Source organism: Variovorax boronicumulans (assembly GCF_029892485.1).
GTDB classification, from domain to species: Bacteria; Pseudomonadota; Gammaproteobacteria; order Burkholderiales; family Burkholderiaceae_C; genus Variovorax; species Variovorax boronicumulans_B.
Map to the genome: position 1 here is coordinate 397106 of NZ_JARXVG010000002.1, position 55943 is coordinate 453048.

The window sequence follows — 55943 nt, forward strand, 5'->3', positions numbered from 1 at the left end:
GCGAGCTGAAGCTGCTCGACAAGTACCTCCCGCGCACCGGCAAGTACAAGGACGCGCAATACCAGATCGAGTGGAAGAACTTCACCTCCGGCGCGCCGCTCACCAACGAGATGGTCGCGGGCAAGCTGGACCTCGGCTCGATGGCCGACTTTCCGGGCAGCTTCAACGGCGCGGCCTTCCAGAAGGCGGGGCGCAAGAGCCTCTTCATCACCGTGCTTTCGGGCAGCACCACGGGCAGCGGCAACGGCATCGTCGTGCCGAAGGATTCGAAGGTGCAGTCGCTCGCCGAGCTCAAGGGCAAGACCATCTCCGTGCCCTTTGCCTCGACCTCGCACGGCATGCTGCTGCGCGCCATCCAGGCGCAGGGCTGGGACCCGCTGAAGGACGTGAACATCACCACCCAGGCGCCAGAGGTGGCCGGCCCCGCGCTGCAGGCCGGCAAGGTCGAGGCGCATGCGGACTTCGTGCCCTTTGCCGAACTCTTTCCGTACCGCGGCTTCGCCCGCAAGATCTACGACGGCTCGCAAGCCAACGCCCCCACCTTCCACGGCAGCCTGGTCGACGAGGAGTATGCGAAGAAGTACCCCGAGGTCGTCACCGCCTACCTGCGCGCCGCGCTGGAGGCCGACCGCCTCGTGGCTGCCGAGCCCGAGAAGTACAGCGAGCTGATCGCCAAGGTCACGGGCATCGAAGCGGAGGTCAACTACCTCTTTCACGGCCCGCTCGGCCTTCAGACGCGCGACCTGAGCTGGAAGCCCGAATACCGCCAGGCGGTGAAGACATCGCTCGACACGCTGCGCCTCCTGAAGCGCACCGACAACGACATCGACGCCAACGCCTTCGTGCAGGACGGCTACGTCCGCACCGCCTTCAAGGAGGCGGGCCTGGACTACGACAAGCAGCTCAAGAACTACGCCCGCGCCCCGCTCGTGGCGAAAGACGCATCGACCGGCAAGCTGATCGCCGACGTGAGCCGCGTGGCGCAGATCTGGGTGGCCGGCGAACCGCTGGTGCGCCACTACGCCTCGCCCGAGAACGCCTTCGCCGACCTGCAGAAGCTGGAGAAGGCCGGCAAGAAGGCGCGCGTGGTCTATGCGCAGGACCGCAACAGCGGCAACAAGCTGCTGGCGGCCGATGCGTGGTTCGTGCTCGGCGCCAAGGGCGAGATCGATGCCTTCCTGCTCAAGGACCAGGCAGAGGGCTGGGCCGCGAAAAACGGCGGCAAGGTGGCGGACTTCGCGGCCGTGCGCGCCGCGCTGGCCGGCTGACGCCTTCTTCATCACGCGAACTTCACCATGGCCAGCTTCTTCAACAGCAACCTGCCGCGCTCGACCTGGCGCATTGCTGCGCTGCTCCTGTGCGTGCTTGCATGGCACCTCGCCACGCAGCAACGCATGAACCTGGGCTTCATCACCTTCCAGAACGTGCCGCCGCCGCGCGAGGTGCTGGAGTCCGCCTGGGCGCTGGTGCAGTCGCCGCTGGTGCTGCAGCATCTGTCGGCGAGCCTGCGCCGGGTGTTCATCGGCTTTGGCCTCGCCGCCATCGCGGGCGTGGCACTGGGCCTCGCAATCGGCCGCGCCCGCTGGGCCGAAGACACGCTGCTGCCGCCGCTCGAAGTGCTGCGGCCCATTCCCGCGGTCGCGTGGATTCCGCTGGCCATCCTGATGTTTCCGTCGTCCGAAGCTTCGATGGTGTTCATCACCTTCATCGGCGCACTGTTCCCCGTGCTGCTCAACACCGTGCACGGCGTCGAGGCTGTGGATGCGCGCCTCGTCGCCTCGGCGCGCAGCCTGGGCGCGGGCCGTCTCGCGGTGTTCCGCGAAGTGATCCTGCCGGGTGCGCTGCCGAGCGTCGTCACCGGTCTCGCCATCGGCATGGGCACCGCATGGTTCTGCCTCGTCACGGCCGAGATGATCTCGGGCCAGTTCGGCATCGGCTACTACACGTGGATGTCGTACACGATCCAGAACTACGCCGACATCGTGGTGGGCATGCTCTTCATCGGCGTGCTCGGCATGGGCAGCAGCGCGCTGATCCGGTGGATCGGCCAGGCGCTCATGCCCTGGCGCGCGGTGCAGGAGAAACGCGCATGAAGGCCGATGTGCAAACCGGCCGCATCGCCATCGACAACCTGCGCGTGCGCCTCGGCCAGGGCGAGCAGGCCTTCGATGCGGTGCAGGACATCACGCTCCACGTCGAGCCCGGCGAGTTCGTCTGCCTGCTCGGCCCCTCAGGCTGCGGCAAGTCGACGCTGCTCGGCGCGCTCGCCGGCCACCTGACGCCCGCGGGCGGCGCGATCCACGTAGACGGCGAGCCCGTGCGCGGACCGCACCCGGACCGCGGCCTCGTCTTCCAGCACCACACGCTCTTCCCCTGGAAGAAGGTGCTCGACAACGTCGCCTTCGGCCTGAAGATGCAGGGCGTCGGCCGCCGCGAGCGTCATGCGCGGGCGCACGAGATGCTGCGGCTCGTGGGCCTGGACGACTTCGCGGGCTTCTATCCCTTGCAGCTCTCGGGCGGCATGCAGCAGCGCGCGGAAATCGCGCGGGTGCTCATCAACCATCCGCGCGTGATGCTGATGGACGAGCCCTTCGGCGCGCTCGATGCGCAGACGCGGCTGATGATGCAGCGCCAGTTGCTCGACGCCTGGGCGCGCGTGCGCACCACCATCGTCTTCATCACGCACGACATCGACGAGGCGCTGTTCCTCGGCGACCGCGTGCTCGTGATGGGGCCGCGGCCGGGGCGCATCGTCGCCGAGTTCGCACTCGACTTTCCCCGGCCGCGCGATCCGTCGCTGGTCACCTCGCCTGAATTCACCGCGCTCAAGCGGCGCTGCCTGCAGTTGCTGCATCCGCATGCAGGCGCCAGCGAACCGCTGGAACGCCTCACGCCGCTCGGCGCCGCCCCCACCGCTGCGCAACTGCGCTTTGCCATCTAGACAAACAAACAAAGAATGACTTCCTCGCTCCTTGACGACCCCGAATTGCAGGCCATCGCCCCACGCCTGGCCTCGCCCGATGCCGAAGTGCGCCGCATCGCGGTGATGGACCTGGGCGACCTGTCCGACGAAGCGCACACGCCGCTGCTGGTCGCGGCGCTCCGCGACGACACGCCCGCCGTGCGCGCCGCCGCCGCGCTGGCACTCGAAACCATGGAGAACCAGTCCGCCGTCGAAGGGCTGGCGCAGGCGCTCGACGACCCCGATGCGCAGGTGCGCGAAGCCGCCGCCCACAGCCTGGCCGAACTGAAGGAACCCGCATCGGCCGCCTGGCTGTTGCCGCATGCGGGCACCGGCCCGGCGCGGGTGCGCGCCGCCGTGCTGCGTGCGCTGCGCGAACTGCGCGTGCCTGCAAGCGCTGGCCACGCGCTGGCAGTGTTGCAGGAGCCGCGCGCCGCGCAGGACACCGCCGACGCCATCGCCCTGCGCCGCGAAGCCATTGGCGTGCTCGGCTACCTGAAGCACGCGCCCGCGTTGCCTGCACTGGCCGGCCTCGCCGCCTCCGACCCGGTGGACGAAGTGCGCCGCGCGGCCGTGGGCGCGCTGGCCTTCGCGGCGGGCGATGCAGATGCGCGCGTCGCGCTGGAAACCGCGCTGCGCGATGCGAGCTGGCAGGTGCGTGAAGAAGCCGCCACCGCACTCGGCAAGCTGCAGCAGCCCGCGGCCGCAGCCGCGCTGCTGGTGGCGCTGGACGACGACTACTGGCAGGTGCGCCTGCGTGCGGCGCGCAGCCTGGGGCGGCTGCGCAGTGCCGAGAGCGTCACGCCGCTGCTCGCGGCGCTGGGCCACAGCATCAGCAACCTGCGCAAGGAAGCCGCGCTGGCGCTGGGTGACATCGGCGATGCAGGAGCGCTGCCCGCACTCGAACTTGCCGCGGATGATCCTGATCCCGAAGTGCGCAAATCGGCCCGGCTGGCCATCGTGCAGATCGGCAAGGCGGCCCATGACGCCTGAGTCCATCGTCGATCACCGCGCGCGGGCTGCGCTCGAGTTTTGCTGGGGGGACGGGGAGCGGTATCTGGCCACGTACCGGATGCTGCGGGCCAGTTGTCCTTGTGCCGATTGCAAGGTGCTGCGTGCGGCCGGTCGCGATGGCAATGCGGGTGGCGACGTGCAACTCGCGGACATCCAGCCGGTCGGGGCCTATGGCGTGCAGTTCGTGTTCAGCGATGGGCACCACCGGGGGATTTTTCCTTGGGGGTTTTTGAGGGAGTTACTGGAGGGGCGTGTACGGCACGAGGAGGTCTCGACTTTGCCGCTAACCACATCACTATCCTAGCGTCCCCTTGAGGGTAATTCCGTTTGATATCTGCAGATCGTCAAACTTGGCCGAAGTGATACTCCGATCTCCAGTTGTGCATCTAAAGAGTTCCAAGAAAAAGCGATATGAGGTCAGGTTGCACGAGTCGTTCAATGTTCGACTGCTTGTTCCCGCGACCCTTGTCGCGGAAGCACAGCGCACTCCTGATTTTGTATAGTTGAAAACAAATGAAGCTGGCGTAATGTCCAGCATTTTGTTGCACTGCTTGATAAGTTCTTTGTGACCAGCCGACGTCATTTGAGCATCTTCATCGACCCGCTTTGATTGAATCAGTACGCCTTTTGAATAGGTGAGTTGCGGTGTATTGATTGACACATGGAACAACATGTCTGCACCGGCCTTCTTCTCCTGAGCAGCACCTCCTTTGCGGTGCCGAAGAATAGACGAGGACCATGTGATACCACCAATCTTCCCATCAAAAGCAGAGTCCAACCGGCCTATCAGCGCCCCAGTAATGTCGTCTTCATCTGCCACCAGACCGTCCGCATACTTTTGCATCGCTGCCTTCACCGAACGATCTGCAGCACGTGCCGCTTTTCGAAAATCTTCTTCAAGGCGACTTTCCATTCCAACTCCAGAGGTAATTTTTTATTTTGGCGTGATTTTAGTCGCTGGCTTAATCAAGCCCCCTGAGCGACTTCTACCATCTCATCAAAATGCTTTTTATCCACCTCTTCAATCCATTGAAAAATGTTATTCAGCACGCTATGACTCTCGCCCGCAAGATTCTCCGCAGATTCTTCCGTAATTTCGATAACATCACTGTGTGAATATTTATTGATGAATCTATAAATCTTTTCTTTCAATTCGGGCGTGGTGACAGTGCAGCCCTCCAAGCCTGCATCCATTAACTGATTCACATCATTGCGACCGCGAGGAAATTTGAAGGTGAAAAATGACTCTAGCAATTTTCTCGCGAGATTGGCGGTCAAGAATGCCTCATCGCGGTCAAGCGTCGTCTTTACCCTGTATGCGAAAAGTTTCTTGAAAATGTAGTGATATTCAGACCCGTAATTTTTAAGCGATTCATCTGCATCTACCAACAGAGAATGACGGGGGGAGCCTGGCGGAGCATCCAGCCTATAAAAAAATGCTACTGGAGGCTTGGGCGGAGTCTTCTTCGCTCTATTCCTGTTCGTCGTCGTAAACCAGTCCCTCACAAGTTTGAAATAAGTGAAGTTGTGGGTGAGTACAAACAACTGTTTGGCATCTATGCATTGAGTTTTTAGAAAGGAGTAGGCATGAAATAGATGGTTGGAGTCGAAGCTTGAAACAGGATCGTCTACAACGACAATCGTGTCTTTGATGTTGTTCCCATTCTCCTTGAGCTTTGTGATGAAGTAGACGAAGGCAATTGCGGTCTTCTCCCCTTCACTAAGATTTCCATCATGCTCTCCAACTCCGTTTCTAATAATCTCATAGCCCTTCTTGACTTGGTTGAAGCTTAAGCAGAGTTCCGAGCGACCGATAAAACGATGGAGAATATCGTTGAACTCCTTGGCCCCGACAGTTTCATTGGATAAAAGAGCCTCAAGCTTCCCCACTTCTAGAGCAAGCCCATCAATTGTCTTCTTGTCGGTTGTTGCGGTCGCGTCTAAATCCTTGCACAGCTTCTCATTTCCTGCATAGTCAAACTCTTGAATCTCTGCCGCAGCAAAATGAAGCTCGAGAGATCTTTTGGCTTTGGAGGTTTCTGCACTGAAGTTGTCCGTCTTATTGTTGTGCTTCTTTACTAGGTCAACAATGGACGACAAGACGGCATTGAAGTTCGTCACATCATCTTCACCCATATCCAAAATCTGAATATCTGTTTTTGATGGATCAGTGATTTTTGCCTTGAGGACATCCCGCCAACCCTCAATTTGCTCATTGATTTTTTGAGCGGCTTCCTTGTATCGTTCTTCTAGCTTTGTCGCCTCAGCGGCGAATTCTTTATAAAAACTTATTGATGCAGGAAGACTATGGGCGGGCGCGCCTTGAGATTCGATCCATATTGCTGCATTGTTCAATCTAGTTTGAAAATCGGTGAATTCCTTGCTGAAATGAGCCGCCAAGGCTTCCGCGCGAGCTTTAGTGAATGGCTCCCCGCAGAATTCACAAGACTCTGACTTGTGGTGCTCGTGGATTTCCAAACCCTTCTGCACCCAGTCGCGGATAATAGGGTTTTCCGTAAGCCGCTCTATCGCCTGATTAATTGCCGTCGTTCCAATTAGATCGCGAATTCGACCAGCAGCCTTCTTGAAGTAACCCTCTTCAATTTCTATTGAGATGAAGGTAATGTTTGGCAGGTGGTCTGGCTTAGCTGAATTTGTTAGCTCAATGACTTTATCGTCTGAAAGCACCGATTCTTTTTTTGCGACCAATTCTCCGTTGCTCTCAATGAATTTTGAGAGCTTGCGGCGGTCGTAGTTCAGGTAATAACTATCGCTGGTATCAATAGCCTGCAGACCTGTCTTCATTTTTTTCGCTGTGCTGGTGAGAAATTTCTCCAGCGCTTCCGTTTTTGTGCGAACTTCCGTCAGATTTGCTGTGTGCGCTTTTTGCCTTTCTCCAAGTTCTTCCTTCTTTTTCTCCAAAGCCTGAAGATCATCAATCTTGTCCTTAGCAATAAGAAGAATACTCTTTACCGACTTGTCCCAATCAATGTTCTCGTGGATGAACCGCTGATTGAAGACATGGATGTTTATTTGCGAAGCCCCCAGATTTGCTTCAGTTAGCGAAGTCCCATCCTCCTGCGCGATAGAGAACTGGGCTCCAGCAAAGCGAGGAATCAGCGAACGGTTTTCAAGGCAGGAGAAAACATTAGAAAGGGTTGATTTTCCAGTGCCATTCCAACCATAAATAAGGTTGTACCTGCCAAACTGCTGAATGGCAGACCCGTTGTAGTCGGTAAAGATGCCGAATTGCCGAAGACGATTAATGCGAAGAATCACTTTTAGAGGCTCCCTCAACCGTGTGCCCGTCAAGAGCAGGCGTCACAAGTTGTGATCTCTATATGTAGGCGAAGGAAATGATTCTGTGGCGACCGGCGAGTTAACGTTAACCCTTGAAAGACCCACACTCTTTGATGCGCCCTGTAGCGGGACCGCCTGCGCTGCTGCCCTTGGCTGCGGCTCATGTCCAGCGTGAAACGACAAGCTATGGATCGGCGAGTTGGACGATTTGAGCGGCGGCAATCGCTGCAAGGCGAACGCTCGCAACGCGACAAGCTCAGCGTGAACGGATTGCGGGTTTCTCTTGATCTCAATCGCCGTTCGTGGCGGAGATCACGCGGGCTGCAAAGGCAAACACTTCGCGTAGCTATACTGCGCGCCGTCACGTCAAAAACAGGCGTGATCGGGATTGGACTCCCGTTGAAATCACTGCGACGCAAGCCGCAGTCACCCCCGCAGGGTCTGCGGCTTCGTCACTCTTGCTTCCTGTTTAGGCGGCTCGATGGGCGGGCGCAAGCCCGGCCGGTTTCACGCAAGTGGTTTCCCGGTAGTCCAACCCGTCGAGCCGCCGCCCTCGATTGGACTCGGGTGCGGTGGTTTCAGTAAATCGAAACCCTTGGAGGCCATGCATGGCTCACGTTCCCCCGTTCCCCACCCCCTTCGACCCTCACAGCGCCGCATCGCTCGCGCTGCGGGCCTGCGACGACATCGACAGCCTGCACGACGTGCGGCTCGCGTATGCGTGCATCGAGAAGCTCGTCGATCCGCAGCATGTGGGCGACTCGGAAGATGTCCACCCCATCCGCACCGAACTGAGCGCGCTGATGCGGCTGATGAACGAGGAGTTGCAGCGCCGCATCGAAACGACCGAGGCCACGATGCAGTCGCTGCGTCTGGCGGTGGACAAAGTCAACGTGGCGCCGTGCTGAGGTCTTCGATCGTCGGCTTGGCGGCCCTGCGATCCGCGCACTGAACCCAGCAGCCTCACCGCCCCAGGACCAACACCCCGAGCAGCACCGCCGACACGATGGCCAGCAACGCCGTGGTCGCCTGCCAGAAACGCACAGGGTGCCGCTCGATCAGCGGTGGCATGCGCACACGCAGAAACTCCTGCCCCGGTGCACGGAGGTCGTGCGCAAGCTCCGACACGGCCTCCTGCCGCTTGAGCGGATTCGGATTCAGCGCCTTCTGCAACACCGCATCGACCCACTCGGGCAGGTCGGGCCGCAGGTGGCGCGCCGGCACATAGCGCAGCCGGTTCACATCGGCGGCCGACCGCACCCGCGACACCTGCAACCCATACGGCAACTGCCCCGTGAGCATCTGGTAGACGATCACCGCCATCGAGAACAGATCAGACCGCGCACTGCCGCCATGGCCGGTGAAGTATTCGGGCGCCGTGTACTGCAGCGTGCCGGTGATAGCGAGCGGCCTGCCCTCGCCCGCCCCATCGGCGAGCCCCGCCACATGGGTCGTCGCGAGGTCGATGATCCGCACGGTGCCGGTGCGGTCGATCATCACGTTCTCGGGCCGCACGTCCTGGTGAAGCATCTCCTTGCCGTGCAGCGCCTGCAGCCCGCTCGCGAGCTGCTCGGCGATGCGGCGCACGCTGTCGAGCGACGGCTTGGGGTTGTCGACCATCCATTGCGCCAGCGTCTGGCCATCGACGTATTCCATGGCGACGTACAGGTGGCCGCGCGTGCGGTCGATCGCGCTCGCCTTCAGCACATGCACGTTGTCGATGCGCCGCGCCACCCACTCCTCGAGCACGAAGCGGTCGAGGTACTCCGGGTCGTCGCGCAGGTCGACCGATGGCAGCTTCAGCACGACCTGCTGCCCGCTGGCATCGTCCACGGCCAGGTGCACGTGGCTGCGCGAGCTCACATGGAGTTCGCGCACGAGGGTGAAGCCTTCGAAGCGCGCGCGGGGCGCGAGCGGCGGCGCGATGGCGAGCCCCTCGCGTTGCATCGGAAGCTGTGCGGCGTCGGCCGGCGGCAGTTCGTCGATGCGCACGAGCTGCACCGTGCAGTCGTCGTCGCTGCCGCGGGCTCGCGCGGCCTCCGCGAGCAGCCGTGCGGCAGCGTCGAAGTCGTCGCCGCAACGCGCGATCGCGTCGTGCACCGCGGCGGCATCGATGTGTCCATAGGCGCCGTCGGTGGCCAGCAGGTAGACCTCGCCCACTTCCGCCTCCCAGCAGCGGTAGTCGATCTCCACGTTCGGCCCCGCGCCCAGCGCGCGGCCGAGGTACGACTCGACCGACGACAGGTGCACGCGGTGGTCTTCGGTGAGCTGCTCAAGCCCGTTCGGATGCAGGCGGTGGATACGCGCATCGCCCACGTGCAGCATGTGCACGTCGCGGCCCTTGAAGATGAGCGCGCTGAAGGTGCAGACGTAGCCGCTGTCCTTGTCGAAGCGCGCGTCGCTGCGCATGGTCTGCGCGTGCAGCCACGAGTTGGTGGCGCTCAGCACCCGCTGGGCCGCTCGGCGCACCGACCATGCATCGGAGGTGGCGTAGTAGTCGTCGAGAAAGCCCCGCACCGCCGCCGCGCTCGCCACCTGGCTCACGCGGCTGGAGCCGATGCCATCGGCGAGCGCGACCGCGATGCCCTTGGACATGCGCAGCGTTCCCTCGGGCAGCATCGCGCCGTAGAAGTCCTGGTTGACCTGGTTCAGCGCGCCGGGCTTGGCCAGCGAGTGCTGGCCGAGCGTCACGTGCAGTGCCTTGTGCGTGGGCATCAGCATCGAAGCGATGCGTGTGCGTCCGAGTGGCCGTTGCTCAGTTGGTCTTGCGCTTGGGCGCCGTCTTGTAGTGCGTCGAGTACAGCGTCAGCCCCACGAAGGTCAGGCCGCCGACGAGGTTGCCGATGACGGTGGGAATCTCGTTCCAGATCAGGTAGTCCATCAGCGTGAACTTGCCGCCCAGCAGCAGGCCGGTGGGGAACAGGAACATGTTGACGATCGAGTGTTCGAAGCCCATGTAGAAGAACACCATCACGGGCATCCACATGCCGATGGCCTTGCCTGACACGGTGGTGGACATCATGGCCGCGACCACGCCGGTGGAGACCATCCAGTTGCACATCACGCCGCGGATGAACAGCGTCAGCATGCCAGCGGCGCCGTGCGCGGCATAGCCCACGGTGCGGCCTTCGCCGATGTGGCCGAGCTTCTCGCCGATGGCGTTGGGCGCCTCGCTGAAGCCGAAGGTGAAGATGATCGCCATGAACACCGCCACGGTGAGCGCGCCCGCGAAGTTGCCCACGAACACCAGGCTCCAGTTGCGCATGACGCCGCCCCAGGTGGCGCCGGGGCGCTTGTCGAGCACGGCGAGTGGCGCGAGCGTGAACACACCGGTCAAGAGGTCGAAGCCCAGCAGGTACAGCATGATGAAACCGACCGGGAACAGCATCGCACCCACCAGCGCATTGCCGGTGTTCACGGTGATGGACACGGCGAAGGCCGCGGCGAGCGCCAGGATGGCACCGGCCATGTAGGAGCGGATGAGCGTGTCGCGGGTGGACATCAGCAGCTTGGATTCGCCGGCATCGACCATCTTGGTCACGAACTCGGCGGGGGCTAGATAGGCCATCGGGGATTCCTTGAGAAAGCAGAGAAAAGATTGAAGCGTCGAAGGTGCGCGGCTCAGCCCAGCGCGACGAGCACGCGGCCCTCATCCACGCGCACCGCATGGGCGCGCACCGAGTACTCGGGCGCTTCCAGGCATTCGCCGCTGCGCAGGTCGAAGTGGTTCTTGTAGAGCGGCGAGGCGACGACGATGCGGTCGCCCAGGCTTCCCACCAGCCCGCGCGAGAGCACGCTGGCGCCGGCCTTGGGGTCCACGTTGTCGATGGCGTACAGGGCCTGCTCCCGGCCCACGCTGAAGATCGCGACATGCACGCCGTCGACCAGCGCGCAGACGCCTGTGTCCGGGAGGATGTCGGTGGCCGCGCAGACGGCGGTCCATTGGAGGGTGTCGGTGGTCATCGTGGAGATCCTCGGTTTTCGTCAGACGGTTTCGGCATCGGCTTCGGTGCTGCGCTCTTCGGCGCGGGCCGGGCGGATCTGGCCGCGTTCCTTCACGAACACGATGTGCTCGTCGGGCTTCTCGCTGTTGACGAAGGAGCGGAAACGCTGGCGCGTGGCGGGGTCGTTCACCGCGGTCTTCCATTCGCACTGGTAGGTGTCGACCACGCTCTGCATCTGCACTTCGAGTTCGCCGGCGATGCCCAGGGTGTCCTGCAGCAGCACGCCCTTGAGGTAGTCGAGCCCGCCTTCGAGGTTTTCGCGCCAGGTGCTGGTGCGCTGCAGGCGGTCGGCCGTGCGCACGTAGAACATCAGGAAGCGGTCGATCAGCTGGATCAGCTGCGCCTTGGTGAGGTCCGAGGCAAAGAGCTCCGCATGGCGCGGCTTCATGCCGCCGTTGCCGCAGACGTAGAGGTTCCAGCCCTTCTCGGTGGCGATGATGCCCACGTCCTTGCCCTGCGCCTCGGCGCATTCGCGGGTGCAGCCCGACACGCCGAACTTGATCTTGTGCGGCGCGCGCAGGCCCTTGTAGCGGTTCTCCAGCTCCACGGCCAAGCCCACGCTGTCGTCCACGCCGTAGCGGCACCAGGTCGAGCCCACGCAGCTCTTCACCGTGCGCAGTGACTTGCCATACGCGTGGCCCGACTCGAAGCCCGCGGCGATGAGTTCTTCCCAGATCGAGGGCAGTTGCTCCACGCGCGCGCCGAACATGTCCACGCGGGCGCCGCCGGTGACCTTGGTGTAGAGGCCGTACTTCTTCGCGACCTGCCCCACGGCGATGAGCCCGTCGGGCGTGACCTCGCCGCCCGGCATGCGCGGCACGACCGAATAGGTGCCGTCCTTCTGGATGTTGCCGAGGAAGTAGTCGTTGCTGTCCTGCAGGCTAGCGAGGTTCTTCTTGAGCACGAACTCGTTCCAGCACGAAGCGAAGATGCTCGCCGCCGTCGGCTTGCAGATGTCGCAGCCCAGGCCCTTGCCATGCTTGGCGAGCAGGTCCTCGAAGCTGCGGATCTCGCCCACGCGGATCAGGTGATAGAGCTCCTGGCGCGAGTACGCGAAGTGTTCGCACAGGTGGTTGTTCACGGCCATGCCGCGCTTGGCCATCTCCACCTTCATCACCTGCCCCACCAGCGCCACGCAGCCGCCGCAGGTGGCGCCGGCCTTGGTGCAAGCCTTCATTTCGGCAACGGTGCAGGCGCCCTCGCCCACGGCCGCGCAGATCTGGCCCTTGGTCACGTTGTTGCACGAGCAGATCTGTGCCGTGTCGGGCAGCGCGTCCACCCCGAGGCCGGGGCGCGCCTTACCGTCGCTCGAGGGGAGGATCAAAAACTCCGGGTCCGCCGGCAGCGCGATGCCGTTGAGCGCCATCTGCAGCAGCGTGCCGTATTCGGCCGCATCGCCGACCAGCACCGCGCCGAGCAGCTGCTTGCCGTCTTCGCTCACCACGATCTTCTTGTAGATCTGCTTGTGCTCGTTGATGTATTGGTAGGCGCGCGAGTGCGGCGTCTTGCCGTGCGCGTCGCCGATGCTGGCGACATCCACGCCCATCAGCTTGAGCTTGGTGCTCATGTCCGCGCCGATGAAGGCGGCGTCCTGCTGGCCGGCGATGTGCTTGGCGGCGACTCGTGCCATGTCGTAGCCGGGCGCGACGAGGCCGAAGGTCTGTTCGTTCCACGAGGCGCACTCGCCGATGGCATACACATCGTGGTCGCTCGTGCGGCAGTGGCTGTCGATCGCCACGCCGCCGCGCGGGCCGATGGCCAGCACCGACTCGCGGGCCAGTTCGTCGCGCGGGCGGATGCCTGCGGAGAACACGATCATGTCGGTCTCCAGGTACGTGCCGTCGGCGAACACCATGCGGTGCCGCGCGGCGGCGCCGTCGGTGATCTCCACCGTGTTGCGGCCCGTGTGCACATGCAGGCCCAGCGCCTCGATGCTGCTGCGCAGCGCGCGGCCGCCGCCTTCGTCGACCTGCACCGCCATGAGACGCGGGGCGAACTCGACCACGTGCGTCTCCAGGCCCATGTCGCGCAGCGCCTTGGCGCACTCCAGGCCCAGCAGGCCGCCACCGACGACCACGCCGCTCTTGGAGCGTGCGCCGCATTCCTTCATGGCCTCCAGGTCTTCGATGGTGCGGTAGACAAAGCAGTTGGCGCGGTCGCGGCCGGGCACGGCCGGCACGAACGGCGAAGAGCCGGTGGCCAGCACGAGCTTGTCGTAGGGCACCACCTCGCCTTCGGCCGTGGTGAGCGTGTTGTTGCGGCGCTCGATGGCCACGGCCTTGGCTGCCAGGCGCAGCGTGAAGCCGCTGCGCTCGAAGAAGCCGGGCTCGACCAGCGAGAGGTCTTCGGCGGTCTTGCCTGCGAAGAACTCGGAGAGGTGCACCCGGTCGTAGGCCGCGCGGGGCTCTTCGCAGAACACCGTGACCTCTGCATCGGCAACGCCGAGTTCGTGGAGTTGCTCTAGAAACTTGTGGCCCACCATGCCGTGGCCAATGACTGCGATTTTCATGTCGGATCCTGCGTGCAGCCGGCCATGCGTCAGTCCGCCATGGACCCCGTCGCAAAGACGGCAATCCAGGGCGAGCCCCCGCAAGGGACGGATGCGAATCGGGTTGGAACGGACGTACTGCCGGCCTTGGTTGAACAAAGCTTGCAGTGCGCTCGGGTCCGCCGTCGTTAGCGGAGGCACTGTGAGTGCCGCGGCGGCGTTGCCGCGGAACAGTGCAAGACCCTGCGCAACATCCGTGCCAGGCCTTTCAGCCGGCTTTCATGCCGCATCGCACCAAATCCGGTGCCGCAGTCGCCGTGGCATGCGGCGGCGTGCGCCGTTGTGGCGCACGCATCGTCCCGTTTGGTGCGGCAGGCGCCGGGCGTCGCGTGGCGCAGGAGCCCGCTCGCCCTGGTCGATCAGCGCAGGTAGCGCCCGCCCGGGGCCACCATCACCAGCTCGACGAAATGCGAGCCGTGGTGGTTCTCGGGGCTGTAGTCGACCGTGTAGCCGCCGATGTCGGCCATCCGCATGCCCTCCATCGCCGCGACCAGCTTCTGGGGCGTCACGCCCCTGCCCGCGCGCTTCAGGCCCTCCAGCAGCACCGTGAGGTTCAGGTAGCCGAAGAAGTGGTCGTAGTCGACCGGGAGGTCCGCCGCCGCCATGGCCGCGTGGTAGCTGCGCGTGAGCGTGCTCGTGGCGCGGAAGGGGTACGGCACGATCTGCGCGACGGCCAGGCCACGGGCCTCGTCGCCGAGCGCCTCGATCAGGGGGCGCGAGTTGGCGATGCTCACGCAGTAGATGGGCGCCGCGATCTTCTGCCGCGCCGCCTTGACGAACGGCACCATCGACGGCCCGAAGGACATGAAGATCAGCGCCCGCGGCTTGGCGGCCGCCAGCGTGGCGACGGCGGCCGCCGCGTCGCTGCCGCTGACTTCGAGCGGCACCTTGGCCACCAGCGTGGCGCCGAGCTCCTTGCAGGTTTCCTCGACCACCGGCGCCATCAGCTGCCCGAACGGGCTGTTCTGGTAGACGAGGCCGATCTCGGCCTGGTGCAGCGTGACGAGGTTGCGCACCATCTGTACCACCTCGTCGCGGTAGCTCGCCATGGTCGTGAAGAAGTACGGGTTGTGCTTGGCGCGAAGCACCGGCGAGCCGCTGTAGACGCCCACGAGCGGCACCTTCTTCTCGACGAGCAGGGGCAGCACGGCGCCCGCGCCGGCGGTGTTGGTCAGGCCGAAGAGCGCAACCATGTCGGGGCGCGCGAGCAGCTCCTTCGCGTTCGACACCGTTTTCTGCGCGTCGTAGGCGTCGTCCAGCGTGACCAGGCTCACGCTCCTGCCCTCGACACCGCCCTTGCGGTTGAACTCGGCCAGCGCCATTTCCTGGCCGCGCAGCACCGCCCGCAAGGTGGGCGCGAGCGGGCCGCTCAGGTGCGCGCTCTGGCCGATGACGATGTCGCCGCCGGGTTTCGCAGCCGCCGTCGCTGCTGTCGTGCTCGTGGCGGCCAAGGCGGGCCGTGCAGCAAAGCCGGTTGCAGCGCAGGCAATGGCAATGGCCGCGCGGCGGCGGGTGATCGGACGCACCGGTTCCTGGGTCATGAATGTCTCCTCGTTCTTGTTGAAGGCGCCGGATGCTGCGGCTCCCGCGAGGAATGGCAATGTCTTTTGGGCGACATCGCGCCGATGAAAGTGGACCGGCCCGTCGACTTTTTCACGGTCCTTTCGAATGGAGTGCTACCAATCGTGAAAAGAAAGGGTTGTGTCTCTTGATTTGTTCATGCGACCTATTTATTGGGCTGTTCCAATCCTGCCGAGGCCGGCTCCATTGCCCTGCGGTCTGCTCACGTATGCCCGCGCGGCGGCTCGGGCGCATGGGCCGCGCTGCTACATTGCCCTCCGTTCGCACATCACTTGGAAACGCAATGGCCAGCCAACGGGGAAGCGTCGGGAAGCAGCACCTGGAGGCGCTGTCCGATTTCAGATTCAGGCTTCGCAGCTTTCTTCGCTTCAGCGAAGACGCCGCGAGGGCCGAGGGCATCACGGTGCTCCAGTACCAGCTGATGCTGCACACCCAAGGGTTCCCTGGCCGCGAATGGGCCACGGTCAGCGAGATTGCCGAGCGGCTGCAGGCCCAGCCCCACGGTGTGGTCGCGCTCGTGTCGCGCTGCGAAGAAGCGGGTCTGGTCAAGCGCAAGCCCAGCAGCACCGACCGCCGGCAGGTCGAGGTGCACCTGCTGGCCGCGGGACGCAAGAAGCTGGAGCAGCTGGCGGTGCTGCACGAAGACCAGGTGGCGCAGCTGGCGGAGGTGGTCTCGCTCGCGAGCCGTGGCGGCGCCTAGCCCGGAGCGATCTTCCTCGCCCCTGACTTTCATCACCCCAAAGCGTCGTTCACCTGCTCGTTGAATTCCGTCTGGCTGAGCGCCGTGCCGATTTCCCGCGGCAGCGCATCGCGCACCGAGAACACCCCGAGGATCTTCGCGCCCGCCACCAGCGGCAGGTGGCGAAAGCCCCGCTCCAGCATCAGCACGACGGCATCGGACACCAGCGTCTCCGGCGGCACGCAGATCGGGTTGGGCGTCATGACCTCGCGCACCGGCGTGCGGTCGGGGTCGAGGCCCTTGGCGAGCACACGGGTCATCAGGTCGCGTTCGGTGAGGATGCCCACGAGCGTGTCAGGCAGTTCCATGACGAGCACGCTGCCGCAGTTGGCGCGCGTCATCACGCAGGCGGCGTCGCGCACGCTGGCCTGCGGCCCGAGGCTGATCACGTGCTTGCGCGAGACGGACTGGAAAACGGTGCGCTCGGCCATGGTGGGCCCTCCGGAAGTACGGCCAATGGTGCTGCCGCCCCTTGCTCAGCGCAAGGAGTCGTTGAGGCGCTCCAGCGCCTTGGCGCCGGGGCACAGCGGGTCCGCGTCCAGCGCGTTGAGCGGCCGGTCGCAGGTGTTGAGCGCCGTGTGCAGGTCGGTGGCCAGCGGATCGACGTAGAGCAAGCCGGTCACCACCTCCCCCATCGCATGGTGGCGCTGCATGTAGGCCATGGCGGCGTAGCGGTCGCCGGGGTTGTAGTCGGGGTGCAGGCTGCGCAGCCGCAGCAGCGTGCCGTCGTGCTGGCGCACGTCCATCACCTCGCCCGGGCCGATGTCGGCGGTGATTTCCTCGCGCCCGCTGATGAAGTCGATGCGGCTGACCGCCTCGTTGTGCTCGCGCACGTAGTCGTAGCTCTTGGTGCTGCCCGGGTGGTTGTTGAAGGCCACGCAGGGGCTGATCACGTCGATGAAGGCCGAGCCGCCGTGGCTGATCGCGCCCTTGATGAGCGGCACCAGCTGCGCCTTGTTGCCCGAGAAGCCGCGCCCCACGTAGCTCGCGCCCAGTTGGAGCGCCAATGCCACCAGGTCCACCGGGTTGTCGGTGTTGACCACGCCCTTCTTGCTCTTGGAGCCCTGGTCGGCGGTGGCCGAGAACTGGCCCTTGGTGAGGCCGTAGACGCCGTTGTTCTCCACGATGTAGGCCATGCGCACGCCGCGCCGCATGGCGTGCGCGAACTGGCCGAGGCCGATGGAGGCCGAATCGCCGTCACCCGACACGCCCAGGTACAGCAGGTCGCGATTGGCCAGGTTCGCGCCGGTCAGCACGCTGGGCATGCGGCCGTGCACGGTGTTGAAGCCATGCGAGGCACCCAGGAAGTAGTCCGGCGTCTTGGAGCTGCAGCCGATGCCCGAGAGCTTGGCCACGCGGTGCGGCTCGATGTCCAGCTCCCAGCAGGCCTCGATGATGGCGGCGGAAATCGAGTCGTGGCCGCAGCCGGCGCACAGCGTGGAGATCTTGCCCTCGTAGTCGCGCCGCTTGTAGCCGACCTTGTTGGTGGCCAGCGTCGGATGGTGCAGCCGTGGCTTGGCGAGGTAGGTCATGCGGATTCCTTCGTGTCTGTGACGGCGCGGGAAGCCTGCGTCTTGTGCACATGCGCGGCGATGGCCTGGCCGATGAAGCGCGCCGTGATCGGCGTGCCGTCGAAGTGCAGCACGCGCACCAGCCGGGCCGGATCGAACTCCAGCTCGTTGACCAGCAGGCTGCGCATCTGCGCATCGCGGTTCTGCTCGACCACGAACACCTGCCGGTGCGCGGCGAGGAACTGCGCCACGCTGTCGGGGAACGGAAAGGCGCGCAACCGCAGCGCATCGAGGTGGATGCCCTCTTCTTCCAGTGCCTCCAGGGCCTCGTGCATCGAGGGGCTGGTCGAGCCGAAATAGATCACGCCCAGGTCGGTCTTTTTCGCGGCCGGCCGCAGCACCGGCTGGGGCACCAGCGTAGCCGCGGTGGCGAACTTCTTGAGCAGCCGCTCCACGTTGTAGATGTAATCCGCCCCGCGCTCCGAATACCGGGCGTAGGCATCGCGCGTGGTGCCGCGGGTGAAATAGCTGCCCTTGGTCGGGTGCGTGCCCGGCAGCGTGCGCCAGGGAATGCCGTCGCCGTCCACGTCCTTGTAGCGGCCGAAGTCGCGGCCCGCCTCCAGCTCTTCGGCGGTCATGACCTTGCCGCGGTCGTAGGCCTTGGCGTCGTCCCACGCAAAGGGTTCGCAAAGGCGCTGGTTCATGCCGATGTCCAGGTCGGTCATGAGAAACACCGGCGTCTGCAGCCGGTCGGCCAGGTCCAGCGCGGCCGCGGCGTGCTCGAAGCATTCGTGCGGGTCTTCGGGGAACAGCAGCACATGCTTGGTGTCGCCGTGCGAGGCGTAGGCGCACGCGAGGATGTCGGCCTGCTGCGTGCGCGTGGGCATGCCCGTCGAGGGTCCGCCGCGCTGCACGTTGATGAGCGTGACCGGAATCTCCGCGAAGTAGGCCAGGCCGATGAACTCGCTCATCAGCGAAATGCCCGGCCCCGAAGTCGGCGTGAAAGCCCGCGCGCCGTTCCATCCGGCGCCCACCACCATGCCGATGGAGGCCAGCTCGTCTTCGGCCTGCACGATGGCAAAGCGGTGCTGGCCGGTGGCAGGGTCCACGCGGAACTTGGTGCAGTACTTCTGGAAGGCCTCGGCCACCGAGGACGACGGCGTGATCGGATACCAGGCCGCGACCGTCGCGCCGCCGTACACGCAGCCCAGCGCCGCGGCGCTGTTGCCGTCCACGAAGATGCGGTTGCCCACGCGGTCGGCGCGCCGCACCTTGAGCCCCATCGGTTCGCGCAGGTTCTCGCGTGCGAAATCGCAGCCCAGGTGAAGTGCCTGCACGTTGGAGGCCAGCAGCTTTTCCTTGCCCTTGTACTGCTCGCCGAACAGCTTCTCGACCACTTCGGGTTCGATGCCCAGCAGGATGGCCAGCGCGCCCACGTAGACGATGTTCTTGAAGAGCTGCCGCTGGCGCGGGTCCTGATAGACCGCGTTGCAGATCTCGGTGAGCGGCATGCCGATCACGCGGATGTCGTCGCGGAACTTCGAGGGCGGCAGCGGCCGCGTGCTGTCGTAGAAGAGGTAGCCGCCGGGGGCCAGTTCGGCCACGTCGGCGTCCCAGGTCTGCGGGTTCATCGCCACCATCATGTCGGTGCCGCCGCGCCGCCCGAGGTGGCCCGCTTCGGTCACGCGCACCTCGTACCAGGTCGGCAGGCCCTGGATGTTGCTCGGGAAAATGTTGCGCGGGCTCACCGGCACGCCCATGCGCAGGATGGCCTTGGCGAACAGTTCGTTGGCCGAGGCCGAGCCCGAGCCGTTGACGTTGGCGAACTTGATGACGAAGTCGTTGATGCCTTCGATCTGCGGCGTGACGCTCATGCCACCACTCCCTGCCCCGCAGGCGTCATCTTCAGCAGGAACTTCTGCATGTCCCACGCGCCGGTGGGGCAGCGCTCGGCGCACAGGCCGCAGTGCAGGCAGACGTCTTCGTCCTTCACCATCACGCGGCCCGTCTTGAGCCCGCCGGACACGTACAGGTCCTGCGTCAGGTTCAACGCCGGTGCCTTCAGGCGCGTGCGCAGTTCGGCCTCCTCGCCATTGGCGGTGAAGCTGATGCAGTCCATCGGGCAGATGTCCACGCAGGCATCGCACTCGATGCAGGCGGGTTCGGTGAACACGGTCTGCACATCGCAGTTCAGGCACCGCTCGGCCTCCTTGAAGGCGGTGGCGGCGTCGAAGCCCAGTTCCACCTCCACGCGGATGCTCGCGAGCGCCGTCTCGGCCTTGGCCCATGGCACCTTGTAGCGCAGGTCGTTGGAGGTGTCGTTGTCGTAGCTCCACTCGTGGATGCCCATCTTCTGCGACACCAGGTTGGTCATGGGCGCGGGGCGCACGTACACCGGCTCGGCGCGCAGCAGCTTGTCGATCGAAACAGCCGCCTCATGGCCGTGGGCCACGGCCGTGATGATGTTCTTGGGGCCGAAGGCCGCATCGCCGCCGAAGAACACGTTGGGGACCGTCGACTGGAAGGTGTTCTTGTCCAGCGTCGGCAGGCCCCACTTGTCGAAGGCGATGCCGCTGTCGCGCTCGATCCAGGGGAAGGCGTTTTCCTGACCGACGGCGACCAGCACTTCGTCGCATTCGAAGAAAGCGTCCGGCTCGCCGGTGGGCACCAGCGTGCGGCGGCCCTTGTCGTCGTACTCGGCGCGGACGACCTCGAAGGTCATGCCCTGCAGCTGGCCCTGGTCATGCACGAAGGCCTTGGGCACGTGGAAGTTGATGATCGGAATGCCTTCGTGCTGCGCGTCTTCCTTCTCCCAGGGCGAGGCCTTCATCTCCTCGAAGCCGCTGCGCACGATGACCTTCACGTCGGTGCCGCCCAGGCGCCGTGCCGAGCGGCAGCAGTCCATCGCCGTGTTGCCGCCGCCCAGCACGATCACGCGCCGGCCGATGCTCGTGATGTGGCCGAAGGACACGGAGTTGAGCCAGTCGATGCCGATGTGGATGCTGGCCGCCGCCTCCTTGCGGCCGGGCACGTCGAGGTCGCGCCCGCGCGGCGCGCCGCAGCCGATGAAGATGGCGTCCCACCCTTCGGCCATCAGCGCCTTCATCGAGTCGATGCGCTCGCCGCCGCGAAACTCGACGCCCAGGTCGAGCACGTAGCCCGTCTCCTCGTCGATCACCGATTCCGGCAGCCGGAAGCGCGGGATCTGCGTGCGGATGAAACCGCCGGACTTGGCCTCGCTGTCGAACACCGTCACTTCATAGCCGAGCGGCGCCAGGTCGCGCGCCACGGTGAGCGAGGCCGGCCCCGCGCCGACGCAGGCGACGCGCTGGCCGTTCTTCGGCGCGCTCTTGGGCATGCGCTCACGCACGTCCTCCTTCATGTCGGCCGCCACGCGCTTGAGCCGGCAGATGGCCACCGGCTCGGGCGCCTGGGCATTGCTTTCCTCCACCCGCCCGCGCCGGCAGGCCGGTTCGCAGGGCCGGTCGCAGGTGCGCCCGAGGATGCCCGGGAAGACGTTGGAGGCCCAGTTGATCATGTACGCGTCGCCATAGCGGCGCTGCGCGATCATGCGGATGTACTCGGGGACGGGGGTGTGCGCCGGACAGGCGTACTGGCAATCGACGACCTTGTGGAAATAGGCCGGGTTGGCAATGTCGGTTCGCTGCAATGCGTGTCTCCTGACAGTCGCCCTGGACCCCGAAGGGGTCTTCATGTGGGTTTGGCGCAGTATGCGCCGCAGTGGTGCATGCAAAAACTTGGTGGAATCCCGCGGTTGCGCCATTGCGCGTCACGGCCATCACGTAGCATGCCGCCCATGAGCTACACCGTGAACCTGATCGATTTCCCCGATGCCCCGTCCGACGTCATCGCCACCGCGGAGACCCGATTTCGCCGCGAGCTCGACAAGCTGCTGGGCGACAACGTCGAGCAGGCCCTGAAGGCGTTCGAGAACGCCAGCGAATCCAGCGCCGACGAACTCACCAAGGACGAGATCGCCCTGGCCGCGAGCTGGGCCAAGGCCTACGAAGCGGCGAAGACAGCGGGCTTTCGCGCCCTGGGAGAGGCCGACGAGGCGTACTTCGAAGTGCGCCTGGAGTGATGCAGTTCAGGCGCACCGCACGGGCGGTGCGCCGGTGTCGATGGCCTTGTAGTTCACGAGGCCGCCCAGGTCGAGCACCGTCAGTCCGCGTTTCTCGAGGCGGATGAGCGCATCGCAGGACCCGGCCGCGAAGTGCAACGTGATCTACCCGCGCTTCAGCACGCCGCGCATCGTGGCCGGCTCGCCGCTGGTGAACGACGTGCTCAAGTGCCAGCTCAAGCCGGTCAACGCTGCGGACTACCCGGTGACGATTGCCGGCGCCGACCTCGCGCGGCTGCAGACGATCTTCCCGAGCGGCGTGTGCGACTGGAGCAAGCCCGGAGCGGGCCAGGAACCGCTGCGCGGCACCTACCTGCGCCTGCCGCTCAACTGACGGCTCGCCCCCGGCAGTTGCGCCACGCGCTCTGCCAGGAAGTCCACCAGCACGCGCACACGCAGCGGCTGGTGGCGGCGTGGGGCGTAGAGCAGGTGCACCTCCTGCGCCGGCCCCGTGTGGCGCGCGAGCACGCGCACCAGGCTGCCATCGGCCAGATGGTCGGCCACCATCCACGTAGGTTGCAGCGAAATGCCGCCGCCGCCGAGCACGCTGTCGAGCATGGCCACCGCGTTGTTCACGCGGTAGCGGCTGCGCACCGGCACGGTCACCGTGCCTTCGGGCCCTTGCAGGAGAACGCCGTCGTCGCCCGCGGCGTAGCGGATGTAGTCGTGCGAGAGCAGGTCCTGCGGCTTGCGGGGTTTGCCGCGCGCGGCCACGTAGTCCGGTGAGGCGACGAGCACGCGGGGCCACGAGCCGAGGTGCTTCGCGACCAGGTCCGGCGGCAGCGCGCCGCCCACGCGCAGTGACACATCGATGCGCTCCTCGCGCGGATCGACGAAGCGGTCGTCGAGCACCAGTTCGAGTTCGATGTCGGGGTAGAGCCGCAGGAACTCGACCGCCATCGCGTTGAGGTGCCGCTGCCCCATGGTGACAGGCGCGCTCACGCGCAGCAGGCCCTGCGGTTGCTGCACCTGTTCGCGCGCATCGGCCACCGCATCGCCGTAATCCTCCAGCACGCGGCGGGCGCGCTCGTGAAAGCGCTGCCCTTCTTCAGTGAGGCTCAGGCCGGTGGCGCCGCGGCGCAACAGGCGAACGCCGAGCGACTGCTCCAAGCCCGCGACCAGCTTGCTGATGGTGGGCTGGGTCGTGTCGAGCGCACGGGCCGCGCCCGAGAGGCTCCCCGACTCGACGCTGTGCACGAAGGCCGAGAGCGCGCGCAAGGTGTCCATGATGTATTCGAGTTTGGAATGTGCTGGATGCGATTTTGCCATCTACCCATCCGAACCGGCATGGAAGAAAGTCGAGGCCTCGCTTCACTTTCAAGGACATGAACATGACTGCAACTGGCCTCGGATCGATCCTCAAACATGGCGCAGCGGCGCTGACCCTCGCGGGCCTCACCGCCGCATCGGTGGCCCAGGCGACACCGCCCGCAACCGCGTACTGGAGCCCCAGCTGGATGGCCAGCACCCAGCCGATCTGGGGCGGCGACTTCGTGCTGCCCAGCGGCCTGCCCTTCCAGTTCAACAAGCAGACGATCCGCCAGGTGGCGCGCCTGAGCATCGGCGGCGCGAAGCTGCGCGTGGTGATCAACAACGAAGGCGGCACGACGCCGCTGTACATCGGCGCGGCCCGCGTGGCGCGGCATGGCGAAGGCTCTGCCATCGTCGAAGGCACCGACCGCGTGCTGCGCTTCGGCGGTCAGGCCGACGTGACCGTGCCGCCGGGCGCGCGGCTGGTCAGCGACCCCGTCGACCTGCCGCTGCCCGCGCTCAGCGAGGTCGCGGTGTCGCTCTATTTGCCCAAGCCCAGCCAGCCTGCGGGATTTCATTTCGATGCGCGCGAGACGGCCTACGTCGCCAGCGGCGACCTGACCAGCGCAGCCCGCCTGCCGGCCGCAGCCTCGCAATGGAGCACGCGCGTCTACGTCAGCGGGTTGATCGTCGAAACGCCCAAGCCGCCAGTCACCGTCGTTGCGCTGGGCGACTCGATCACCGACGGCAACGGCTCCACGCCCGGCGCCAACACGCGCTGGCCCGATGCCCTGGCCGAGCGCCTGGCCCCGCGCGGCGTCGGCGTGCTCAATGCGGGCATCTCGGGCGGCCGGCTGCTGAAAGACGGCATGGGCCGCGCCGGGCTCGAACGCGCCGGGCGCGACGTGTTCGCGCAGCCAGGCGTGCACGCGGTCATCGTGCTGCTGGGCACCAATGACATCGGCTGGCCTGGCGGCCCCTTCGCGCCGCAGGAGCCGGCGATGCGCGCGGAAGAATTGATCCAGGGATTCCGTCAACTGATCGCGATGGCCCGCGCCCACAACGTGCGCATCGCGGCCGGCACGATCACGCCCAACGAGCGCGCGCTGGAAGGCACCGGCCTCGAGGGCCACCACTCGCCCGAGAAGGACAAGGTGCGCCAGGCCGTGAACCGCTGGATTCGCGAAAGCGGCGCGTTCGATGCGGTGGTCGATTTCGATGCGCTGCTGCGCGATCCGGCCCGCCCGACCCGCCTGAAGGCGGCGATGGATTCGGGCGATCACCTGCACCCTGGCGACGCCGGCTACCGGGCAATGGCGGCCGCGATCGACCTCGGCGCCCTGCTCGGTAACGATTCGGAATAGGTCGCAAAAATACTGTACATAAATACAGTCTTTTCTCTAGAATGGATCGTCTCCAAGAACAACTTCGAGGCGACTCCATGACCACCGCCAATCCGCCTGCGCCCTCTGCGCAGGTTCTTTTTTTCTCTTCCGCAAGGCGGCACCCGATGCAGCCGCGGGAGCGTACAGGCCGGATCTCCACCTGGCCCTTCCGCGTGGTCCGGGAACACGGCCATGGCGACAGCAGCAATGACATGGATGACGTCCGCGTTCAGGCGGCGCGCGTCATCCGGACGACGGCCGAGCATTGGTGGCCGTCGGAATCCTGAACCCGCCTTTTCATCCTTCTTTCTCCAGGAGAACTGCAATGGACGATTTCAACCGTGGCGATGTTTTTCCGAACGATCCGGAACCTGACTGGGAATCCCCCTCTTTCGAGCGGCAGCGGCACCTTCTCATCGCGCTGTTTCCCGAGCCCGAGGTGCAGACGGCGATCGAAGCGCACCGCAAGGACTGGATCTGGCCCAAGGGCCACTACTTTCCTCGCGGCCCGCGACTGCACCTGACGCTCCACTGTTTCGGCGACCAACCCAAGGCTGTCGAAAAACAGCTGTGCGAAGCGCTCGCCCAGGTCCGGGTGCAGCCCATGAACCTCGTGCTGGACAGCTCGCGCACATGGCGCAACGACATCGCGGTGCTGCAGCCCGCCGAGCACGGCGCCTTGCGCACGCTGCATGCCGATATCGGCCGCGCTGTGCAGAAGGCGGGCATCGTCACGGAAACGCCGACGTTCACGCCGCACATCACCATCGCCCGAAGAACCGAGGGCGCGGCCTATCCGATGAGCCTGCCGCCGATCCCGTGGCGCGTGAGGAAATTCCTGCTCGTGCGCTCGTTCACTTCGCATCCCGTCGAGCACCAGGTGCTGGGCACCTACGAGGCCGACGAAGAAGACAGCGTCTGACACAGGGAAGTCAGCTTTCGTGGCCTTATCGGGTGAGACAATTTTCGGCGCCCATCGAACGAACGCCATCACCGCCGCATGCTGACACCACCCGATATCGCCCACGACGCCATCCAAAAGTGCCTCGCCGAGACCTACGGCCTCCAGGCGACGCACACTGAATTCCTTCCACTGGGCGCGGACGTCCACTCCGCGGTCTTCCGCGTGCAGGCGAACGACGGCACGGCGTACTTCCTGAAACTGCGCAGTGGCGATTTCGGGAAGTCGGCCGTTGCGGTGCCGGCCTTTCTCCACTACGACAAAGGCATCGCCGCAGTGATGGCGCCGTTGCCAACAACGGACCATCAGCTCAGCGTGCAGCGCCAAGGCTTCGATTGGATGCTCTATCCCTTCTTCGAAGGCCAGAACGGATTCGAACGTGCTTTGACGGCCGCGCAATGGACCGCTCTCGGCGCAGCGCTGAGCGCCGTTCATCGCGCCGAACTGCCGCCCGAATTGCTCGCAAGCATCCCCAAGGAAACCTACGCGCACCACTGGCGCGAAGGCGTCAGGCGCTACCAGCGCCGCTTCATCAACGGCTTCGTGGGCGACGCCATCGTCCAGCGGTTCCACGCCTTCTGGGGGCAGCATGACGAGGAGATCGACACGCTGGTCTATCGCAGCGAGCAGCTTGCGTCGATCCTGCTGGAGAAGGCATTGCCGCAGGTCGTGTGCCATGCCGACATCCACGCGGGCAATGTGCTGCTGGGCGATGACGACCGACTGGCCATCGTCGACTGGGACACGCTCGTCCTCGCGCCGAAGGAGCGCGACCTGATGTTCATCGGCGGCGGTGTCGGCCACGTCTGGAATCAGCCGCTGGAAGAGGCGCAGTTCTACCAAGGCTACGGCGCGGCGGACATCGACCCGGTCGCCCTCGCCTACTACCGCCACGAGCGCATCGTTCGCGACATCCTCGAGATCAGTGACCAGGTCTTCGATGCGTCTGCAAGCACCGAAGACCGCGAAGAAGCCATGCGCCAGATGGCAAGCCAGTTCCAGCCCGGCGACGTGGTCGCCATCGCGCACCGGAGCTACGAAGCCGTCACCTGATCCGGCGCTGATCCGCCAGCTAGATCAGCAGGTCCTGCACGTCGTCTTCAAAGCCTGAAATCGGCTGTGCCTTGGCCAGCGCCAGCCACACCGCGAACGGATGCGGTCGAAGGCGCGATGCACCGCGGCGCGGGCCACCACGAGGCGATCGCCATCGAGCACCAGCACACCGCATTCCGCCGGAACCTCCTCGGGCGTGGCGATGCAGCGTCCGCGCGCATCGTTGCCCAGCACGTACCAGCACTCGCCGCCCAGGACGAGGTAGGCCGCGCGCTTGTCGGGCTTGCGCAGGTCGCCCAGCAGGTCGGCGCGGCTGACTTTCACCTCGTGGACGATCGGGTGCGCATAGGCCTCGACGCTGGTGTTGCGGATCGAAAAGACATCGGGCCGTGCCATGCACCAGCGCGGCTTGCCGCCCTCTTCCAGCGGCGGCAGGCGCGCGCGCAGCCCGAGGCCGCGCCATGCGATGCGGCCGCCGCGCGTCATCTCGCGCGCCACGCGCTCGACCAGCGCCTCGTGCGGCGTCAGCGCCGCGCGGTTGATGGTGAGCGTGGTCGCGATGCGGGCGATGCCGGCATCGGTCACGCGCAAGGTTTCGTGGCCATGCGCCGTGCGCACGCGTTCGAGGAATCCGCCGGCCAGCAGCTCGACCTCGATGGCGTCGCAGCACGGCCAGCCGGCCGAGCGATAGATCTCGCGCAGGCGCCGCGCATGCAGCTTGCCGAATGGCGCCGAGGCGGCCACCTGCATCGGCGGCGGCTCCACCACGGGTGCTGGAAATCCGGGATCGGTGACCGGCGGCACGACCGGCGGCGGGTCCCCGTCGGGTGGCGGCGGTGGAGGCTGCACGGGAATCGGCACGTCAGGCGCCGGCGGCGGCGGACCGATCGGCGTGGCGACAAGGGGGTCACGGTCTAAGGCGAGTGCGGACATGAGGAACAGGTTAGCGAAAAGTCGGGGAAGGCGCGAGGCGTGGAACGATCGGTTTCATCCATCGCGGTTGTGCCGGTCAATGGAAGTCGCGGCTGGTGTTGCTCTGCGCGAGCCGGCCCATGAGCGGCGTCAGGTCCTTGAAGCCGGTGGCGACGAGATGCTGCACCTTGCCGCCGCTGTCGTCGTCGCGCTGCCAGGTGCCCTGCACCGCGAGCAGGTGCGACTTCAGCAAGGGCTCGCGCCACGCCTCGATGACATGGTTCCAGACGATCACGTTGACGTTGCCGGTCTCGTCCTCCAGCGTGACGAAGATGGTGCCGTTGGCCGTTCCGGGCCGCTGGCGTCCCTTGACGATGCCGCAGGCGCGCACGGTGCGGCCGGTGGGCTGCGCGCGCAGTTCCTCCGCGCTCATGAGCTTCATGCGCGCCAGGCGCGGACGCAGCAGCGCCAGCGGATGGCGACGCAGCGTGAGGCCGAGCGCGACGTAGTCGCCGACGATCTCCTCGCCTTCGGGCGCCGCGGGCAACAGCAGCACCTGCTCGTTGATCGGCACGTCCTTGAGCAGGGCCGGCGAACGATGCTGCGCGGTGGCGTCCCACACCTGCTGGCGCCGATGGCCCGAGAGCGACATCAGCGCATCGGCCGCGGCTAGCGCGGCCATGTCCTTGCCGTCGAGTTCGGCGCGCAGGGCGAGGTCTTCGGTGCTGGTGAAGGGCGTTTGCGCACGGGCTTTCAGCAGGCGTTCGACGCCTTGTTTGGAAAGGCCTGAAATGCGGTTCAGCCCGAGCCGCACCGCGGGCTGGTTCTCGTTGCCCAAGCGCTCGGCGTAGCGCGCGTCGGTGCCCGAGGGCATGCGCGGTGCACCGGAGGCGCGGGGTTCGAGCGTGGTGTCGAAATCGCTGTGCGTGACATCGACCGGCCGCACCTCGACGCCGTGCCTGCGCGCGTCCTGCACCAGCTGCGAGGGGCTGTAGAAGCCCATGGGTTGGGAGTCGAGCAGCGCCGCGAGAAAGCAGGCGGGCTCGTAGTTCTTGAGCCAGCTGCTCACGGTGACCAGCAGCGCGAAGCTCGCGGCGTGGCTTTCGGGGAAACCGTAGTCGCCGAAGCCGAGGATCTGCTTGAAGATGGCTTCGGCGAATTCGGCCTTGTACTCGTTGGCAACCATGCCGTTCACGAGCTTGTCGTGGAACTTGTCGAGCCCGCCCTTGCGCTTCCATGCCGCCATCGCGCGCCGCAGTTGATCGGCCTCGTCGGCGCTGAACTTGGCCGCGATCATGGCGATCTGCATCACCTGCTCCTGGAAGATCGGAATGCCCAGCGTGCGCTCCAAGGCAGGCCGAAGTTCTTCCTTTTCGTAAGTGATCGCCAATCCCTTGGCCACCCGCTCGCGCTGCTTGAGATATGGGTGGACCATGCCGCCCTGAATGGGCCCCGGCCGCACGATCGCCACCTCGATCACCAAGTCTTCATAAGTGCGCGGCTTCAGGCGCGGCAGCATCGACATCTGCGCCCTGCTCTCGATCTGGAACACGCCGATGGTGTCGGCGTCGCAGATCATGTCGAACACTTTCTGGTCGTTGTTGGGGATGTGGTGCATCTCTACCATCGAGCCCCGCCAACGGTTCATGTGGTCGAGCCCGCGGCGAATCGCGCTGAGCATGCCGAGCGCGAGCACGTCGACCTTGAGCATGCCCATGGCTTCGAGATCGTCCTTTTCCCACTGGATGACGGAGCGGTCTTTCATCGACGCCTTCTCGACCGGCACCAGCCGCGTGAGCCTGGTGTGCGTGAGCACGAAGCCGCCCACGTGCTGGCTCAGGTGGCGCGGAAAGCCCTTGAGCCGCTGCGTCATCTCGATCCACTGGACGAGCTTGAGTTCGTCTTCCTTCACGCCCACGCGTTCGCATGCGGCATTCAACTGTTCGCCGAGCACGGCATCGTCGAACCAGTAGTGGTCCTTGGCGAATTCGTCGACCAGCCGCTCGTCGATGCCGATGGCCTTGCCTACGTCGCGCAACGCACTGCGGGAGCGATAGCAGATGACGACGGCGGCGATGGCGGCGCGCTCGCGGCCGTATTTCTCGTAGATGTACTGGATGACTTCTTCGCGGCGCTGGTGTTCGAAGTCGACATCGATGTCGGGTGGTTCGTGCCGATGGCGACTCAGGAAACGCTCGAACAGCAGATGGCCCTTCTCTGGATTGATCGCAGTGATGCCAAGGCAGTAGCAGACCGCTGAATTGGCCGATGAGCCACGCCCTTGGCAAAGGATGTTCTGCGACTTGGCAAAGCGCACGATGTCTTCCACCGTGAGGAAGAACATCTCGTATTCAAGTTCGAGGATCAGGTTCAGTTCCTTCTGAACTTGCCGGCAAACAACCTCGGGAATGCCCGAGGCATACCTTTCGAGCGGATATTGTTTGAGTGCCCCCTCCCACGTCTTTCGCACCAGCGTTTGCGCAGCCGTCTCGCTGCTGCCCACGGTTTCAAGCGGGTACTTGTAGTTCTCCCGGATCACCGCCGGATCGAACCTGCACCGCTCGGCCACCACCAGCGTATTCGCCAGCATCCCGGGCAAGTAAAGCTCGGCGAGTCGAACCCGCTGCCGCAGATGCCGCTCGGCATTCGACTGCAGCGCAAAACCGCACTCGGCCACGGTCCTGCCTTCGCGCACGGCCGTCAGCACGTCATGCATCGGCTTGCATGAACGCGCATGCATGTGCACATCACCCGCCGCCACGAGCGGCACGCCTGTCTGCTCGCTCGCCTGCATCAACGTGACGAACCACAGGTCGTCGTCGAGTTCGTTGAGCATTTCCACGGCCAGCCAGAGGTTGTCTGCGTAAAGCGCCTTGGCGGCCAGCAGGTCTTCATGCAGCGTGGCGACATCCATCGCGCCGCCCGGGTTGCGATGCGGCACGAAGAGCACCTGGCAGTCCTGCAGCGAAGCCACATCGCTGTCCTCCCAGCTCACGCGGTACTCGCCCTTGGGCAACTCGGTGTTGCGTGCGGCGGTGATGAACTCGCAGAGGTTGCCCCAGCCCTCGGTATCGTTGGCGATCACCACGAGCCTGAAGCGCTCGAAGCGGAACTCGCTGCCGAACAGCAGGCGGAAATCGAGGTTGCGCGGGATCGGCGGCTCGTCGGGGTTCTCGCGTTCGTATTCGTCGAGCGTGCGTTCCATGTCGCGCCTGCAGACGTAGGCACGCACGATGCCGGCCACCGAGCACTCGTCGGTGATCGCCAACGCCGCATACCCCAGCTGGTACGCGCGCTCGACCACTTCCTCGGGCGTCGACGCGCCGCGCTGGAAGCTGAAGTTCGTGAGGCAGTGCAGCTCGGCATAGTCCGGCAGCTTCGCCACGGTGTTCTTGCGCAACGGCACCGGCAGTGCATGCACCTTGGCCGGCTGGCGTTTGCGCTCTTCCTTGGCGCTCAGGTCAGGCATAGAACCCCTGCAGATACCAGCGCACCTCGCCCGAAGAAAACCGCGCCGAGGGCCGTTCGCGAAAGATCCACACGAGCCCCGCCTCGGGGCTTTCCGCCACGTAATAGTCGCGCATCGCCGGCTGGCCGCCGTCTTCCTTGCCGCCCCACCAGCCGGCCTCGACGCGCTGCGGGCCGATCAGCTTGCTGAGCGGGCCGCGGTAGCACGGGCGCTCGCCGTCCATCTCGAGCAGCAGGGGTTCGGGCAGCAGCCATGGCGGATAGATCGCATCGGGCTGCTGCGACTGAGAAGTCGCGGCCTTCGCTTGCTTGCGGGCCTTGTCGGGCACGGCCTTCTGCAGCGCAGGGCGCCACGCCTGCTTGCGCTCGGGCCGGTGGTCGGCCCGCGCGCAAGGCACCACCACCTGGTGCGCACCGAGCCGCACGCTCAGGCGCTCGACCATCTCGTGCAGCTTGTCGCCCTTGCGGTTGTCCTCGGGCAAGAAGCTGGTGCTGGCGCCGGCCCACGGATCGGTTTCGAGCGTACGCAGCCGCAGCCAGCTCGCGGGCGCCGCGAGCGTGGTGAGGGCGAGCTTTTCCGACAGCAGGCGGCGCAGGTGCGCGAGGTCCTGCGTGGGCTCGGCCGTGCGCACGGTGACCTGCTGGTGCGGCGGCAGGTTCACGCCGTTGAAGCGCTTGAGGTCGAGCGTCCATTGCAGCTCGAGCGCGCGCGCGCCGCGCTGGCGGGCGCGCAGCCAGATCTGCAGCGCCGAGAGCAGCCGGTTGGCAGACCACATGAGCTCGGGCGCGGTCTCGGCGAGCGCGGGCAGCTCCAGCTTCTGCTCGAACACGTCGGGCAGCGTGAGCCAGTTGTGGCTTTCGGGGCGCAGGCCCCAGGCCGTGTCGAGTGCTGCGCGCAGTTGGGTGCCGAAGCGCCGCGTGAGGCCGCCGCGCGGCAAGGCGGCCACATCGCCCCAGGTGCGGCAACCCAAGCGGGCGAGCAGGTCGAGATGGGGGCGCGCGGCGGTCAGCGTGTCCAGCGGCAGGCCGGCCGGTACGTCCTTCGGGCGCTCTTCCTGCCGCTCGAACATGCGCAACCGCGCGAGCGCGATCAGGCTCGTGGAACCTTGCGCGCCGAGCATGCGCACGTCGGGCGCAGGGTTGGCGGCGACCAGTTGGCGCATCAGCTGGAGCCGCCCACCCCACAGGCGCTCGCAGGCCGAGACTTCGAGCATCAGCGCCTCGTCCTGCCAGGCGACGTGCGGCGTGTATTCCAGCGCCCACCAGCCCAGCGCTTCGGGCGTGGGCAGCTGCGGTGCGTCGGGCGCGCCGGCTTCAAGCGACCACCGCAATGCGATCCAGTGCATGGGGGCCTCCCTTCCATGCGTCGATGCGCACCACGGTCGCGGACGTTGCTGTTTCGCCGACCGGCACGGTGCCCAATTGCTGCAGACGCAGCTTGCGGCGCAGCCGGGCCGCGGCCAGCAGCGCCGTCATGCGTTCGTTGCGTGCCGGCAGCATCACCGGCGCCGCCAGCGGCGGACCGCGGCGCTTCAAGATGCGCAGTTCGATCTGCGATGCATCGGCTGCGCAGCTCTCCACCTGAAGCCGCAACCGCGCAGGCGAGGCCCCTTGCGCGGCCGACTCGGGCCTGCACACGAAGAGCAGCACGTCATGCTGGGCGGCCGCCAGCTGCAGCCGCCGCAATTCGCCCACCCGCGCCTGCGGCAGCCATGCCAGCACGGCAGCCACGTCCGCGCAGCGCAGCGCCTGCTCGCAGGCCCACAGCCGCGCGGCCGGCGCGTCGCTCTTGACCCACATCAGCGCTTCCACCGGCAGGCCCTGCGCCGCGAGCGAGGGCCCGCAGGGTTCGTAAGGCGCGCCGATCAGCACCACCGGCCCGCCGCGCGTCTCCACTGCCTGCGCCAGCGCGGGCAGCAGCAGCCGCCAGACATGCGCTTCAGGCGCGCTTTGCAGCAGCTCCGTCATCGCGCCGACCGGCCAGCCGCCGCCGGGCAATTCGGCGTCGAGCGCGGCGTGGCCGGTCGCGACGACCTGCGCGTCGGCCAGGCCGAGTTCGTCGGCATGCCAGACGCCACGGCCTGCGGCGGCGGAAAAGGAGTCGAGGAAAGGGAGGCCCATGATCAGGAGTGTTAACTGTATTTTTATACAGTATTTCCCGCATCGCAACCGGAGATCGATTTACCCGGGAGGGCTCGCGCCTTAAGATAGGTTTGTTAACAGTTTGTGACCATGACACACAAAAAGATTCAATTCCTGGCCTCGGCCTTCGCAGCTTTTATCCTTGGGCTGTCTGCTTCGGCGCATGCGCAGACCGCCAAACCCCTGCTGATCGGCCAGACCTACGTGCAGACCGGCCCGCTCGCGTCGCTGTCGACCGAGCCGCTGGTCGGCATCCGTGCCATGTTCACCACGCTGAACGCGAACGGCGGCGTCAACGGCCGGCCGATCGAGTTGCGCCAGCTCGACGACGCGTACGACCCCGCCAAGGGCGCCGAGAACGTCAAGGCCTTCGCCCGCGACGGCGCCGTCGGCGTGCTGATGCCCATCGGCACCTCGTCGGCCGCGGGCGCGATCAAGGCGGCCAACGAACTGAAGATTCCCATCGTCGGCGCGTACACCGGCGCGGGCCCGGTGGTGAAGTTCACCGAATACGGCTTTCCGGTGCGCATCAGCTTCGACGAGGAATACAGCCGCATCGTGAACCACCTGTTCACCATCGGCCTCTCGCGCATCGCCTTCGCGCACAACGACAACCCCGGCGCGCGCTCGGCGATGGAGAGCACGCAGAAATTCATCGCGGAGCGCGGCGACAAGATGGTCGGCAGCGTCGCCATCAAGAACGACGGCTCCGATGCCGCCGAGCGCGCGGCCGAGCTGGCCAAGCTCAAGCCCAAGGCGGTGGTGCTGTCGGCCACCAACGACGTGGCGGCGAAGTTCATCACCGCCTACCGCGCGGCGGGCGGCGAAACGGCCTTCTATTCGTTCTCCTTCCTGAACGGGCAGAAGCTCTTCCAGGACATCAAGAAGGATGCGGCTGGCGTGGTCATCTCGCAGGTCGTGCCCTACCCGTGGAACAGCGCAATGCCCGTCATCGCCGAGTACCAGGCCGCGATGAAGAAGATCGGCGTGAACGATTTCAGCTACGCGAGCCTGGAGGGCTACGTTGCGGCCAAGGTGCTGGTCGAAGGCCTGAAGCGCGCGGGGCCGAACCCCACGGCCGAATCGCTGCAGAAGGGCCTGGAGTCGTTCAAGACGCTGGACATCGGCGGCATCGCCGTGTCGTACCGGCCGGGCGAACATCGCGGGCTGACCTTCTCCGAGTTGTCGATGCTCAAGGCCGACGGGCGCTACCTGCGCTGAAATCGCCGCGGGCAGGCGCAGAATTTCGTTCGTGACCACCCCCTCCACGAACGCACTCCACCTCCCCGCCCTCACCCGCGCCCGGCTGCTGCGCCTGGGCGCCGCATTCTGCGCGGGTGCTGCGCTCCCTTCGTTCGCCCAGCAACAAGGCAAGCCCGCGATGCAGATGACCATCCGCCCCATCCCTTCCACGCAAGAGGCCTTGCCGGTCGTCGGCTGCGGCACCTGGATCGGCTTCGACCAGCGCCCCGGCACCGACGAGTACAAGCGCCTGCCCGGCGTGCTCGATGCGCTCTTCGCGGCCGGCGGCAGGCTGATCGACAGCTCGCCGATGTACGGCCGCTCCGAGGAAACCACCGGCGAGTTGCTGGCCACGAAACAGCGCGACAAGCCCTTCCTCGCCACCAAGGTCTGGACCTCGGGCCGCGACGCCGGGATCGCGCAGATGGAACAGTCGTTCACGCGGCTTCGCACGAAGCAGATCGACCTGATGCAGGTGCACAACCTCGTCGACTGGCGCACCCACCTGGCCACCCTGCGCGGCTGGAAGGAGAAAGGCCGCGTGCGCTACATCGGCATCACGCACTACACCGCCTCGGCCTACGGCGAGGTCGAGGCCGTGCTGCGCGCCGAGAAGCTCGACTTCCTGCAGATCAACTATTCCCTCGACGCGCGCGATGCCGAAGAGCGCCTGCTGCCGCTCGCGGCCGAACGCGGCGTGGCGGTGATCGTCAACATGCCCTTCGGTGGCGGCGGCCTGCTGCGGCGCCTGCGCGACAAGCCGCTGCCCGCCTGGGCCGGCGAGATCGGCTGCACGAGCTGGGCGCAGGTGCTGCTGAAGTTCGTGCTGAGCCATCCGGCCGTGACCTGCACGATCCCGGGCACGAGCCGCGCCGAGCACATGGCGGACAACGCCGCGGCCGGCGCGGGCACCTTTCCCGATGCGGCCTTCTGGCGCCTCGAGGCCGCCGCTATTCGAACTTGACGTTGTGCTCCCGCACCGTCGCGCCGAAGGCGTCGTACTGCGTGCGGAAGAACTCGGCGAACTTCGCGGGGCTCATGCCGTAGCCCTCGAAGCCCTGCTGCACCAGCTGCGCACGCACGTCGGGCCGCTTGAGCGTGTTCTGCAACTCCTGCGAAAGCTTCTCGGTGATCTCCTTCGGCAGCCCCGGCGGCCCGAAGAAGCCGGCCCACGGTGTGATGGTGAGCTTGCCCAGCCCCAGCTCGCCGCCCGTCGGTACATCGGGCAGCAAACCGCTGCGCTGCGGCAGCAGCGTGACCAGCGCGCGGATGCGCCCCTCCTTCACGAAGCCCGGCGCCAGGGTGCCGGTGGTGAACATCATGTGGATCTGCCCGCCCAGCAGGTCGGTCATGGCCTGCATGTCGCCCTTGTAGCGCGCGTTGACCACCTTGCGCTCGCCCAGGAGCTGCAGCATCGCGAGTTCCGAGGCGCTGTTGCTCGAGGCCGAGTTGTACGCGCCAGGCTTGGCCGCGATCATCGCCAGCAGTTCGTTCACGCTTTTGACGGGCAGGCTGGCCGGCACCACGAGGAACATCGAGAACTGCCCCGCCGAGCTGATCGGCGTGAAGGCCTTGAACGGGTCGTAGGGCGAAGTCGGCCGCAACGTGGGCGCCGCCACCATCGCGGTGTTGGTGCCCATCAGCAGCGTGTAGCCGTCGGGCTTGGCCGACGAAGTGGCCTGCGCCGCGAGCACACCGTCAGCGCCGGGGCGGTTCTCCACGATCACCTGCTGGCCGAGCTGTTTGGACAGCCCCTCCGCGATGATCCGCGTGAGCGAATCCGCGCCGCCGCCGGGCGCGAAGCCGACGATCAGCCGCAGCGGCTTGTTGGGATAGGCGTCGGCGCTCCAGGCCGCGGCACCGGGCAGCACCGTCGTTGCAAGGGCCGCCAGGGCCAGGTTTCTGCGTCGCATGAAAGCCTCCTTGGTTCAGAAGATCAGAAGAGGTGGCGCACACCGAACTCCCACCCCGACGAGCGCCGCCCGCCCGCCGGCGCGCTGCCGCCGCTCACCACGTAGCGCGCCTGCCCGCTGTTCATGAGCCGCGCGTAGGTGCCGTAGAGCGCGGTGCGCCTGGAGAGGTTGTGGACGTAGCCGATGCCGAACTGGCGCGCGTCGTCGCGGTTGCGCGGCATGCCGTTGGCGTTGCGCAGGCTCTCGTCGCTGCGGTCGTCCAGGTAGGCGTAGCTCACGCGGATGCGGCCGACTTCGAAGGCCGGAATGTGCGCGCCGATCTCGGCGGTGTTCTTGCGCACCGTGCCGGCGGCGAGCTTCACCGTCACCTTGTTGTAGAGCGCGAAGAACTTCGCAAAGCCCGCATCCCACGAGCCGCCGATGTTGGCGTGCGTGTAGTTGCCGATGGTGGAGGTGGCATTGAAGTGCGAGCGCGTCACGGCCGCGGCGATGTCGAATGCGCCCGAGGCAAAACCGAAGCGCGCGCCGCCGAAGTTGCCGTCGTCGCGGTTCGGCGCGGTGGAGTCGTTCTCTCCGGTGCCGATCATCGCCATGCCGTAGAAGCCGCCCAGCCTGGCCGGCAGCCAGTAGCTCACCGTGTTGCTGCCGGTGATGGCCGTGGGCAGCGGCCCGGTGCCCGCGCCCGCGAAGGTGAGGTTGCCCGCGCGCGCCACGCCGTTGGCGTTGAAGGGGTCGAAGTAGATGCTGTTGTAGTGCGTGGGAATGAAGTCGTGGCCCAGCCGCACTTCGCCCAGCGAATCGTGCGAAAGGCTCACGAAGGACATGCGGTCGAAGGTGATCGGCCCCGCCGTGCCCGCCCCGCTCGTCTGGTTGTTGGTGTTGCTGGGCCGGCCAGTGCCCAGGTCGGGGTTCAGGCTGCCTTCGAGCCAGAAGCCCGCGCGCAGGCCACCGCCCAGGTCTTCGGTGCCGCGAAAGCCGATCCGGCTGGTCGAGAGTCCGCCGTTCGACAGCGCCTTGACCGAGCCGCCGCCCTCGCCTTTGGTGTACTGGACGCCCAGGTCCATCACGCCGAACACGGTCACGCTGGATTGCGCGTGCGCCGCGCCGCTGGCGAGGCCGATGGCCGACCACATCAAAAGTCTCTTCATGGTTTCTTGTCTCCTGCTCTTTTCTTGGTTGAAAACTCTGGAATCACTCGGAAATGGCGCAGGGCTGCGCCACCGGGTGCGCATGGGGGTGCGCACCGGTTGGCGAAGCCGGGTTGGAAAAGGTCTAGCTGGCGGGCTGCGGGCGTTCGGTGCGCACGAGCACCGCGCCCTTGGACAACGGGCTCACATTGCGCCGGTACTGCTGCAGCCAGCCGGTGTCGAAGGCCGGCGGCGGCGCCTGCCAGTCGGCGCGGCGGGCGGCGAGCTCGGCGTCGGTCAATGCGATGTCGAGGCGGCGCGCGTCCAGGTCGATGGTGATCACGTCGCCGTCGCGCACCAGGCCGAGCGGCCCGCCGAGCGCGGCTTCGGGCGACACCTCGGCCACCACGAGCCCCTTGCAGACCAGGCCCGAGAGGTGCCCGTCGGTCAGCAGCGCGACCTGGTCACCCAGGCCCGCGCCATCGACCGCGAAGACCACGCGCGATGCGCCACCGCCCATGGCCGGGCCGCCGCAGGCACCGGCGCCGCGCATCACGACCACCTGGCCGGGAACGATCTCGTTGTTCTTCAGCGCGGCGATGGCGGCGTCCGAGGTCCAGAAGCACACGGCCGGGCCGGTGAAGCGGCGCACCTTGCGCTCGGCGATGCCGGTCTTGATGAGGCCCGACTCGGGCGCGAGATTGCCGCGCAGGAGCACGATGGCCGGCAGCGGCGCGACCGGGCGGTCGATGGGGCGGATGACCTCGGCATCCATCACTTCGGCATGGCGCAGGTTGTCTGCGACAGTGCCGCCGGTCACCGTGAGCGCGCCCGTGTCGAGCAGCGGCGCGAGCTGCTTCATCAGCGCGCGGCAACCGCCCGCCGCCTCGAAGGCTTCGATCGAATGCTCGCCGATGGGCCGCACGCCGGCCAGCACCGGCGTCGTGGGCCCGAGGCTTTCGAAGAGGCCGTACACGTCGACGCCGCACTCGCCTTCGGTCGATATCGCCTGCAGGTGCTTGGCCGTGTTGAGCGAGCCGCCGATGGACAGCACCGCACGCACCGCATTGGCGAAGGCGCCGGGCGAGAGGATGTCGCGCGGCTTCAGGTCGTCCAGCACCATCTGCACGATGCGCGCGCCGGCTGCGCGCACGTCGTCCATCATCTTCGGGCTCAGCGCGGCGACGGGCGCGCTGCCGGGCAGCGCCATGCCGAGCGCCTCGCAGACGATGTGCATCGAGTTCGCCGTGCCCAGCCCCGAGCACACGCCCGGCCCGCGGATCGCCTCGCGGCTCATGCCCACGAGTTCTTCGATGGGCAGGTTGCCAGTGACCGCGTGCATCGCGCCGATGAACACCTCCTCGATGTCCATGTGCTTGCCGCGGTACTCGCCGCTGGGCTGGTAGCCGCAGGGCACGAGCAGCGCCGGAATGTTGAGCCGCGCGGCCGCCATGAGCTGCCCCGGTACGGTCTTGTCGCACGAGGTGAGGCAGACCATGCCGTCGAGCTGCGCGCCTTCGACGGCCACCTCGATGTCGTTGGTCACGAGGTCGCGTGCGCCGAGCATGTAGGCGCCGCGCGCGCCCGCGCCGGTGATGAAGTCGCTGGGCGCGGCGGTGCGGATCTCGAACGGCACGCCGCCCGCCGCGCGGATCGCGGTCTTGATCTCCGCCGCCACCTTGTCGAGATGGCTGAAGCACGCGGCCAGCTCCGAGGAGCTGTTGACGATGGCGATCTTGGGCTTCTCGCAATCCTCTTCGGGGATGCCGAGCGCGCGCCAGTGCGCATTGCGCACCGACCACAGATAGGAGCCGCGCGGGAAGTTGCTGCGCAATGGGCGTGTCATGGGCGGTCTCCGGTCTTGTGATTCTTCTTGGTGATCTCGATCACGCCGCGGTCGGCGTCCACGCGCACCCAGTCGCCGGTCGCTATGCATTCGAGCGGATCGCGTTCGAAATCGGTCATCGAAGGCGAGTGCGTGACCACGGCGCCCAGCGCCATCTTGGTCGTCATCTCGTTGAACAGGAACGCCGCGGGCGCCGAGTTCATGAGCCGCGTCATGTGGAACATCGCCGACCAGCCCGACGAGCCCTTGGCGCCCGGGAACACCAGCACCTTGCCCGCAAAGCTCTGGCCACGCAGTTCGTGCCGCGTCTCGATGACGGTGCCGGTGCGCGGATCGATGCCGCCCCAGCCCGAGATGCGGTCGCGCGTGACCAGCGCCTCGCCTTCCGCGACGCCGCCCACGACCTTGCGGCCGCGGATGACGATGGTCTTCTCTTCGGTCATGACTTCAGCGCTCATGCGTAGCTCCCGTTCCAGCGGCCGGTGCAGGCCGCATCCACGCATTCGGCCGTGCTGCCGAACCAGGCCTGCACGCCGAGGATGGCGGGCAGGTAGTGCGCCTGCTTGGCCGAATCGAGCGCCACCGTCTTCGTGCCCTTGGGGACCGCGCGGCTCATGGCCGAGCAGCTGTCGGTCATGAGGATGCCGCCCGCGTCTTCGATGATCTTCGTGTAGCCGTTGCGGTCGGCCAGCGACTTGATGGCGCGCGGCGTGAAGATCCACAGCTCGCAATCGGGGTGCACCTTGCGCCCCTCGATGAGCTGCGCGGCCTCCCAGATCTGCTCGATGGTGTAGTGCGGGCAGCCCAGCATCACGTACTGCACTTCGGCGTCCTTGCCCGTCACGTTGATCTTCTCGTAGGTCGCGCGGCGCTCGGCTTCGCCGTAGCGCAGCACTTCGACGGGCGCCTTGCCGCCGAGCGCCTGTTCCAGCGTCAGCGCCTCGGGCGTGACGCCGGCGATGTGATACATCTCCACGCCGCCCGACGACGATGCCGCCGCCCCGAAGTGCTTGAGCCGCGGCAGGTTCGGCACACGGCCGATGCCGCGCCTGCTGTGCACCACCGGCACGCGCTCCTGCACGTGTTCGCCGATGTAGTAGCCCAGCAGGCCCCAGTCCTGCACCGACTCGACCTCGATGTCGAGCTCGATCACATGCGTCGCGCGGCGGTTCTCGTCGAGGTGGTAGCCCCAGTAGGGAATGCGGCCGGTGAGCATTGCCGCGCCCGTGCTCTCGCGGCCCTCGGTGTTGGTGCGCGCACCCAGCACCGAATTGCAATACACCACCGCTGACGATTCCATCCACGCGCAGTGCTCGCCGCGCGTCGGGATGTTGCCCACCTGGTAGGGCGTGCAGGTGTTCATGATCTGCGCACCGAGGCCGGCCGCATGCCGCTCGCTGCGGTTGTAGAACTGCACGATCTCCTCGCTCACGCCCATGCGCTCGGGCTGGCCGGGGTCGAAACCCAGCTGCAGGTGGCTGGTGAAGACCTTGAACTTGGGGATCTCGACCGTCTCCTGGCTGTCGAGGCTGAATTCGGAGAACACCGCGTCCATGCCGCCGCCCTTGGCAAGCGCGAAGTCGCGCTGGAAGGGCGTGGTCGAGGTGATGGTGGCGCAGACGTTGCGCGTCTCGACCAGTCGCTCGGCGCCGAGGGCTTCGCCGTAGCGCATCAGGAGGTCCATCGCCTTCTGCACGGCCGGTCCGTCGCGGCCGTCGTACATGGCTTTTTCTTCGTTGCTCAGGTGCATGACCTGTGTCTCCGTTCTTCTGTCGTCGTGGGGAATGAACCCCGGCCGGGTTGCTAGCCCGGCGAGGGCGTGAGCGTGGGTGTAGGCACGTGGCCGCCGATGTCGCGCGCAATGGTGAGCGCGATGTCATGCAGCCGCGGTGCGAGTTCGTTGCGCAACCTGTCTTCGGTGAACACGAAGGCGGCGCCGCCGCCGTTGAGCGCCATCACCTCGCCGTCGGGGCCGATGAGCGGCACCGACACCGAGTTGATCTCGCGATGGAATTCGCCGAGCGAGAGGCAGTAGCCGAGCTTCCTGGCTTCGCCGATGGCGCGCGTCATGGGCGCGGCGATGCCGTCCCATTCGGGGCCGCGCAGGAGGCGCATCGAATCGACCAGCTGGTTGCGTTGCGCATCGGGCAGCGCCGAGAGATACGCACGGCCGAGCGCCGAATTCGGCAGCGGCGCGCGCGAACCCACGTCCAGCCGGGCCGAGAGCATCGACGAGCGCGGGCGGCAGGCCTCGATCAGCACCATCTCCATGCCGTCGCGTATGGCGAGGTAGACCGAGGCGCCGACCTCTTCGGCCATGGCCTGCATGCTGGGCCGCGCGGCGGCGCGCACATCGAGGCTGCCGAGGAACACGCGCGAGAGCGACACCACGCCCGGCCCGAGCATGAAGCGGTCGGCCACCTGCGCGGGCTTGAGCATGCCCAGCGAGAGCAGCGTCGCGACCAGCCGGTTGACCGTGGGGCGCGGAATGCCGGTGATGCGCGCCACCTCGGCATGGCCGAGCACCGGCCGGTCTTCGCTGAAGCAGCGCAGCACCGAGATGCCGCGCTCCAGCGCGCTCACCGTGTCGGAGCGCTCGCCGCGCGCATCGGAAGCATCGGCCGCGGAAAGAGAGCTGTCGTTTTTTTCGTTGGACATGGAGGGACCCTTTGAACGCTTTGCAAGACTCTGCAATGTAGAGGCTCGCGAAAGGGAGTCGGCCGGGTTCATGGCGAAGCGGGGATGCGGTCAGGCGCTGGCTTCGGCCGCGACAAATGCCGCGCCCTGCTCCGCACCGGCGCGCAGGTACACGCCCTGCGCCAGCAATTCGGACTGCAGCGCGCCGACCTCGATGAAGCGCGGCGCGATGCCGCCGCGCGAGGCCAATGCCGCCGCCACGCCGGCTGCTTGCCCGGTGATCCAGCACTGCGGAATCTCGCGCATGAAGCCGTGCGAATTGCGGTCGCACGAGATGTGGCGCCCGCAGGCCAGGAGGCCGTCGAGCTGCTGCGGCACCAGCGCGCCATAGGGAATGGAGATGTTCGGGAATTTCGGCGACACCGCGGGCGACACGCCGATCTCGTCCGCCAGCGCCACGCCATCGGGCCACTGGCTGCGCAGCACCGAGCCCACGCCGGAGAGGCGCCGCGCATGGCGCACGCCGATCTGGGGCGCGCTCAGCATCAGGTAGGCGTCTTCGAAACCGGGCGCGTGCGCCTTGAAGTAATCGAGGTGCGCGGCCATCGCGCGGTGCGAGCGCACTTCGACGGCCGTGAGGTCGTCCACGTCGAGCGCCGAGTAGCCCGACTGGCGCGGCCCCATGAAGAGCGCCACGTCGTTGCGCCAGGAGACGAAGGGCCGTTCGAAAAGACCCAACTGCTCGCGCCCTCGCGCCATGAAGCCGGCGAAGGCCTCGGGCTGGCCGGCCTTGAATTCGATCCACCGGTTCATGTCCACGCCGCCGAAGAGCCACGAGGTGTTCATGCAGTGGTGCACGTCGGCCTCTTCGATGTCGTTCACGAAGGCGGCGCCGGCACGGGCGAACAGGTCGCCGTCGCCGGTGGCATCGACCACCACGTCGGCCATGATGGCCATGCGGCCTTCCTTGCTCTCGAAGACCACGCCCTTGACGGCGCCGTCCTGCACGATCGGAATCGCGGCCCACGAGTGGTAGATGAGCTTGACCTTGCGCTCCAGCACGATCTCCTGCGAGAGCAACTTCAGGCGCTCGGGGTCGATGGTGGGCGACCAGGTGACGACGCCGTGGTACGCCGCCGTGCGCTGCGACCAGTGCGCGGCCTTGGCCGCGTCCTGCGAGCCCCAGTCTTCGCGCTGCGGGCCGGCGATAGCGTCGGCGGGGAGGCGGTCGAACAACTCTTCGGCGAAGCCGCGGATCACCAGCTTGCCTTCCCAGTCGGTCATGCGGTCGATCCAGATCACGAGCCCGCCGGTCGACAGGCCGCCCAGGTGGTTGTAGCGCTCGAGCAGCGCCACGTCGGCGCCAGCGCGGGCTGCGGCTGCGGCGGCGGCAGTGCCCGAAGGCCCGCCGCCGACCACCAGCACGCCGCAGCGGTGATAGACCGGGATGTTCTTGCCGGGCTCGGCCCAGCTGCCGTGGTCAGGGCGTTTGACGCGGCTGTCGCGGTCGAAGATGTCGGAGGACAGGATGCGCTCGTCGGTGCGGACGACAGTTTTCATGGATAGGTGTCCTGGATGGGCTGTTTCGTCGCATTTTGATTTCAATGTTCATTTTGTCAAACACAAAAGGCCATAAAAGCCATTTGTTCGGGGTATTCCCTAGTTAATGTGGATTTTTATGATTTTCTAAATCAATATAAGAAGAACATTTCAACGGAGACATCGATGAAGACACTCAACGGCACCCGCCGTGCATTCGGCTCGGCCCTCGGCGCCGCGGCCTTGCTGGGCCTGGCGCCGCTCGCGTTCGCGCAGGACTTCCCGTCGCGCAGCAAACCGATCCGCATCGTCGTGGGCTTCACCGCCGGCGGCGGCACCGATGCGCAGGCGCGCATCGTGGCGCAGAAGCTCGGCGAGGTGCTGGGCACCAGCGTGATCGTGGACAACCGCCCCGGCGCGAGCACGATGCTCGCGGCCAACGAGGTGTCTCGCGCGCTGCCCGACGGCTACACGCTGCTCTACGCGCCCTCTTCCACGATGGCGCAGAACCCGCACACCTTCGCGCAGGTGCCCTACGACCCGTTCAAGGACTTCACCCCCATCTCGATGGGCGGGCGCGGGCCGCTGGTGCTGTCGGTGAGCACCACGGTGCCGGCCAACAACGTGAAAGAACTTGTGGCTTACGTGAAGGCCAACCCCGGCAAGGTGAGCTATGCCTCGTTCGGCGCGGGCACCTCCTCGCACATCTACGGCGAGGCCTTCGTGAAGAAGACCGGCGTCGATGCGGTGCACATCCCCTACAAGGGCGGCTCGGACGCGGCGAAAGATTTGATCGGCGGGCGCGTGCAGTACATGTTCGACTCGGCCTCGTCGGCGGTCATCACCTCGGCCTCGGGCAAGGTGAAGATCCTCGCGATCGCGGCGAACGCGCGCATCCCGGCGCTGCCCGATGTGCCCACCTTCGCCGAGCAAGGCATCGCGGGGCTCGACCTGCCGAGCTGGCTCGGCTTCTACGGACCGGCGCACATGCCCGCGCCGGTGGTGGCCAGGCTCAATGCGGCGCTCACGCAGGTGCTGGCGATGCCGCAGGTGCGCGAGTTCTATCGCACGGGCGGCTACGAAGCGGGTGCGACGACGCCGGAGGAATTCGCCGGCATCACGCGCACGACCTACGAACGCTGGGGCGCGATGGTGCAGCAGGTAGGCTTGGCCAAGCAATGAGCCCCTCTTCTTTCATCACCCGACGCAGTGCGGCCGCGTGGCTCGCGCTGGGCGCGGTCGCCTTGCCGCTGACTTCGCTCGCAGCTTCGCCGGCGGCCTTTCCGGAAAAGGGCCGCACCATCCGCATCGTGCTCGGCCTCGCGGCGGGTGGCGCCTCCGATTCGCAGGCGCGCTTCGTCGCCAACAAGCTCGGCGAGGTGCTGCAGACGCCGGTCATCGTCGAGAACCGGCCGGGCGCGAGCTTCATCCTCGCGACCGAGGAGGTGATCCGCGCGGCGCCCGACGGCTACACCTTCATGTACGCGCCCTCTTCCGTGGTCGCGCAGAACCCGCAGACGCTGGCGCAGGTGCGCTACGACCCGTTCAAGGACCTCACGCCCATCTCGCTCGGCGCGCGCGGCCCGCTGGTGCTGACGGTGCACACCAGCGTGCCGGCGCGCAACGTGCAGGAGCTGGTCGCCTACATCAAGGCCAACCCCGGGAAGATGAGCTACGCCTCCTTCGGCACCGGCACCTCGTCGCACATCTACGGTGAGGCCTTCGCGCGGCAGGCCGGGCTGGACGTGGTGCATGTGCCCTACAAGGGCGGCGCCGATGCGGCGAAGGATTTTCTCGCGGGCCGCGTGCAGTATTACTTCGATGCGGCGCCCAATGCCATCCAGAACACGGCCACCGGCAAGGTGCGCATGCTCGCGGTGGCGGCGCCCAAGCGCAGCGCGATGCTTCCCGACGTGCCCACGATGACCGAGCAAGGCGTGAGCGGCGTCGACATGGCGAGCTGGCTCGGCTTCTATGGTCCGGCGCACATGCCGGCGCCGGTGGTGACGAAGCTCAACGCTGCGTTGGCGCAGGTGCTCGCGATGCCGGCCACGCGCGACTTCTTCCACCAGGGCGCGTACGAAGCGGAATCATCGACCCCGCAGCAACTGGCCGAGCTGACGCGCACGACCTACGACCAGTGGGCCGAGACCATCCGCAAGCTCGGCCTCACGAAGCAGTAACGGCGGCAGCAGCGGCGAAGTTCAGCCGAAGAACTTCAGGAGCCGCGCGTTGGTCTCGGCGGCGCGCTCGTACTGCACCCAGTGCCCCGCGCCGTCGATCACCATGCCTTCGCGGCCGGGGCCCTCGCCTGCAAGCTGCGCCACGAGCGGGCGCGGGTCGGCGGTCACGTCGTACTCGCCCCAAAGCAGCAGCGTGGGCACGCCCAGCGTGTCGATCGCCTTGCGAAGACCGCCCGCCTGCGACACCTCCTTGCTGCGAAAGCGCGTGCCATGGCAGGAGATGTCGTGGATCTCGAAGGCCAGCGCATCGATGGCCGAGGTGTCGTGCAGCATCAGCGCGCCCAGGTTGTGCAGCAGCGCGGCGCGCTCGGCCTCGCGGTCGGGGGCGGCGCGCCAGTTGATCATCTGCGCCGTCATGCGGCGCAGCGTGCCGTGGCCGCCGCTGCCCAGCAGCGCGAGCTTGCGCACCGCGCCGCGCTGCACCGCAAAGCGCGCGGCGGTGAGGCCACCGAAGGAAAAGCCGCCCAGGTCGATGGGCGTGCCCGCGCCGACGAGCGCATCGAGCGTGCCGCCGAGTGCCTTGAGCAAGGGCAGCAGTGAGTCTTCGCCGGGCGCCACGCGCGGCAGCGCATCGGAATCGTGGAAGCCCGGCATGTCGGGCAGGAGCAGCGTGCGTTGGGCCGACAAAGCCTCGGCATTGCGCAGCCAATGCATCCAGCTGCCGTGGCCGCCGTGCAGCAGCACGATGGGCGGCTGAGCCGTGTCGGTGCCGAAGCGGCGCCAGCGCACGCGCACGCCTTCGTGCACCGGGTCGTGGTGGGTGGAGAGCGCGTCGATGCGCGCGATCTCGCTGCGCGCCAAAAGAGCGGCTGGACTGTCGGGGGTCGGGGGCATCGCGCGATTTTGCCGCGCGGCTTTGGACACCGCAGCGAGCGGTCGGCATGCCCTTCATAGAATCCGCCGCAGCGTTCCTGGAACGGATCGCACGCTCTTCAACGAACCCACAGTCCGCCGGCCCGTCCACGACGCCGTGGTGCAGGTCGCACTTCCCAGCTCCCCAGCACCATGACCTTGTTGAACCGCCGCCAGCTTGCACTGCTCGCGCTTTCCCATCCCCTCCTCCAGCCGTTTGCCGCCCGGGCACAGGACGCCGTCGATCTGGCCTCCGCGCTGGAACAGCCCGATGGCACCGAGGCCCTGGCATGGGTGCAGGCGCGCACCGCCGAGGCCCGGCAACTGATCACCGGCCTGCCCGATTACGCGCGCCGCTACGAGGACACGCTGGCCGCCGTGTCCGCGCGCGACAGCAACATCCAGTTCGTTCGTTCCCACCGCGGCCACCTCTACAACTTCTACAGCACCGCCGCCCAGCCGAGCGGCGTCTGGCGCCGCACCACGCTCGAGGAATACCGCAAGGAACGCCCCGCGTGGCAGGTGCTGGTCGACCTGGACAAGCTCGGCCAGCAGGAAGGCCGCGCCTGGACCTTCGCCTCCTACGTGCTGAGCCCGAATGGCGAACGCGCACTGGTTTACCTCTCGCCAGGCGGCGCCGACCGCACCGAGATGCGCGAGTTCGACCTGTCCTCACGGCAATTCGTGGCAGACGGCTTCCGGCTACCGCTCGCCAAGCAGTGGGCCGACTGGTACGGCGACGACGAGGTGCTGGTCGCCACCGAGTCCGGCGGCGGAGCACTCAGCCGCAGCGGCTACCCCCTGACGGTCCGCCGCTGGCGCCGCGGCAGCGCGCTGGCCGAAGCGACCGAGTTGTTGCGCGGCGAGCCGTCCGACATGAGCATGTCGATCGATACCCTCGATCCCAAGGACGGACAGCCCGCCGCCGCGCTGGTCGGGCGCCGCATCAGCTTCTTCCAGGGCCGCTACCAACTGCTGCAGGGCGACACGCTGTCGCCGCCGCTCGACCTTCCGCAGGATGCGACCACCTGGCTCAGCGAAGGCTGGCTGGTGCTCTGGCTGCGCAGCGACTTCAACGACGGCACGACGCGCCACCCGGCGGGCAGCGTGCTCGCCACGCCCATAGCCACCGCGACCCAGCCGGTGCGTCGCTTTCACGCGCTGCTGTCGACAGCACCGCGCCAGCGCCTGATCCGCTGGGAGCGGGTGCGCGACGGCTTTGCCATCGCCTGGTCCGACAACCTGCAGCCGCGCCTCTCGTTCCAGCGCTGGACCGGCGACGCCTTCGAGCTCCGCAATGTCGCGCTGCCCGATGTCAGTGTGGCCGGCGTGGTCGACATCCGCGCCGACCGCGCCGACCAGAACGATCTGGTGTGGCTCACCACGCAGGCGCCGCTCGTGCCTCAGAACTACGGCCAGCTGGACGTTGCCGAGCCCCAGCCATGGGCACCGCTCAAGCGGCAGGCCAGCTTCTTCAACGCCGCCGGCCTCAAGGTACAGCGGCTGGAGGCGCGTTCGGCCGACGGAACGCTCATTCCCTACACGGTGATCGCGCCTGCCGCACTGGCCATGGACGGCCAGGCCCCGACGCTGCTGTATGGCTACGGCGGCTTCGGCATCGCGCTCGAACTCGACTACCAGCGCCTGCCCGGCATCAACTGGCTGCGCTATGGCGGCGTCTACGTGATGGCGCACATCCGCGGCGGCGGCGAGTTCGGCCCCGGCTGGTACGAAGCAGCGAAGGGAACGCGCCGGCAGGCTGCCTTCGACGACTTCATCGCGGTCGCCGAAGACCTGGCGCGGCGCCGCATCACGCGTCCCCAGCGGCTGGGCATCTACGGCGCGAGCAACGGCGGCGCGCTGGTGTCGGCCGTGCTGGTGCAGCGGCCGGAGCTCTTCGGCGCCGCGGTGGCGCGCGTGCCGCTGACCGACATGCTCGAGTTCACGCGCTTCACGGCGGGGCCATCCTGGGTGGAGGAATACGGCGACCCGGCGGTGGCGGCAGACCGCGCGGTGCTCGCGCGCTGGTCGCCCCTGCAGAATCTGAAGAGCTTGCGTGAAGGCGTGGCCTATCCGCCCACGCTGTTCATCGGCAACCGCAACGACGACCGCGTGCATCCGTCGCACGCCCGCAAGATGGTGGCGCGCATGCGGGCGCTGGGGTATGCAGAGGCGTGGCTGTACGAGGAAACCAGCGGCGGCCACCTGGGCCGCGCAACGCCTCAGCTGCTCGCCACGCGCGAGGCGCTGCTGCACACCTTCCTGATGGGGATGCTGCAGCGCGGGCCGGCCGAACCGGCCGCTTGAGCGGCGCCCGGTTCAAGGCAGTATCCGCTGCAGTTCGGCTTCGCCGTCGAAGAACTGGTGCTTCAGCGCCCCCAGCACGTGCAGGGCAAAGAACACGTAGAACACGTAGCCGGCCCAGGTGTGCACGCCGCCCAGCACCGTGTGCCATGTTTCCTTGAGCGCCGGCTCGATGCCCGAGATCCATCCGATGCGCGGCCATTCGAAGAGACCGAAGAGCTGCATGGGGTGCGTGGCCGCGTCTTTCCAGGCCGAATCGTGCATCCAGCCCGACAGCGGCAGCAGGACCATCAGCAGGTAGAGCACGCCGTGCGCGGCATGCGCGCCGAAGCGCTCGATGCGTCCGTACGAGCCGGGCATGGCCGGCGGCCGGTGGGTCGCGCGCCACAGGATGCGCAGGATCACCAGCCCCAGCACCGTGATGCCGGTCGACTTGTGGGTGTCGATGACGGGGCGCACCCACTCTTCGGGGTAGTAGTTCACGAGCAGGATCAAGGCGATGTTGATCGCCATGAGCAGCGCGATCGCCCAGTGCAGCGCGATGGCGGTTCTGGTGTAGCGGTTCTTTTGTTCGGGCATGGGGGAATTTTCGGGGCTGGACGCACTCAGTCTTCGGCGCGCTCGATTGTCCCGGCATTGCCCGGGCCTTCCTGGCGCCTTGAAACCGTTGGTCGGGTTCTTGCGTACTTCGTTTGCCGACCACACGCAGCCTTTTCAGTTTCCGCAGCTTTCGTCTCCGCAGCTTTCTTTTGAACGATTCACTCCAACGCGCGTTCGTGGCCGCATCGCCGCGGCTTTCCCCGTCCGCCACGCCGCTGCGAAGCTGGCTGATCCACGGCGGCGTGCTCGCGCTCTGGGCGCTGCTGTTCGCCATGGCGTTTCGCATCGGCAACGTGCGGGCCTGGTCGGTGGGCGTGGCCTATGTGCTTTACGACACCGTGCTGCTGCTGTTCGTGGGCTGGAAGACCTTGCCCATCCTGCGGGCCCTGCCGCGGCCCCCTGCCCCCGAAAACCGCGCGCACCGCACCACGCTGGGCGTGATCGTCGCCTCGCACAACGAGGCCGCGGTGCTGCCGGTCACGCTGGCCGCGCTGCTCGGGCAAAGCGACCGGCCCGACCGCATCGTGATCGCGGACGACGGCTCCACCGACGCTACCGCCGAACTGCTCGCCGCGCACTACGGCCTCACTGCCCCCACGCCGGGCGCGCTGAGCGAGGTGAGCACCCTGCACCCCGGCCTCTACTGGCTGCGCCTGCCCCACGGCGGCAAGGCGGTGGCGCTCAATGCAGCCATGCTGTGCATCGACACCGACACCGTGCTCACCGTGGATGGCGACACGCTGCTCGACAAGGAGGCCATCGGCGCGGTGCGCCGCGCATTCGCGGCCGAGCCGAACCTGGTGGCGGCCACCGGCGTCATCACCCCCGTGTGCAGCCGAACGCTGGCCGGGCGCTGCTTTCAGTGGTTCCAGACCTACGAGTACATCCGCAACTTTCTCTCGCGCTATGCGTGGATGCGGGTCAACGGGCTGCTGCTGATCTCGGGCGCCTTTGCCGGCTTCCGGCTCGACGCGGTGCGCGCGGTGGGCGGCTTCGACACCGACTGCCTGGTCGAAGACTACGAGCTCATCCACAGGCTGCACCGCCACTCGCAGGCACACGGCTTGGCCTGGACCGTGCGCGTGCTGGGCGACGCGCAGGCCCACACCGACGCGCCGAGCAGCACCGGCGCCTTCCTGCGGCAACGCCGCCGCTGGTTCGGCGGCTTCTTGCAAACGCAGTACTGGTACCGCGCAATGGTGGGCGACCGGCGCTACGGCTGGCTGGGCACGCTGATGCTGCCGGTGAAGGCCATCGACACGCTGCAGCCGCTCTACGGGCTGGCCGCCTTCGGGCTCTTGCTGATGTACCTGGTGCGCGGCAACTTCGGCGTGCTCGCGCCGGTGGCCGGGGTGATCGGCGCGAAGATCGTGCTCGACCTGGCCTTTCACCTGTGGTCGGTGCACCTGTACCGGCGCTGGGTCGGCCGACCCGGCGAAGCCCACATGGCGCAGGCCTTCCTGGCCGCGCTGGTGGAGCCCTTCACCTTCCAGATCCTGCGGCACACCGGCGCCGCGTGGGGCTGGTGGACCTTCCTGACCGGCCGCGGAACCTGGGGGCGGCAAACCCGCGTCGGGCTCGTCGATGCCGACGGGGCCAGGCGCCACGAGCCCCGGCCCTGATCTTCACCGCAACCCGCCTCTCGCTCCTTCAGACCGCGCCGAAGCGGTAGCTCGACACCACCAGTCCGCCCATGAAGGCGTCCTCGTGGTACACGCGCTCGCCGACGTCGGCTTCGGCCGCACCGACCGCGACCATCAGCGGAATCAGGTGCTCCTCGCGCGGATGCGCCATGCGCGCGGCGGGCGCCGCTTCCCAGTTCTTCAGCTGCGCGGCGCGCTCGGCCGGCGCGCCCTTCACCACCGCCGCATCGAGCCAGTCGTCGAAGGCCTTCGACACGCCATGCGCCTGCGGGCCGAAGTTGCGCAGGTTGTGATAGCTCAAGCCGCTGCCGACGATCAGCACGTCCTCGTCGCGCAAGGGTGCGAGCGCGCGGCCCAGCGCGAGATGCTCGGCCGCATCGAGCCCGCGGCGCAGCGACAGCTGCACCACCGGCACATCGGCCTTCGGGTAGATCGCGGCCATCGGCGCGAACATGCCGTGGTCGTAGCCGCGCTCCGGGTCGATCTGCACCGGCAGGCCCGCCGCGGCGATGAGCGACTGCACGCGCTGCGCGAGCTCGGGCGAGCCGGGCGCGTCGTAGTGCACCTCGTAGGTGTGGGCCGGGAAGCCGCCGTAGTCGTAGATCATGGGCGGCTTCGGGTTGCCCTGCACCGTGAAAGCCGGCGCCTCCCAGTGCGCAGACACCATGAGGATGGCCTTGGGCGTGCGGCCGATCTGGCGCGGCATGTCGGCCAGCGAGGCGGCCAACTGGTCGTAGGTGGCGCCCATCTCCTTCTTCATCCAGGGCCAGGGGCCGCCGCCGTGGGAGATGAAGTACGTGGGGAGACGGGATGTGGTGTTGTCGTGGGTCAAGTCGATGCTCCTTCAAGCGTTGGATCGACTGTAGACATTTCCTGCAAAGAAATCGACAGGCTACGATGCATGGAATCGTTTCTCCGGAGGAAATCATCCATGGACCGCATGACCAGCCTGCGCGTATTCCGCGAGGTCGTCGAGGCCGGCAGCTTCACGGCGGCGGCTGGACGGCTTTCGATGTCGCCGCCCATGGCGAGCAAGCATGTGGCGCAGCTCGAGAAGTCGCTCGGCGCGCGCCTCCTGCACCGCTCCAGCCGCCACCTGAGCCTGACCGAAGCCGGCACCGCCTGGTACGAGCAGAGCCGCCGCGCGCTCGACCTGCTCGATGCGGCCGAGGCTGCGATCGGCCAAACGAGCGAGGCGCCGCGCGGCCAGCTCAAGGTGAGCGCGCCGGTGTGGTGCGCCACGCCACGCTTCGCGCGCGTGCTCGCCGATTACCGAGAGCGCTTTCCGGAAGTGCTGGTCGACATGCACCTGGAGAACCGCAAGGTCGATCTGGCTGCCGACGGCTACGACCTCGCCTTGCGCGCCACGCAGGAGCCCTCGCCCGCGCTGATCGCGCGGCCGCTGTGCCGCGTGCCTTTTCACCTCGTGGGCACGCCCGAGTATCTGAAGCGCATGGGCGGGTGCCCCGCGCTGCCGGCTGACCTGTCGAGGCTCGGCGCGATCGTGCCCAGCTACGTGAACCTGGACAACCTCGCGCTCAAGGGACCGGGCGGGCGGATGCTGCCGCTGCGCCTGGCGCCCGCGATGCGTTCGGACGACACCACGCTCACGCTGCACGCGGTGCATGCGGGCATGGGCATCGCGTTCCTGCCGCTGTGGCTCATCGACGACGACCTCGCAGAGGGCCGCCTCGTGCAGCTGCTGCCCGACTACCAGGCCGAGCCCGCCACGCTTTTCGCGGTGTACACCAGCCGCCAGTACATGGCGCCCAAGCTGCGTACTTTCATCGACTTCCTCGGCGAGCGGCTCGGCGGGCTGGAACCAAAGACAACAGCGCCCGCAGCGGCCAGGCCACGCAAGCGATAGAACAACGCACCTTTTCAGGGCAAGGTCATGCGAGCGCGGCTAAAGTCCGGAGCTCTCTGGGAGACCGTGTCCTTGTTCCGCTTCTTCGAAAAACTCCTCCACCCCTACCCCGCCGCCGAACCGCCACTGCCGCCGCAAGGCTTCTTCGCCTTCCTGTGGGCGTGCATGCATGGCGTGCGCGGCAAGATCGCCGTCATGGCAGTGCTCACGGCGATCATGTCGATTTTCGAGGCGGCGCTGTTCGCGATCCTCGGGCGCGTGGTCGACTGGCTCGGCGGGCAGGTGCCCTCGCAGCTGTGGGCCGACCGCGGCGACGCGCTCCTGTGGATGTCCGCGGTACTGGTGGTCAGCATCGGGGTGGTGGCGCTGCAGACCATCGTCAAGCACCAGACGCTGGCGGTGAACCTGCCGATGCGCCTGCGCTGGAACTTCCACCGGCTGATGCTGGGCCAGAGCATGGCCTTCTACCAGGACGAGTTCGCAGGCCGCATCACGGCCAAGGTGATGCAGACCGCGCTCGCGGTGCGCGACACCATCTTCGTGCTGGCCGACGTGCTGGTGGCCATGGGCGTGTACGTCGCGACCATGATCATCCTGGTCGGCGTGCTCGATTCGCAGCTGGTGTGGCCCTTCATCATCTGGCTGGCGCTCTACATCGGCGCGCTCGCCTACTTCGTGCCGCGGCTGGGCAAGGTCGGCAAGGCGCAGGCCGATGCACGCGCGTTGATGACCGGCCGCGTGACAGACGCCTACACCAACATCCAGACCGTCAAGCTGTTCTCGCACACGCAGCGCGAGGCGGGCTTTGCGCGCGATGCGATGCGCGAGTTCATGCACACGGGCTACGGCCAGATGCGGCTGGTGAGCGCCTTCGAAATCGTCAACCACACGCTGAGCATGGGCCTCACCGCCGGCATGGCGGGCACGGCGCTGTGGCTGTGGTCGAACGGCACGGTGGGCGTGGGTGCGGTGGCCGCGGCCACCGCGATGGCGCTGCGGCTGCAGGGCATGTCGCACTGGATCATGTGGGAGATGACCAGCCTGTTCGAGAACATCGGCACGGTGCAGGACGGCATGAAGACGCTGTCGCGCCCGCGCACCGTGCTCGATGCGGCCGAAGCCACGGCGCTCGACGTGCCGCGCGGCGAAGTGCGCTTCGAGAAAGCAAGCTTCCGCTATGCCGATGCGGGCCGCCGCGTCATCGACAACCTGAACCTCACGGTCAAGCCCGGCGAGAAGATCGGCTTGGTCGGCCGCTCGGGTGCGGGCAAGTCGACGCTGGTGAACCTGCTGCTGCGATTCCATGACCTGGAGAGCGGCCGCATCCTCATCGACGGGCAGGACATCGCGCACGTCACGCAGGATTCGCTGCGCAGCCACATCGGCATGGTCACGCAGGACACCTCGCTGATGCACCGCTCGGTGGCCGACAACATCGCCTACGGCCGGCCCGATGCGCCGCATGCGCAGATCGAGGCGGCCGCCCGTCGCGCCGAGGCGCACGACTTCATCCAGACGTTGGGCGATGCGACCGGCCGTCGCGGCTACGAGGCGCACGTGGGCGAGCGCGGCGTGAAGCTCTCGGGCGGCCAGCGCCAGCGCGTGGCGATCGCGCGCGTGATGCTCAAGGACGCGCCGATCCTGTTGCTCGACGAAGCGACCAGCGCGCTCGACTCCGAGGTCGAGGCCGCGATCCAGCAGAGCCTCTACACGCTGATGGAAGGCAAGACCGTGATCGCCATCGCGCACCGGCTCTCGACCATCGCGGCGATGGACCGGCTCATCGTGCTCGACGAAGGCCGCGTGGTGGAAGAAGGCGACCACCGCACGCTGATGGCGCAAGGCGGGCTGTATGCGCGCTTGTGGGCGCACCAGAGCGGCGGGTTTCTGGGCGAAGACCCCGAGGACGAGGCGCTGCGCGCCTGAGCGCGCTCAGGCCGGCAAGGTACCGGCCTCGTACTGCGCCGCGAACTCCCCGCTCGGCGGAATCGGCTTGATGATGTCGATCAGCACGCCGTTCGGGTCGCTCGTGATGAAGTGGCGCTGGCCGAAGGCCTCGTCGCGCAGCGGCAAAAGAATCGGCAGGCCCGCCGCCTTCAGCCGGTCGTGAACGGCGTCGGGATCCTCCACCTCGAAGTTCAGCAGCAGCCCGCCCACCACCTGGCCGCGCGCTGGCGCGGGAATGGTCTCGTGGCGGCCGTCGAGCACCGCCAAGTTCACCGAGGGCTCGCCCTCCAGTTGCAGGTGCACGTACCAGTCGCTGGTGAAGAGCGGCACGAAACCGAAGTGCGATCGGTAGAAGGCGGCGGTGCCGGCCACGTCCCCAGTCATGACGACGGGGTAATAGCTCGTGACTTTCATGGAGGACTCCTTTTTTATAAAACATACAGTCTGCATGTATGACAAATACTAACCTACAGACAGCCTGCATGTAAATTCCTGCCATGGCCACCAACCGCGAACGCACCGAAAGCACCCAGCTCGCACTGATCGAAGCCGCCCGCGCGCTCTTCGTCAGCAAGGGCTACGGCGACACTTCCACCCCCGAAATTGCGCTGGCCGCAGGCATCACCCGCGGCGCGCTGTACCACCACTTCGCGGACAAGCGCGACCTGTTCCGCCAGGTGCTCGCGCGCGAGGCGATGGCGGTCGCGGCCGACATCGAAGCTGCCGCACCCGAGCGGCTGGGCCCGCGCGAGGCGCTGCTCCAGGGCAGCGAGGCCTATCTGGACGCCATGACCGTGCCCGGCCGCACGCGGCTGCTGCTGATCGACGGCCCCGCCGCGTTGGGCATGGCCGAGGCGATGGCCATCGACGATGCCAATGCGGCGCACTCGCTGCGCGAGGGCCTCAAGCGCGCGGGCATGGGGCGCGGCGAAGTCTCCGTCGATGCGCTCTCGCAGTTGCTGTCGGCCGCCTTCGACCGTGCAGCGCTGGAGATCGATGCGGGCGCCGACGCAAAGGAAGTTCGCGCCGCCATGCGCTGGCTGGTTGAGCAGGCCCTGGGACCCGCCAGGAAGCGCTGACCGGCCCTCAGACGATCCCGCGCCCGCCCATGCGCACGGGCCACTTGGCGACCGTGCCGCGCTGCATCGATTCGAGCGTGGTCTGCGTGAACACGTTGATGCTCACATGCCGCGCGAGGTAGTGCTCCAGCA

At 66.8% G+C, this 55943-nt stretch carries 50 protein-coding genes and 1 pseudogene (2 of these 51 running past the window's edge); 22 read left to right on the forward strand and 29 right to left on the reverse strand.

What is annotated here, in order from left to right; genetic code table 11:
- The 5 genes in view from M2282_RS07010 to M2282_RS07030 are tightly spaced (at most 27 nt apart) and all read left to right on the forward strand, a layout consistent with a single transcriptional unit that may run on beyond the window.
- On the forward strand, window positions 1-1268 hold the 3' portion of the coding sequence (locus M2282_RS07010; RefSeq protein ID WP_280808050.1) for an ABC transporter substrate-binding protein. It extends 145 nt beyond the left edge of the window; only the last 1268 of its 1413 coding nucleotides appear in the window; the start codon falls outside the window, past its left edge; the stop codon is at window positions 1266-1268.
- 27 nt (window positions 1269-1295) lie between these two features.
- The gene (locus M2282_RS07015; protein WP_280808051.1) at window positions 1296-2093 is read left to right on the forward strand and encodes an ABC transporter permease; all 798 of its coding nucleotides are present in this window, start codon (window positions 1296-1298) and stop codon (window positions 2091-2093) included.
- Complete coding sequence (locus tag M2282_RS07020; RefSeq protein ID WP_280808052.1) at window positions 2090-2941, forward strand: ABC transporter ATP-binding protein; 852 nt, start codon at window positions 2090-2092, stop codon at window positions 2939-2941. Before M2282_RS07015 ends, M2282_RS07020 begins: the two co-directional genes overlap by 4 nt.
- 15 nt (window positions 2942-2956) lie before the next feature.
- On the forward strand, window positions 2957-3955 hold the full coding sequence (locus tag M2282_RS07025; RefSeq protein WP_280808053.1) for a HEAT repeat domain-containing protein: 999 nt from the start codon (window positions 2957-2959) through the stop codon (window positions 3953-3955).
- Window positions 3945-4280, forward strand: a complete 336-nt coding sequence (locus M2282_RS07030; RefSeq protein WP_280808054.1) for a DUF971 domain-containing protein — start codon at window positions 3945-3947, stop codon at window positions 4278-4280. The genes M2282_RS07025 and M2282_RS07030 overlap by 11 nt, the downstream gene beginning before the upstream one ends.
- Here the strand turns inward: M2282_RS07030 and M2282_RS07035 are convergent.
- Window positions 4272-4889, reverse strand: coding sequence for a hypothetical protein (locus M2282_RS07035; RefSeq protein ID WP_280808055.1), 618 nt, complete (start codon window positions 4887-4889; stop codon window positions 4272-4274). The genes M2282_RS07030 and M2282_RS07035 overlap by 9 nt on opposite strands.
- A gap of 53 nt (window positions 4890-4942) precedes the next feature.
- Entirely contained in the window at window positions 4943-7255 is a 2313-nt protein-coding gene (locus tag M2282_RS07040) for an ATP-binding protein (RefSeq protein ID WP_280808056.1), read from the reverse strand.
- A 629-nt stretch (window positions 7256-7884) separates the two neighbouring features.
- Between M2282_RS07040 and M2282_RS07045 the strand changes: the two genes are divergently transcribed.
- A complete protein-coding gene (locus tag M2282_RS07045) occupies window positions 7885-8184 on the forward strand; it encodes a hypothetical protein (RefSeq protein ID WP_280808057.1) in 300 nt (99 codons plus the stop codon).
- Between the two features lie 55 nt (window positions 8185-8239).
- Here M2282_RS07045 and M2282_RS07050 read toward each other — a convergent pair whose 3' ends face one another.
- From M2282_RS07050 to M2282_RS07070, 5 genes are all read right to left on the reverse strand, one after another.
- Window positions 8240-9997, reverse strand: a complete 1758-nt coding sequence (locus tag M2282_RS07050; RefSeq protein WP_280808058.1) for a bifunctional protein-serine/threonine kinase/phosphatase — start codon at window positions 9995-9997, stop codon at window positions 8240-8242.
- Between the two features lie 34 nt (window positions 9998-10031).
- Window positions 10032-10844 carry a formate/nitrite transporter family protein gene (locus M2282_RS07055; RefSeq protein ID WP_280808059.1) on the reverse strand — a complete coding sequence of 271 codons (813 nt, stop codon included), beginning with the start codon at window positions 10842-10844 and terminating at the stop codon, window positions 10032-10034.
- Between the two features lie 53 nt (window positions 10845-10897).
- Window positions 10898-11239, reverse strand: a complete 342-nt coding sequence (nirD, locus tag M2282_RS07060; protein ID WP_280808060.1) for a nitrite reductase small subunit NirD — start codon at window positions 11237-11239, stop codon at window positions 10898-10900.
- A 21-nt stretch (window positions 11240-11260) separates the two neighbouring features.
- Window positions 11261-13789, reverse strand: coding sequence for a nitrite reductase large subunit NirB (gene nirB, locus M2282_RS07065; RefSeq protein WP_280808061.1), 2529 nt, complete (start codon window positions 13787-13789; stop codon window positions 11261-11263).
- A gap of 398 nt (window positions 13790-14187) precedes the next feature.
- The gene (locus M2282_RS07070; RefSeq protein WP_280808062.1) at window positions 14188-15369 is read right to left on the reverse strand and encodes an ABC transporter substrate-binding protein; all 1182 of its coding nucleotides are present in this window, start codon (window positions 15367-15369) and stop codon (window positions 14188-14190) included.
- Window positions 15370-15692: 323 nt separating this feature from the next.
- Here M2282_RS07070 and M2282_RS07075 point away from each other — a divergent pair, with 323 nt between their 5' ends.
- Window positions 15693-16109, forward strand: a complete 417-nt coding sequence (locus tag M2282_RS07075; RefSeq protein WP_280808063.1) for a MarR family winged helix-turn-helix transcriptional regulator — start codon at window positions 15693-15695, stop codon at window positions 16107-16109.
- A 32-nt stretch (window positions 16110-16141) separates the two neighbouring features.
- Here the strand turns inward: M2282_RS07075 and M2282_RS07080 are convergent, their stop codons facing one another.
- From M2282_RS07080 to M2282_RS07095, 4 genes are read right to left on the reverse strand one after another with little or no spacing between them, the layout of a single operon-like run.
- Window positions 16142-16579 carry a CBS domain-containing protein gene (locus M2282_RS07080; RefSeq protein WP_206178668.1) on the reverse strand — a complete coding sequence of 146 codons (438 nt, stop codon included), beginning with the start codon at window positions 16577-16579 and terminating at the stop codon, window positions 16142-16144.
- Window positions 16580-16624: 45 nt separating this feature from the next.
- Window positions 16625-17680 (reverse strand): 2-oxoacid:ferredoxin oxidoreductase subunit beta, encoded by a 1056-nt coding sequence (locus M2282_RS07085; RefSeq protein WP_280808064.1) that lies wholly within the window; start codon window positions 17678-17680, stop codon window positions 16625-16627.
- A complete protein-coding gene (locus M2282_RS07090) occupies window positions 17677-19533 on the reverse strand; it encodes a 2-oxoacid:acceptor oxidoreductase subunit alpha (RefSeq protein ID WP_280808065.1) in 1857 nt (618 codons plus the stop codon). Before M2282_RS07090 ends, M2282_RS07085 begins: the two co-directional genes overlap by 4 nt.
- Window positions 19530-21329 (reverse strand): FAD-dependent oxidoreductase, encoded by a 1800-nt coding sequence (locus tag M2282_RS07095; RefSeq protein ID WP_280808066.1) that lies wholly within the window; start codon window positions 21327-21329, stop codon window positions 19530-19532. The genes M2282_RS07090 and M2282_RS07095 overlap by 4 nt, the downstream gene beginning before the upstream one ends.
- Window positions 21330-21476: 147 nt before the next feature.
- Between M2282_RS07095 and M2282_RS07100 the strand changes: the two genes are divergently transcribed.
- Window positions 21477-21761: a hypothetical protein gene (locus M2282_RS07100; RefSeq protein WP_280808067.1), complete on the forward strand. Its 285-nt coding sequence runs from the start codon at window positions 21477-21479 to the stop codon at window positions 21759-21761.
- Window positions 21762-21767: 6 nt separating this feature from the next.
- Here the strand turns inward: M2282_RS07100 and M2282_RS07105 are convergent, their stop codons facing one another.
- On the reverse strand, window positions 21768-21899 hold the full coding sequence (locus M2282_RS07105) for a hypothetical protein (RefSeq protein WP_280808068.1): 132 nt from the start codon (window positions 21897-21899) through the stop codon (window positions 21768-21770).
- A 1-nt stretch (window position 21900) separates the two neighbouring features.
- Between M2282_RS07105 and M2282_RS07110 the strand changes: the two genes are divergently transcribed.
- Window positions 21901-22134 carry a DUF6351 family protein gene (locus tag M2282_RS07110; protein WP_280808069.1) on the forward strand — a complete coding sequence of 78 codons (234 nt, stop codon included), beginning with the start codon at window positions 21901-21903 and terminating at the stop codon, window positions 22132-22134.
- Here the strand turns inward: M2282_RS07110 and M2282_RS07115 are convergent.
- Window positions 22110-23027, reverse strand: a complete 918-nt coding sequence (locus M2282_RS07115; protein WP_280808070.1) for a LysR family transcriptional regulator — start codon at window positions 23025-23027, stop codon at window positions 22110-22112. The two genes, M2282_RS07110 and M2282_RS07115, sit on opposite strands and share 25 nt — an antisense overlap.
- 104 nt (window positions 23028-23131) lie before the next feature.
- Between M2282_RS07115 and M2282_RS07120 the strand changes: the two genes are divergently transcribed.
- From M2282_RS07120 to M2282_RS07135, 4 genes are all read left to right on the forward strand, one after another.
- Window positions 23132-24415, forward strand: coding sequence for an SGNH/GDSL hydrolase family protein (locus M2282_RS07120; protein WP_280808071.1), 1284 nt, complete (start codon window positions 23132-23134; stop codon window positions 24413-24415).
- Window positions 24416-24492: 77 nt separating this feature from the next.
- Complete coding sequence (locus tag M2282_RS07125) at window positions 24493-24723, forward strand: hypothetical protein (protein WP_280808072.1); 231 nt, start codon at window positions 24493-24495, stop codon at window positions 24721-24723.
- Window positions 24724-24761: 38 nt separating this feature from the next.
- Complete coding sequence (gene thpR / locus M2282_RS07130; RefSeq protein ID WP_280808073.1) at window positions 24762-25358, forward strand: RNA 2',3'-cyclic phosphodiesterase; 597 nt, start codon at window positions 24762-24764, stop codon at window positions 25356-25358.
- 78 nt (window positions 25359-25436) lie between these two features.
- Complete coding sequence (locus M2282_RS07135; RefSeq protein WP_280808074.1) at window positions 25437-26450, forward strand: phosphotransferase enzyme family protein; 1014 nt, start codon at window positions 25437-25439, stop codon at window positions 26448-26450.
- Between the two features lie 19 nt (window positions 26451-26469).
- On the opposite strand, the pseudogene M2282_RS07140 reads toward M2282_RS07135, so the two are convergent.
- The 4 genes and pseudogenes from M2282_RS07140 to imuA all read right to left on the reverse strand — a co-directional run bounded on the left by M2282_RS07140 (window position 26470) and on the right by imuA (window position 32951).
- Window positions 26470-27383 (reverse strand): annotated as a pseudogene (locus M2282_RS07140) (hypothetical protein).
- A 76-nt stretch (window positions 27384-27459) separates the two neighbouring features.
- Window positions 27460-30831 (reverse strand): error-prone DNA polymerase, encoded by a 3372-nt coding sequence (locus tag M2282_RS07145; RefSeq protein ID WP_280808075.1) that lies wholly within the window; start codon window positions 30829-30831, stop codon window positions 27460-27462.
- Window positions 30824-32176, reverse strand: a complete 1353-nt coding sequence (locus M2282_RS07150; RefSeq protein WP_280808076.1) for a Y-family DNA polymerase — start codon at window positions 32174-32176, stop codon at window positions 30824-30826. The genes M2282_RS07145 and M2282_RS07150 overlap by 8 nt, the downstream gene beginning before the upstream one ends.
- Window positions 32145-32951 carry a translesion DNA synthesis-associated protein ImuA gene (imuA, locus tag M2282_RS07155; RefSeq protein WP_280808077.1) on the reverse strand — a complete coding sequence of 269 codons (807 nt, stop codon included), beginning with the start codon at window positions 32949-32951 and terminating at the stop codon, window positions 32145-32147. The genes M2282_RS07150 and imuA overlap by 32 nt, the downstream gene beginning before the upstream one ends.
- A 111-nt stretch (window positions 32952-33062) precedes the next feature.
- Between imuA and M2282_RS07160 the strand changes: the two genes are divergently transcribed.
- Together M2282_RS07160 and M2282_RS07165 are read left to right on the forward strand one after the other, a co-directional pair.
- Window positions 33063-34193 carry an ABC transporter substrate-binding protein gene (locus tag M2282_RS07160; protein ID WP_280808078.1) on the forward strand — a complete coding sequence of 377 codons (1131 nt, stop codon included), beginning with the start codon at window positions 33063-33065 and terminating at the stop codon, window positions 34191-34193.
- Between the two features lie 160 nt (window positions 34194-34353).
- Window positions 34354-35178 carry an aldo/keto reductase gene (locus M2282_RS07165; RefSeq protein WP_280808238.1) on the forward strand — a complete coding sequence of 275 codons (825 nt, stop codon included), beginning with the start codon at window positions 34354-34356 and terminating at the stop codon, window positions 35176-35178.
- Here the strand turns inward: M2282_RS07165 and M2282_RS07170 are convergent.
- The 7 genes from M2282_RS07170 to M2282_RS07200 all read right to left on the reverse strand — a co-directional run bounded on the left by M2282_RS07170 (window position 35165) and on the right by M2282_RS07200 (window position 43297).
- Window positions 35165-36127: a Bug family tripartite tricarboxylate transporter substrate binding protein gene (locus tag M2282_RS07170; RefSeq protein WP_280808079.1), complete on the reverse strand. Its 963-nt coding sequence runs from the start codon at window positions 36125-36127 to the stop codon at window positions 35165-35167. The genes M2282_RS07165 and M2282_RS07170 overlap by 14 nt on opposite strands.
- 23 nt (window positions 36128-36150) lie before the next feature.
- Window positions 36151-37275 (reverse strand): porin, encoded by a 1125-nt coding sequence (locus M2282_RS07175; protein WP_280808080.1) that lies wholly within the window; start codon window positions 37273-37275, stop codon window positions 36151-36153.
- A 124-nt stretch (window positions 37276-37399) separates the two neighbouring features.
- Window positions 37400-39100 (reverse strand): dihydroxy-acid dehydratase, encoded by a 1701-nt coding sequence (locus M2282_RS07180; RefSeq protein ID WP_280808081.1) that lies wholly within the window; start codon window positions 39098-39100, stop codon window positions 37400-37402.
- Window positions 39097-39558, reverse strand: coding sequence for an aconitase X swivel domain-containing protein (locus M2282_RS07185; RefSeq protein WP_280808082.1), 462 nt, complete (start codon window positions 39556-39558; stop codon window positions 39097-39099). Before M2282_RS07185 ends, M2282_RS07180 begins: the two co-directional genes overlap by 4 nt.
- Window positions 39555-40850 carry an aconitase X catalytic domain-containing protein gene (locus M2282_RS07190; protein ID WP_280808083.1) on the reverse strand — a complete coding sequence of 432 codons (1296 nt, stop codon included), beginning with the start codon at window positions 40848-40850 and terminating at the stop codon, window positions 39555-39557. Before M2282_RS07190 ends, M2282_RS07185 begins: the two co-directional genes overlap by 4 nt.
- Window positions 40851-40903: 53 nt before the next feature.
- Window positions 40904-41758: an IclR family transcriptional regulator gene (locus M2282_RS07195; RefSeq protein WP_280808084.1), complete on the reverse strand. Its 855-nt coding sequence runs from the start codon at window positions 41756-41758 to the stop codon at window positions 40904-40906.
- Window positions 41759-41848: 90 nt separating this feature from the next.
- The gene (locus M2282_RS07200) at window positions 41849-43297 is read right to left on the reverse strand and encodes an FAD-dependent oxidoreductase (protein ID WP_280808085.1); all 1449 of its coding nucleotides are present in this window, start codon (window positions 43295-43297) and stop codon (window positions 41849-41851) included.
- A 165-nt stretch (window positions 43298-43462) separates the two neighbouring features.
- Here M2282_RS07200 and M2282_RS07205 point away from each other — a divergent pair, with 165 nt between their 5' ends.
- Entirely contained in the window at window positions 43463-44458 is a 996-nt protein-coding gene (locus M2282_RS07205; RefSeq protein ID WP_280808086.1) for a Bug family tripartite tricarboxylate transporter substrate binding protein, read from the forward strand.
- On the forward strand, window positions 44455-45459 hold the full coding sequence (locus M2282_RS07210) for a Bug family tripartite tricarboxylate transporter substrate binding protein (protein ID WP_280808087.1): 1005 nt from the start codon (window positions 44455-44457) through the stop codon (window positions 45457-45459). The genes M2282_RS07205 and M2282_RS07210 overlap by 4 nt, the downstream gene beginning before the upstream one ends.
- Window positions 45460-45480: 21 nt before the next feature.
- Here M2282_RS07210 and M2282_RS07215 read toward each other — a convergent pair whose 3' ends face one another.
- A complete protein-coding gene (locus tag M2282_RS07215; protein WP_280808088.1) occupies window positions 45481-46353 on the reverse strand; it encodes an alpha/beta fold hydrolase in 873 nt (290 codons plus the stop codon).
- Window positions 46354-46524: 171 nt separating this feature from the next.
- On the opposite strand from M2282_RS07215, the gene M2282_RS07220 reads away from it, so the two are divergent.
- Window positions 46525-48678, forward strand: coding sequence for a prolyl oligopeptidase family serine peptidase (locus M2282_RS07220; protein ID WP_280808089.1), 2154 nt, complete (start codon window positions 46525-46527; stop codon window positions 48676-48678).
- A gap of 12 nt (window positions 48679-48690) precedes the next feature.
- On the opposite strand, the gene M2282_RS07225 is transcribed toward M2282_RS07220, so the two are convergent.
- Window positions 48691-49254, reverse strand: coding sequence for a cytochrome b (locus M2282_RS07225; protein ID WP_280808090.1), 564 nt, complete (start codon window positions 49252-49254; stop codon window positions 48691-48693).
- Window positions 49255-49424: 170 nt separating this feature from the next.
- Between M2282_RS07225 and M2282_RS07230 the strand changes: the two genes are divergently transcribed.
- The gene (locus tag M2282_RS07230) at window positions 49425-50897 is read left to right on the forward strand and encodes a glycosyltransferase family 2 protein (protein ID WP_280808091.1); all 1473 of its coding nucleotides are present in this window, start codon (window positions 49425-49427) and stop codon (window positions 50895-50897) included.
- Window positions 50898-50925: 28 nt separating this feature from the next.
- Here the strand turns inward: M2282_RS07230 and M2282_RS07235 are convergent, their stop codons facing one another.
- Entirely contained in the window at window positions 50926-51750 is an 825-nt protein-coding gene (locus M2282_RS07235) for a DODA-type extradiol aromatic ring-opening family dioxygenase (RefSeq protein WP_280808092.1), read from the reverse strand.
- A 99-nt stretch (window positions 51751-51849) separates the two neighbouring features.
- On the opposite strand from M2282_RS07235, the gene M2282_RS07240 reads away from it, so the two are divergent.
- Both M2282_RS07240 and M2282_RS07245 read left to right on the forward strand, forming a co-directional pair.
- On the forward strand, window positions 51850-52785 hold the full coding sequence (locus M2282_RS07240) for a LysR family transcriptional regulator (RefSeq protein ID WP_280808093.1): 936 nt from the start codon (window positions 51850-51852) through the stop codon (window positions 52783-52785).
- Between the two features lie 27 nt (window positions 52786-52812).
- On the forward strand, window positions 52813-54711 hold the full coding sequence (locus M2282_RS07245) for an ABC transporter ATP-binding protein (RefSeq protein WP_280808094.1): 1899 nt from the start codon (window positions 52813-52815) through the stop codon (window positions 54709-54711).
- A 6-nt stretch (window positions 54712-54717) separates the two neighbouring features.
- Here the strand turns inward: M2282_RS07245 and M2282_RS07250 are convergent, their stop codons facing one another.
- On the reverse strand, window positions 54718-55146 hold the full coding sequence (locus M2282_RS07250) for a VOC family protein (RefSeq protein ID WP_280808095.1): 429 nt from the start codon (window positions 55144-55146) through the stop codon (window positions 54718-54720).
- Between the two features lie 83 nt (window positions 55147-55229).
- On the opposite strand from M2282_RS07250, the gene M2282_RS07255 reads away from it, so the two are divergent.
- A complete protein-coding gene (locus M2282_RS07255; RefSeq protein WP_280808096.1) occupies window positions 55230-55811 on the forward strand; it encodes a TetR/AcrR family transcriptional regulator in 582 nt (193 codons plus the stop codon).
- A 7-nt stretch (window positions 55812-55818) separates the two neighbouring features.
- Here the strand turns inward: M2282_RS07255 and tssF are convergent, their stop codons facing one another.
- On the reverse strand, window positions 55819-55943 hold the final stretch of the coding sequence (gene tssF / locus M2282_RS07260) for a type VI secretion system baseplate subunit TssF (RefSeq protein WP_280808097.1). Its footprint extends 1756 nt past the window's final position; only the last 125 of its 1881 coding nucleotides appear in the window; the start codon falls outside the window, past its right edge; it ends in the stop codon at window positions 55819-55821.

Excerpts from the sequence above, each read along its gene's own strand:
- M2282_RS07015 (WP_280808051.1), top strand. The coding sequence starts at position 1,296 with ATGGCCAGCTTCTTCAACAGCAACCTGCCGCGCTCGACCTGGCGCATT.
- M2282_RS07020 (WP_280808052.1), top strand. The coding sequence starts at position 2,090 with ATGAAGGCCGATGTGCAAACCGGCCGCATCGCCATCGACAACCTGCGC.
- M2282_RS07025 (WP_280808053.1), top strand. The coding sequence starts at position 2,957 with ATGACTTCCTCGCTCCTTGACGACCCCGAATTGCAGGCCATCGCCCCA.
- M2282_RS07030 (WP_280808054.1), top strand. The coding sequence starts at position 3,945 with ATGACGCCTGAGTCCATCGTCGATCACCGCGCGCGGGCTGCGCTCGAG.
- M2282_RS07035 (WP_280808055.1), bottom strand. The coding sequence starts at position 4,889 with ATGGAAAGTCGCCTTGAAGAAGATTTTCGAAAAGCGGCACGTGCTGCA.
- M2282_RS07045 (WP_280808057.1), top strand. The coding sequence starts at position 7,885 with ATGGCTCACGTTCCCCCGTTCCCCACCCCCTTCGACCCTCACAGCGCC.
- M2282_RS07050 (WP_280808058.1), bottom strand. The coding sequence starts at position 9,997 with ATGCTGATGCCCACGCACAAGGCACTGCACGTGACGCTCGGCCAGCAC.
- M2282_RS07055 (WP_280808059.1), bottom strand. The coding sequence starts at position 10,844 with ATGGCCTATCTAGCCCCCGCCGAGTTCGTGACCAAGATGGTCGATGCC.
- nirD (WP_280808060.1), bottom strand. The coding sequence starts at position 11,239 with ATGACCACCGACACCCTCCAATGGACCGCCGTCTGCGCGGCCACCGAC.
- nirB (WP_280808061.1), bottom strand. The coding sequence starts at position 13,789 with ATGAAAATCGCAGTCATTGGCCACGGCATGGTGGGCCACAAGTTTCTA.
- M2282_RS07070 (WP_280808062.1), bottom strand. The coding sequence starts at position 15,369 with ATGACCCAGGAACCGGTGCGTCCGATCACCCGCCGCCGCGCGGCCATT.
- M2282_RS07075 (WP_280808063.1), top strand. The coding sequence starts at position 15,693 with ATGGCCAGCCAACGGGGAAGCGTCGGGAAGCAGCACCTGGAGGCGCTG.
- M2282_RS07080 (WP_206178668.1), bottom strand. The coding sequence starts at position 16,579 with ATGGCCGAGCGCACCGTTTTCCAGTCCGTCTCGCGCAAGCACGTGATC.
- M2282_RS07085 (WP_280808064.1), bottom strand. The coding sequence starts at position 17,680 with ATGACCTACCTCGCCAAGCCACGGCTGCACCATCCGACGCTGGCCACC.
- M2282_RS07090 (WP_280808065.1), bottom strand. The coding sequence starts at position 19,533 with ATGAGCGTCACGCCGCAGATCGAAGGCATCAACGACTTCGTCATCAAG.
- M2282_RS07100 (WP_280808067.1), top strand. The coding sequence starts at position 21,477 with ATGAGCTACACCGTGAACCTGATCGATTTCCCCGATGCCCCGTCCGAC.
- M2282_RS07115 (WP_280808070.1), bottom strand. The coding sequence starts at position 23,027 with ATGGACACCTTGCGCGCGCTCTCGGCCTTCGTGCACAGCGTCGAGTCG.
- M2282_RS07120 (WP_280808071.1), top strand. The coding sequence starts at position 23,132 with ATGACTGCAACTGGCCTCGGATCGATCCTCAAACATGGCGCAGCGGCG.
- M2282_RS07125 (WP_280808072.1), top strand. The coding sequence starts at position 24,493 with ATGACCACCGCCAATCCGCCTGCGCCCTCTGCGCAGGTTCTTTTTTTC.
- thpR (WP_280808073.1), top strand. The coding sequence starts at position 24,762 with ATGGACGATTTCAACCGTGGCGATGTTTTTCCGAACGATCCGGAACCT.
- M2282_RS07135 (WP_280808074.1), top strand. The coding sequence starts at position 25,437 with ATGCTGACACCACCCGATATCGCCCACGACGCCATCCAAAAGTGCCTC.
- M2282_RS07145 (WP_280808075.1), bottom strand. The coding sequence starts at position 30,831 with ATGCCTGACCTGAGCGCCAAGGAAGAGCGCAAACGCCAGCCGGCCAAG.
- M2282_RS07150 (WP_280808076.1), bottom strand. The coding sequence starts at position 32,176 with ATGCACTGGATCGCATTGCGGTGGTCGCTTGAAGCCGGCGCGCCCGAC.
- imuA (WP_280808077.1), bottom strand. The coding sequence starts at position 32,951 with ATGGGCCTCCCTTTCCTCGACTCCTTTTCCGCCGCCGCAGGCCGTGGC.
- M2282_RS07160 (WP_280808078.1), top strand. The coding sequence starts at position 33,063 with ATGACACACAAAAAGATTCAATTCCTGGCCTCGGCCTTCGCAGCTTTT.
- M2282_RS07165 (WP_280808238.1), top strand. The coding sequence starts at position 34,354 with ATGCAGATGACCATCCGCCCCATCCCTTCCACGCAAGAGGCCTTGCCG.
- M2282_RS07170 (WP_280808079.1), bottom strand. The coding sequence starts at position 36,127 with ATGCGACGCAGAAACCTGGCCCTGGCGGCCCTTGCAACGACGGTGCTG.
- M2282_RS07175 (WP_280808080.1), bottom strand. The coding sequence starts at position 37,275 with ATGAAGAGACTTTTGATGTGGTCGGCCATCGGCCTCGCCAGCGGCGCG.
- M2282_RS07180 (WP_280808081.1), bottom strand. The coding sequence starts at position 39,100 with ATGACACGCCCATTGCGCAGCAACTTCCCGCGCGGCTCCTATCTGTGG.
- M2282_RS07185 (WP_280808082.1), bottom strand. The coding sequence starts at position 39,558 with ATGAGCGCTGAAGTCATGACCGAAGAGAAGACCATCGTCATCCGCGGC.
- M2282_RS07190 (WP_280808083.1), bottom strand. The coding sequence starts at position 40,850 with ATGCACCTGAGCAACGAAGAAAAAGCCATGTACGACGGCCGCGACGGA.
- M2282_RS07195 (WP_280808084.1), bottom strand. The coding sequence starts at position 41,758 with ATGTCCAACGAAAAAAACGACAGCTCTCTTTCCGCGGCCGATGCTTCC.
- M2282_RS07200 (WP_280808085.1), bottom strand. The coding sequence starts at position 43,297 with ATGAAAACTGTCGTCCGCACCGACGAGCGCATCCTGTCCTCCGACATC.
- M2282_RS07205 (WP_280808086.1), top strand. The coding sequence starts at position 43,463 with ATGAAGACACTCAACGGCACCCGCCGTGCATTCGGCTCGGCCCTCGGC.
- M2282_RS07210 (WP_280808087.1), top strand. The coding sequence starts at position 44,455 with ATGAGCCCCTCTTCTTTCATCACCCGACGCAGTGCGGCCGCGTGGCTC.
- M2282_RS07215 (WP_280808088.1), bottom strand. The coding sequence starts at position 46,353 with ATGCCCCCGACCCCCGACAGTCCAGCCGCTCTTTTGGCGCGCAGCGAG.
- M2282_RS07220 (WP_280808089.1), top strand. The coding sequence starts at position 46,525 with ATGACCTTGTTGAACCGCCGCCAGCTTGCACTGCTCGCGCTTTCCCAT.
- M2282_RS07225 (WP_280808090.1), bottom strand. The coding sequence starts at position 49,254 with ATGCCCGAACAAAAGAACCGCTACACCAGAACCGCCATCGCGCTGCAC.
- M2282_RS07240 (WP_280808093.1), top strand. The coding sequence starts at position 51,850 with ATGGACCGCATGACCAGCCTGCGCGTATTCCGCGAGGTCGTCGAGGCC.
- M2282_RS07245 (WP_280808094.1), top strand. The coding sequence starts at position 52,813 with ATGCGAGCGCGGCTAAAGTCCGGAGCTCTCTGGGAGACCGTGTCCTTG.
- M2282_RS07250 (WP_280808095.1), bottom strand. The coding sequence starts at position 55,146 with ATGAAAGTCACGAGCTATTACCCCGTCGTCATGACTGGGGACGTGGCC.
- M2282_RS07255 (WP_280808096.1), top strand. The coding sequence starts at position 55,230 with ATGGCCACCAACCGCGAACGCACCGAAAGCACCCAGCTCGCACTGATC.